General features: G+C 52.2%; 52 protein-coding genes and 3 pseudogenes (1 of these 55 cut by a window edge). 30 read left to right on the forward strand and 25 right to left on the reverse strand.

The genetic code is table 11. The features are described 5' to 3' along the window. The first annotated feature begins 56 nt into the window (after nt 1-56). Both yiiM and ACLJR2_RS14500 read left to right on the forward strand, forming a co-directional pair. A complete protein-coding gene (gene yiiM / locus ACLJR2_RS14495; protein ID WP_000559221.1) occupies nt 57-746 on the forward strand; it encodes a 6-hydroxyaminopurine reductase in 690 nt (229 codons plus the stop codon). Nucleotides 747-757: 11 nt separating this feature from the next. Then, the gene (locus tag ACLJR2_RS14500; protein ID WP_000133446.1) at nt 758-1,153 is read left to right on the forward strand and encodes a nuclear transport factor 2 family protein; all 396 of its coding nucleotides are present in this window, start codon (nt 758-760) and stop codon (nt 1,151-1,153) included. 50 nt (nt 1,154-1,203) lie between these two features. On the opposite strand, the gene cpxA is transcribed toward ACLJR2_RS14500, so the two are convergent. Both cpxA and cpxR read right to left on the reverse strand, forming a co-directional pair. Continuing rightward, nucleotides 1,204-2,577 carry an envelope stress sensor histidine kinase CpxA gene (gene cpxA / locus ACLJR2_RS14505; RefSeq protein WP_001534598.1) on the reverse strand — a complete coding sequence of 458 codons (1,374 nt, stop codon included), beginning with the start codon at nt 2,575-2,577 and terminating at the stop codon, nt 1,204-1,206. Continuing rightward, the gene (gene cpxR / locus ACLJR2_RS14510) at nt 2,574-3,272 is read right to left on the reverse strand and encodes an envelope stress response regulator transcription factor CpxR (protein WP_001033731.1); all 699 of its coding nucleotides are present in this window, start codon (nt 3,270-3,272) and stop codon (nt 2,574-2,576) included. Before cpxR ends, cpxA begins: the two co-directional genes overlap by 4 nt. A gap of 150 nt (nt 3,273-3,422) precedes the next feature. On the opposite strand from cpxR, the gene cpxP reads away from it, so the two are divergent. The 12 genes and pseudogenes from cpxP to ACLJR2_RS14570 form a co-directional block, all read left to right on the forward strand. Next, nucleotides 3,423-3,923 carry a cell-envelope stress modulator CpxP gene (gene cpxP, locus ACLJR2_RS14515; RefSeq protein WP_001233463.1) on the forward strand — a complete coding sequence of 167 codons (501 nt, stop codon included), beginning with the start codon at nt 3,423-3,425 and terminating at the stop codon, nt 3,921-3,923. Nucleotides 3,924-4,274: 351 nt separating this feature from the next. Then, nucleotides 4,275-5,057, forward strand: a complete 783-nt coding sequence (locus ACLJR2_RS14520) for a hypothetical protein (RefSeq protein ID WP_000932274.1) — start codon at nt 4,275-4,277, stop codon at nt 5,055-5,057. A 324-nt stretch (nt 5,058-5,381) separates the two neighbouring features. Next, complete coding sequence (gene fieF / locus ACLJR2_RS14525; RefSeq protein ID WP_001077321.1) at nt 5,382-6,284, forward strand: CDF family cation-efflux transporter FieF; 903 nt, start codon at nt 5,382-5,384, stop codon at nt 6,282-6,284. 184 nt (nt 6,285-6,468) lie between these two features. Continuing rightward, nucleotides 6,469-7,431, forward strand: coding sequence for a 6-phosphofructokinase (pfkA, locus tag ACLJR2_RS14530; protein WP_000591793.1), 963 nt, complete (start codon nt 6,469-6,471; stop codon nt 7,429-7,431). A 203-nt stretch (nt 7,432-7,634) separates the two neighbouring features. Continuing rightward, nucleotides 7,635-8,624, forward strand: coding sequence for a sulfate ABC transporter substrate-binding protein (locus tag ACLJR2_RS14535; protein ID WP_000758721.1), 990 nt, complete (start codon nt 7,635-7,637; stop codon nt 8,622-8,624). A 100-nt stretch (nt 8,625-8,724) separates the two neighbouring features. Next, on the forward strand, nt 8,725-9,480 hold the full coding sequence (locus ACLJR2_RS14540) for a CDP-diacylglycerol diphosphatase (RefSeq protein ID WP_000750756.1): 756 nt from the start codon (nt 8,725-8,727) through the stop codon (nt 9,478-9,480). A 264-nt stretch (nt 9,481-9,744) separates the two neighbouring features. Next, complete coding sequence (locus ACLJR2_RS14545) at nt 9,745-11,079, forward strand: MFS transporter (RefSeq protein ID WP_000777321.1); 1,335 nt, start codon at nt 9,745-9,747, stop codon at nt 11,077-11,079. 10 nt (nt 11,080-11,089) lie between these two features. Beyond that, nucleotides 11,090-12,049, forward strand: a complete 960-nt coding sequence (locus ACLJR2_RS14550) for an aminoimidazole riboside kinase (RefSeq protein ID WP_000646508.1) — start codon at nt 11,090-11,092, stop codon at nt 12,047-12,049. Between the two features lie 9 nt (nt 12,050-12,058). Then, complete coding sequence (locus tag ACLJR2_RS14555) at nt 12,059-13,099, forward strand: ADP-ribosylglycohydrolase family protein (RefSeq protein ID WP_000557882.1); 1,041 nt, start codon at nt 12,059-12,061, stop codon at nt 13,097-13,099. Nucleotides 13,100-13,161: 62 nt separating this feature from the next. Then, nucleotides 13,162-13,884, forward strand: a complete 723-nt coding sequence (locus ACLJR2_RS14560) for a GntR family transcriptional regulator (protein WP_001534587.1) — start codon at nt 13,162-13,164, stop codon at nt 13,882-13,884. Nucleotides 13,885-13,981: 97 nt separating this feature from the next. Continuing rightward, nucleotides 13,982-14,107: pseudogene (locus tag ACLJR2_RS14565) on the forward strand (hypothetical protein); the annotation flags it as partial. A gap of 51 nt (nt 14,108-14,158) precedes the next feature. Then, nucleotides 14,159-14,299, forward strand: a pseudogene (locus ACLJR2_RS14570) (CDP-diacylglycerol diphosphatase); the annotation flags it as partial. A gap of 89 nt (nt 14,300-14,388) precedes the next feature. Here the strand turns inward: ACLJR2_RS14570 and ACLJR2_RS14575 are convergent. From ACLJR2_RS14575 to lsrR, 3 genes are all read right to left on the reverse strand, one after another. Then, nucleotides 14,389-14,739, reverse strand: a complete 351-nt coding sequence (locus ACLJR2_RS14575; RefSeq protein ID WP_001173083.1) for a cupin domain-containing protein — start codon at nt 14,737-14,739, stop codon at nt 14,389-14,391. 13 nt (nt 14,740-14,752) lie between these two features. Beyond that, entirely contained in the window at nt 14,753-16,345 is a 1,593-nt protein-coding gene (lsrK, locus tag ACLJR2_RS14580) for an autoinducer-2 kinase (protein ID WP_000113082.1), read from the reverse strand. A gap of 79 nt (nt 16,346-16,424) precedes the next feature. Then, on the reverse strand, nt 16,425-17,384 hold the full coding sequence (gene lsrR / locus ACLJR2_RS14585; protein WP_001283049.1) for a transcriptional regulator LsrR: 960 nt from the start codon (nt 17,382-17,384) through the stop codon (nt 16,425-16,427). A 255-nt stretch (nt 17,385-17,639) separates the two neighbouring features. Here lsrR and lsrA point away from each other — a divergent pair, with 255 nt between their 5' ends. The 7 genes from lsrA (at nt 17,640) to ACLJR2_RS14620 (ending at nt 24,312) form a co-directional block, all read left to right on the forward strand. Next, nucleotides 17,640-19,175, forward strand: coding sequence for an autoinducer 2 ABC transporter ATP-binding protein LsrA (gene lsrA, locus ACLJR2_RS14590; RefSeq protein WP_001167245.1), 1,536 nt, complete (start codon nt 17,640-17,642; stop codon nt 19,173-19,175). After that, nucleotides 19,169-20,212, forward strand: coding sequence for an autoinducer 2 ABC transporter permease LsrC (lsrC, locus tag ACLJR2_RS14595; protein WP_000911133.1), 1,044 nt, complete (start codon nt 19,169-19,171; stop codon nt 20,210-20,212). The genes lsrA and lsrC overlap by 7 nt, the downstream gene beginning before the upstream one ends. Next, nucleotides 20,209-21,210: an autoinducer 2 ABC transporter permease LsrD gene (gene lsrD, locus ACLJR2_RS14600; protein WP_000981829.1), complete on the forward strand. Its 1,002-nt coding sequence runs from the start codon at nt 20,209-20,211 to the stop codon at nt 21,208-21,210. Before lsrC ends, lsrD begins: the two co-directional genes overlap by 4 nt. A gap of 28 nt (nt 21,211-21,238) precedes the next feature. Then, nucleotides 21,239-22,261 (forward strand): autoinducer 2 ABC transporter substrate-binding protein LsrB, encoded by a 1,023-nt coding sequence (lsrB, locus tag ACLJR2_RS14605; protein WP_000090737.1) that lies wholly within the window; start codon nt 21,239-21,241, stop codon nt 22,259-22,261. A 28-nt stretch (nt 22,262-22,289) separates the two neighbouring features. Beyond that, a complete protein-coding gene (lsrF, locus tag ACLJR2_RS14610) occupies nt 22,290-23,165 on the forward strand; it encodes a 3-hydroxy-5-phosphonooxypentane-2,4-dione thiolase (protein WP_000774150.1) in 876 nt (291 codons plus the stop codon). 82 nt (nt 23,166-23,247) lie between these two features. Further along, nucleotides 23,248-23,538, forward strand: a complete 291-nt coding sequence (lsrG, locus tag ACLJR2_RS14615; RefSeq protein ID WP_001543603.1) for a (4S)-4-hydroxy-5-phosphonooxypentane-2,3-dione isomerase — start codon at nt 23,248-23,250, stop codon at nt 23,536-23,538. Nucleotides 23,539-23,547: 9 nt separating this feature from the next. Further along, nucleotides 23,548-24,312 (forward strand): epimerase, encoded by a 765-nt coding sequence (locus ACLJR2_RS14620; protein WP_001088047.1) that lies wholly within the window; start codon nt 23,548-23,550, stop codon nt 24,310-24,312. A 91-nt stretch (nt 24,313-24,403) separates the two neighbouring features. Here the strand turns inward: ACLJR2_RS14620 and tpiA are convergent, their stop codons facing one another. Together tpiA and ACLJR2_RS14630 are read right to left on the reverse strand one after the other, a co-directional pair. Then, nucleotides 24,404-25,171 (reverse strand): triose-phosphate isomerase, encoded by a 768-nt coding sequence (gene tpiA / locus ACLJR2_RS14625; protein WP_001216335.1) that lies wholly within the window; start codon nt 25,169-25,171, stop codon nt 24,404-24,406. Nucleotides 25,172-25,283: 112 nt separating this feature from the next. Then, nucleotides 25,284-25,880 carry a YiiQ family protein gene (locus ACLJR2_RS14630; protein ID WP_000802241.1) on the reverse strand — a complete coding sequence of 199 codons (597 nt, stop codon included), beginning with the start codon at nt 25,878-25,880 and terminating at the stop codon, nt 25,284-25,286. 100 nt (nt 25,881-25,980) lie between these two features. Between ACLJR2_RS14630 and ACLJR2_RS14635 the strand changes: the two genes are divergently transcribed. Beyond that, nucleotides 25,981-26,409, forward strand: a complete 429-nt coding sequence (locus tag ACLJR2_RS14635; RefSeq protein ID WP_000155237.1) for a DUF805 domain-containing protein — start codon at nt 25,981-25,983, stop codon at nt 26,407-26,409. A gap of 109 nt (nt 26,410-26,518) precedes the next feature. On the opposite strand, the gene fpr is transcribed toward ACLJR2_RS14635, so the two are convergent. The 4 genes from fpr to ACLJR2_RS14655 form a co-directional block, all read right to left on the reverse strand. Beyond that, nucleotides 26,519-27,265, reverse strand: a complete 747-nt coding sequence (gene fpr / locus ACLJR2_RS14640; protein WP_000796304.1) for a ferredoxin--NADP(+) reductase — start codon at nt 27,263-27,265, stop codon at nt 26,519-26,521. A 96-nt stretch (nt 27,266-27,361) separates the two neighbouring features. Next, entirely contained in the window at nt 27,362-28,372 is a 1,011-nt protein-coding gene (gene glpX, locus ACLJR2_RS14645; RefSeq protein WP_001250623.1) for a class II fructose-bisphosphatase, read from the reverse strand. Between the two features lie 111 nt (nt 28,373-28,483). After that, nucleotides 28,484-29,992, reverse strand: a complete 1,509-nt coding sequence (glpK, locus tag ACLJR2_RS14650; protein ID WP_000136808.1) for a glycerol kinase GlpK — start codon at nt 29,990-29,992, stop codon at nt 28,484-28,486. Nucleotides 29,993-30,012: 20 nt separating this feature from the next. Beyond that, on the reverse strand, nt 30,013-30,858 hold the full coding sequence (locus ACLJR2_RS14655) for an MIP/aquaporin family protein (protein ID WP_000084285.1): 846 nt from the start codon (nt 30,856-30,858) through the stop codon (nt 30,013-30,015). Between the two features lie 398 nt (nt 30,859-31,256). On the opposite strand from ACLJR2_RS14655, the gene zapB reads away from it, so the two are divergent. Beyond that, nucleotides 31,257-31,496: a septal ring assembly protein ZapB gene (gene zapB, locus ACLJR2_RS14660; protein WP_000051370.1), complete on the forward strand. Its 240-nt coding sequence runs from the start codon at nt 31,257-31,259 to the stop codon at nt 31,494-31,496. Nucleotides 31,497-31,717: 221 nt separating this feature from the next. Here zapB and rraA read toward each other — a convergent pair whose 3' ends face one another. The 7 genes from rraA to priA form a co-directional block, all read right to left on the reverse strand. Then, complete coding sequence (gene rraA, locus ACLJR2_RS14665; protein ID WP_000872918.1) at nt 31,718-32,203, reverse strand: ribonuclease E activity regulator RraA; 486 nt, start codon at nt 32,201-32,203, stop codon at nt 31,718-31,720. A gap of 92 nt (nt 32,204-32,295) precedes the next feature. Beyond that, a complete protein-coding gene (gene menA, locus ACLJR2_RS14670) occupies nt 32,296-33,225 on the reverse strand; it encodes a 1,4-dihydroxy-2-naphthoate polyprenyltransferase (RefSeq protein WP_000139639.1) in 930 nt (309 codons plus the stop codon). 66 nt (nt 33,226-33,291) lie between these two features. Continuing rightward, nucleotides 33,292-34,623: an HslU--HslV peptidase ATPase subunit gene (gene hslU, locus ACLJR2_RS14675; protein ID WP_001293360.1), complete on the reverse strand. Its 1,332-nt coding sequence runs from the start codon at nt 34,621-34,623 to the stop codon at nt 33,292-33,294. 9 nt (nt 34,624-34,632) lie between these two features. After that, entirely contained in the window at nt 34,633-35,163 is a 531-nt protein-coding gene (gene hslV, locus ACLJR2_RS14680; RefSeq protein ID WP_000208240.1) for an ATP-dependent protease subunit HslV, read from the reverse strand. A 91-nt stretch (nt 35,164-35,254) separates the two neighbouring features. After that, a complete protein-coding gene (gene ftsN / locus ACLJR2_RS14685) occupies nt 35,255-36,229 on the reverse strand; it encodes a cell division protein FtsN (RefSeq protein WP_000068811.1) in 975 nt (324 codons plus the stop codon). A 93-nt stretch (nt 36,230-36,322) separates the two neighbouring features. Then, a complete protein-coding gene (cytR, locus tag ACLJR2_RS14690; protein ID WP_000841339.1) occupies nt 36,323-37,348 on the reverse strand; it encodes a DNA-binding transcriptional regulator CytR in 1,026 nt (341 codons plus the stop codon). Nucleotides 37,349-37,502: 154 nt separating this feature from the next. Next, nucleotides 37,503-39,701 carry a primosomal protein N' gene (gene priA, locus ACLJR2_RS14695; RefSeq protein ID WP_000109398.1) on the reverse strand — a complete coding sequence of 733 codons (2,199 nt, stop codon included), beginning with the start codon at nt 39,699-39,701 and terminating at the stop codon, nt 37,503-37,505. A gap of 203 nt (nt 39,702-39,904) precedes the next feature. Here priA and rpmE point away from each other — a divergent pair, with 203 nt between their 5' ends. Both rpmE and ACLJR2_RS14705 read left to right on the forward strand, forming a co-directional pair. Continuing rightward, nucleotides 39,905-40,117, forward strand: a complete 213-nt coding sequence (gene rpmE / locus ACLJR2_RS14700) for a 50S ribosomal protein L31 (RefSeq protein ID WP_000715284.1) — start codon at nt 39,905-39,907, stop codon at nt 40,115-40,117. A gap of 279 nt (nt 40,118-40,396) precedes the next feature. Next, nucleotides 40,397-40,510, forward strand: a pseudogene (locus ACLJR2_RS14705) (hypothetical protein); the annotation flags it as partial. Nucleotides 40,511-41,112: 602 nt separating this feature from the next. On the opposite strand, the gene ACLJR2_RS14710 reads toward ACLJR2_RS14705, so the two are convergent. Then, the gene (locus tag ACLJR2_RS14710) at nt 41,113-42,903 is read right to left on the reverse strand and encodes an aryl-sulfate sulfotransferase (RefSeq protein ID WP_000899639.1); all 1,791 of its coding nucleotides are present in this window, start codon (nt 42,901-42,903) and stop codon (nt 41,113-41,115) included. Between the two features lie 456 nt (nt 42,904-43,359). Next, nucleotides 43,360-43,677, reverse strand: coding sequence for a met regulon transcriptional regulator MetJ (gene metJ, locus ACLJR2_RS14715; protein ID WP_000852811.1), 318 nt, complete (start codon nt 43,675-43,677; stop codon nt 43,360-43,362). 264 nt (nt 43,678-43,941) lie between these two features. On the opposite strand from metJ, the gene metB reads away from it, so the two are divergent. Continuing rightward, the gene (gene metB / locus ACLJR2_RS14720; RefSeq protein WP_000197197.1) at nt 43,942-45,102 is read left to right on the forward strand and encodes a cystathionine gamma-synthase; all 1,161 of its coding nucleotides are present in this window, start codon (nt 43,942-43,944) and stop codon (nt 45,100-45,102) included. Nucleotides 45,103-45,104: 2 nt separating this feature from the next. Beyond that, on the forward strand, nt 45,105-47,537 hold the full coding sequence (locus ACLJR2_RS14725; RefSeq protein WP_000110805.1) for a bifunctional aspartate kinase/homoserine dehydrogenase II: 2,433 nt from the start codon (nt 45,105-45,107) through the stop codon (nt 47,535-47,537). Nucleotides 47,538-47,652: 115 nt separating this feature from the next. Here the strand turns inward: ACLJR2_RS14725 and mscS are convergent, their stop codons facing one another. The 3 genes from mscS to ACLJR2_RS14740 form a co-directional block, all read right to left on the reverse strand. After that, the gene (mscS, locus tag ACLJR2_RS14730; RefSeq protein ID WP_000398255.1) at nt 47,653-48,510 is read right to left on the reverse strand and encodes a small-conductance mechanosensitive channel MscS; all 858 of its coding nucleotides are present in this window, start codon (nt 48,508-48,510) and stop codon (nt 47,653-47,655) included. Between the two features lie 2 nt (nt 48,511-48,512). Then, entirely contained in the window at nt 48,513-49,511 is a 999-nt protein-coding gene (locus tag ACLJR2_RS14735) for a hypothetical protein (RefSeq protein ID WP_000406812.1), read from the reverse strand. 234 nt (nt 49,512-49,745) lie between these two features. After that, on the reverse strand, nt 49,746-50,870 hold the full coding sequence (locus ACLJR2_RS14740; RefSeq protein WP_001134802.1) for a hypothetical protein: 1,125 nt from the start codon (nt 50,868-50,870) through the stop codon (nt 49,746-49,748). 135 nt (nt 50,871-51,005) lie between these two features. Between ACLJR2_RS14740 and ACLJR2_RS14745 the strand changes: the two genes are divergently transcribed. The 3 genes from ACLJR2_RS14745 (at nt 51,006) to katG (ending at nt 55,992) form a co-directional block, all read left to right on the forward strand. Next, nucleotides 51,006-52,562 carry a bifunctional metallophosphatase/5'-nucleotidase gene (locus ACLJR2_RS14745; RefSeq protein WP_000865253.1) on the forward strand — a complete coding sequence of 519 codons (1,557 nt, stop codon included), beginning with the start codon at nt 51,006-51,008 and terminating at the stop codon, nt 52,560-52,562. A 194-nt stretch (nt 52,563-52,756) separates the two neighbouring features. Beyond that, nucleotides 52,757-53,647: a methylenetetrahydrofolate reductase gene (gene metF / locus ACLJR2_RS14750; RefSeq protein WP_000007507.1), complete on the forward strand. Its 891-nt coding sequence runs from the start codon at nt 52,757-52,759 to the stop codon at nt 53,645-53,647. A 164-nt stretch (nt 53,648-53,811) separates the two neighbouring features. Further along, complete coding sequence (katG, locus tag ACLJR2_RS14755) at nt 53,812-55,992, forward strand: catalase/peroxidase HPI (RefSeq protein WP_000108103.1); 2,181 nt, start codon at nt 53,812-53,814, stop codon at nt 55,990-55,992. Between the two features lie 57 nt (nt 55,993-56,049). On the opposite strand, the gene ACLJR2_RS14760 is transcribed toward katG, so the two are convergent. Together ACLJR2_RS14760 and ACLJR2_RS14765 are read right to left on the reverse strand one after the other, a co-directional pair. Continuing rightward, nucleotides 56,050-56,673 carry a DUF1287 domain-containing protein gene (locus ACLJR2_RS14760; RefSeq protein WP_000666690.1) on the reverse strand — a complete coding sequence of 208 codons (624 nt, stop codon included), beginning with the start codon at nt 56,671-56,673 and terminating at the stop codon, nt 56,050-56,052. A 258-nt stretch (nt 56,674-56,931) separates the two neighbouring features. After that, nucleotides 56,932-57,671: the 3' portion of a glycerol dehydrogenase gene (locus ACLJR2_RS14765; RefSeq protein ID WP_000374042.1), read on the reverse strand. It continues 364 nt past the right edge of the window; 740 of the gene's 1,104 nt are visible here — the last part of the coding sequence; the start codon falls outside the window, past its right edge — the gene reads right to left on this strand; the stop codon is at nt 56,932-56,934.

Genomic DNA, 57,671 nt, shown 5'->3' on the forward strand with positions numbered 1-57,671 from the left:
TCTGTAGAAGCGAGTCTGATGACTCGCTTTTTTTGTATCCGCGTAAGGAGCAGCAGATGCATTATCCGGTTGACGTGTTTATTGGCAAAATTCGTGACTATGACGGCAGCCGCCCGAGCGCTATCGCCAAGGTGCAAATCGACGGCGAACTCATGCTGACCGAGCTGGGTCTGGCAGGCGATCAGCAGGCCGAAAAGAAAATCCACGGCGGCCCCGACCGCGCGCTATGCCATTACCCCCGTGAACACTATGCTGATTGGATTCTCCAGTTCCCCGAGCAGGCGACGCTGTTTTGCGCCCCGGCGTTTGGCGAGAATCTGTCGACGAACGGAATGACCGAACACAACGTGTTTATTGGCGATATCTACCGCTGGGGTGAGGCGTTGATCCAGGTCACTCAGCCGCGCTCTCCATGCTTTAAACTTAATTTCCACTTTGCCATCAGCGACATGGCCCTCCTTATGCAGAACAGCGGAAAAACCGGCTGGCTGTATCGGGTCATTGCGCCAGGTAAGGTCTCCAGCGATGCGCCGCTGGAACTGGCGTCGCGTCTGAGCGATGTCTCGGTTCATGAAGCGGGTGTTATCGCCTGGTCTATGCCGTTTGATGACGAACAATATCACCGGCTGTTGAGCGCCGCCGGGCTGTCGGCGAGCTGGAGCCGCACCATGCAGAAGCGTCGTTTGAGCGGCAAAATTGAAGATAGCGCCAGACGACTGTGGGGGGATAAAACTCCGCCAAAATGAAAGGAAGGATTATGACTGAAGCTGAAAATGCGGTGGCGATCGTAAAAGAATTTTTGGTGGCCTCGATGATTCCCGATGCTGAACGCGCCGCAACGTATATGCACCCGGAGGTGAAAATTACCTTCACCGGGGGCCGGGCGATGGTTGGCGCAGCAGATATCGCGCAGTTTAACGGCGCTCGCTACAAGTGGGTGAAGAAGGCGCTGGGCGAGTTTGATGCGGTGCAGCATGATGATTACGTTGTGATTTATTCCAACGGTACGTTGTATGGCGAATGGCCCGACGGTCGCCCGTTTGCCGATAACCGCTTTATCGACCGCTTCGAAGTGCGCGATGGCAAAATTACCCGGATGGACGTGTGGAATGACAGCGCCGAGTGGATTCTGGCGCCAGACATTTCCCGGTAAATCTCGACGGCGAGATAAAAAATCGGCCTGCATTCGCAGGCCGATGGTTTTTAGGTTCGCTTGTACAGCGGTAGCCACAGCGTGAGCCGCAACCCACCCAGCGGGCTATCGTCAGCCTTCACCCAGCCGCGGTGCTGCTGAATGGCGCTTTCGACAATCGCCAGCCCCAGGCCAGTACCACCGGATTCACGGTCGCGCGCCTCATCAGTGCGATAGAACGGACGGAAGATCTGCTCGCGGTCTTCAGGGCTGACGCCCGGCCCGTCGTCATCGACCGTGATCGTAATACCGTCTTTATCCACCGAGAAGCCGACTTCAATCTTCGTATGTGAATAGCGCAGCGCATTACGAACAATATTTTCCAGCGCGCTTTCCAGCGCGTTTGGGTTGCCATAGAGCGGCCACGGCCCCGGCGGATAATTTACCGTTAACGACTTGCCCATCTGTTCGGCTTCAAAGGCGGCGTTATCCAGCACTTCGCCCCATAGTTGATTGGCTTTCATCGTTTCGCTGACCAGCGCGTTTTTCTGTTGGTTACGCGACATCACCAGCAGGTCATTGATCATGCTGTCCAGACGCTGCGCTTCGGTTTCAATACGCTCCAGCTCTTTGCTTTCGCCGCCACGACGACGCAGCAGCGCGGTACCCAGTTGCAGGCGCGTAAGGGGCGTTCGCAGCTCATGGGAGATGTCTGACAGCAAACGCTGCTGCGAGGTCATCATCCGTTCCAGCGCCGTCACCATCTGGTTAAAACTGGCGCCAGCGGCGAGGAACTCCTGCGGACCCGCCTCCAGCTCCGGATGCTGACGCAGGTTGCCTTGCGCCACTTCATCAGCCGCGTTTTTCAACTTACGCGCCGGTTTCGCCAGACTCCATGCCAGCCATAGCAAGAGCGGCGAACTGACCAGCATCGTGACAATGAGCAACAGAAGCGGGCGGTCAAACAACAGATTAATAAAATCGGATTGCGAACTGCTGGCCGGTCGAATCAAGTAAAGCTGGTAATTATCCTCTCCGTCGCGAACGGAGAACGGCCCCACCATCTCTACGCGGCCATATTTTTTCTTCTGCGGATGATCGGCGTTATCCGCCTGACCAATGAAGTTACGAATGATCTGCATTTCGCTGCGTTCAGCGCCGATCACGCGTCCTTCAGAGGTCACCAGTAATAACCGCTGTCCAGGCGGCGCCCACTTATCGATCGCGCGGAACAGGCGACGCCACCACATCAGGTCGTTGGGCGGATCGTTCGCAAGTTCAGCTTCTACATGTTGCTCTATCATCAATCCCTGGCGCTGTTCGCTGTCCAGCAGCTCGGTCATCTGGCGTGAATCGAGCTTGGGCAACATCAGTACCAGCATTAGCACCAGCGCCAGCGTCAACCAGAAGATGGCGAAGATGCGCGCGGTTAAACTTCCTATCATGAAGCGGAAACCATCAGATAGCCGCGACCACGCAATGTTTTAAACCACGGGTGACCGTCTTTGCGTTCCGGCAGTTTGCGGCGCAGGTTAGAAATATGCATATCAATAGCGCGATCGAACGGCGTCAGGCGCTTACCCAGCACTTCCTGGCTTAAATGTTCACGGGAAACCACCTGGCCGAGGTGTTGCGCCAGCAAATAGAGCAGGGTGAATTCCGTACCGGTCAGCTCCAGCGTTTGGCCATCGAAACTGGCTTCCTGGCGGCCCGGATTAAGGCTTAGCGCATCGACTTCCAGCGTCGGCGAGCCGTTGTCGCTGCTCTGCTGCTGTTCGCTCCAGTGGGAACGGCGCAAAATAGCCCTGATGCGCGCTACCAGCTCGCGGTCGTTAAACGGTTTGGGTAAATAGTCGTCCGCGCCCAGCTCAAGGCCGAGAACGCGATCCAGCTCGCTGCCGCGCGCGGTCAGCATAATGACAGGCGTCTGGTGTGTCTGGCGAAGCGCTTTCAACGTATCGATACCGTTTTTCTTCGGCATCATGACGTCAAGCAAAAGTAAATCGATGCTGTCATCCAAAAGCTCAAGCGCCTGCTCGCCGTCGTGGGCCACCAGGACATTAAAACCTTCCATTTCGAGGAGCTCTTTTAACAGGGAAGTCAGCTCTCGGTCATCATCAACTAACAGGATTTTATTCATTGTTTACGTACCTCCGAGGCAGAAATTACGTCATCAGGCGTCGCTAATCCATGACTTTACGTTGTTTTACACCCCCTGACGCATGTTTGCAGCCCGAATCGTAAACTGTCTCTCGTTGAATCGCGACAGAAAAGATTTTGGGAGCAAGCGATGCGCAAAGTTACCGCTGCTGTTATGGCCTCAACGCTGGCATTCAGTTTTTTAAGCCACGCAGCTGAAGTTGTTACAAGCGATAACTGGCACCCCGGTGACGGGGCCACGCAGCGTAGCGCGCAAAATCATATGTTTGACGGCATAAGTTTAACCGAACATCAGCGTCAGCAGATGCGAGATCTTATGCAACAGGCAAGGCACGAACAGCCTCCTGTTAATGTTAGCGAAATGGAGACAATGCATCGGCTTGTCACCGCAGAAAAATTTGATGAAAGCGCTGTGCGCGCTCAGGCAGAAAAAATGGCGCAAGAGCAGGTTGCCCGCCAGGTCGAAATGGCCCGCGTGCGTAACCAGATGTATCGCCTGTTAACGCCGGAGCAGCAAGCGGTTTTGAATGAAAAGCATCAGCAACGAATGGAGCAACTGCGCGACGTGGCGCAATGGCAAAAAAGTTCATCGTTGAAATTATTGAGTAGTAGCAACTCACGTTCCCAGTAACAACCCTGTTTTCCTTGCCATAGACACCATCCCTGTCTTCCCCCTCATGATGAGGGGGTTTTTTTTAATAAATTCTGCACTTAACCCTAATTTTGCACATTCTTAAATGCCGCCGGGTTTTTGACAGGCACGCCTTCTCGCGTGCCTGACGCGTAATTAACTTAACGCAGCTTGACCAGCGACCTTAGATAAAAACCATATATTCAGTTTTATAGTTAGTTGAATATATTATTAACATAATTATATTCTGATATTTCATTGAAAACATAATGTTGAGCTAAAACATAACTTAGTTGGCATGTAATACTTAGTGAATTGTGTATTTCATAAGTTAGTCGTTCGGAGGTATGTATGTTAAATATCAGACCCTTTACGTGGTTTTCTAGAACGCAGCAACGCTATAATGTAAAAGATAAAAATAGCGCTTCATTTGGGGAGAACTGTTCTGAAAGGGCGAGTTGTTCTGAAAGGGCGAATTTATGCAGTTTCAGGAGCATTAGAGAAGGATGTCATGAAGTAAACATTCAGTTCACGCTTTCTGGACAGGATAGTGATGAGCTCGTAAAACTGGGTTGCTATAACTCACAGGATATCATTCGGGACTTATGCAATATCTGTACTTTGCTGGCAAACAAACTAATAATCCAGGCAACTGCGATATCCCACCTTTGCAAGGAGGTGAATGCCAGGTTAACACAGGATATCGACTCCTATGTGGCTTCGAGAGTCAACGCAGTACTCGACGACGTTCGTAATGAAAAACAGAAAAATATTCCATCTAAAGTGCGGGCGGAGCTGGTGAGGACAGCCATGATCAAAGGAGGCTATGGAAAAATAGTGGAAGGGAAGAGTGAGGAAAAATTACTCAGTTTTGCCAGGCCTGGCCTGACAGCAGAGATTAACACCTTAGTTGATCAGATGTTACCTATGAACGCCAGAGTGGTTAACTATTTAAACAAAGCAATCAAGCCATCAATCTGCGATTTAACCTATGATGCGATTGTCTCACACCCTGAAATTAATCAAATACACTTGCAACAAGAATGTTATACGCCAGTTTCAGAGATATTGAGTATGGTCAGGCTGCAGGCAGAAAATTGGCTTGATGAGGGGGAAAATGGTACTCTGCTGTAATTACTCACATCTTGAATAAAATTTTGGTTTTCAAACGGTACATAGCCAGCCCTGCGCGCGCAGTTCACCCATAAATTTCAGTGTGTAGGGCTTTGTATTTCCAGAGGAAGGCGCCGCTGACGAGCAAGGACATTTAATCAATGCGGGCGTGATAGGAAATCCAGTGGTATAAACTCATCGAGATCAAAAAGTTAGCAAATAATTTCTGTCCCCACGCCTGTACGCTTCTTCTATGAAGAGAGGATCCAGAATTTGTCATTCTGTTATTACCTTACTGTTTTAAACCATCCGTTATACTACCGGTAGAAGATAGCGGGAGTATTTATGAATCAAACCTATGGACGGCTAGTCAGCCGGGCGGCTATCGCGGCAACGGCGATGGCATCAGCGTTACTTTTGATCAAAATTTTTGCGTGGTGGTATACGGGATCGGTGAGTATTCTGGCGGCGTTGGTGGACTCGCTGGTGGATATTGCCGCGTCATTGACGAATTTGTTGGTCGTGCGTTATTCGCTGCAACCCGCAGATGATGAACACACGTTTGGGCACGGTAAAGCGGAGTCGCTGGCGGCGCTGGCGCAAAGTATGTTTATTTCCGGTTCGGCGTTGTTTCTGTTTTTGACCAGTATCCAGAATCTGATTAAGCCGACGCCAATGAACGACCCCGGCGTGGGGATTGGCGTTACCGTCATCGCTCTGATATGCACTATTATACTGGTCACGTTTCAGCGCTGGGTGGTACGCAAGACCCAAAGTCAGGCGGTACGGGCGGATATGCTTCATTATCAGTCTGATGTTATGATGAACGGAGCGATTCTTATCGCGCTGGGGTTATCCTGGTACGGTTGGCATCGTGCGGATGCCCTGTTTGCGTTAGGTATCGGCATCTATATTTTGTATAGCGCGTTACGTATGGGGTATGAGGCGGTGCAGTCATTATTGGATCGCGCGCTGCCCGATGCGGAACGACAGGAAATTATTGATATCGTGACGTCATGGCCGGGAGTCAGCGGCGCGCACGATCTCCGCACGCGGCAGTCAGGGCCGACTCGCTTTATTCAGATTCATTTGGAAATGGAAGATAATCTGCCGCTCGTTCAGGCGCATTTTGTGGCTGACCAGGTAGAGCAGGCGATTTTGCGGCGTTTTCCGGGTTCAGATGTCATTATTCATCAGGATCCCTGTTCAGTCGTCCCCAGGGAAGGCAGGAAGTTCGAGCTTGTATAATTGATTGTTAAAAAGTGAGCCAGGCCAGCATTTTGTGTATAAATTACCGCCATTTGGCCTGACCTGAATCAATTCAGCAGGAAGGGATTGTTATACTATCTGTATATTCGTTGGATCGTTTCGAAGTGCGAAATCGGCTTCCGGCAATAGATTTCATTTTGCATTCCAAAGTTCAGAGGTAGTCATGATTAAGAAAATCGGTGTGTTGACAAGCGGCGGTGATGCGCCGGGCATGAACGCGGCAATCCGCGGTGTTGTGCGCGCAGCGTTGACGGAAGGGCTGGAAGTCATGGGCATTTATGACGGCTATCTGGGCCTGTATGAAGATCGTATGGTGCAGCTTGACCGTTACAGCGTATCTGACATGATCAACCGTGGCGGTACTTTCCTCGGTTCTGCCCGTTTCCCGGAATTCCGTGACGAAAATATTCGCGCTGTCGCGATCGAAAACCTGAAAAAACGCGGTATCGATGCGCTGGTAGTTATTGGCGGCGACGGTTCTTATATGGGTGCAAAACGTCTGACTGAAATGGGCTTCCCGTGCATCGGTCTGCCAGGCACTATCGATAACGACATCAAAGGCACCGACTACACTATCGGCTACTTCACTGCTCTCGGCACTGTAGTGGAAGCGATTGACCGTCTGCGTGACACCTCCTCTTCTCACCAGCGTATCTCTATCGTTGAGGTGATGGGCCGTTATTGCGGCGATCTGACGTTGGCGGCGGCTATTGCTGGCGGCTGTGAGTTTATCGTGGTGCCGGAAGTTGAATTTAATCGCGAAGATCTGGTGGCGGAAATCAAAGCCGGGATCGCGAAAGGGAAAAAACACGCTATCGTCGCTATTACTGAGCATATGTGCGATGTTGACGAGCTGGCGCACTTTATTGAAAAAGAAACGGGCCGTGAAACGCGTGCGACGGTGCTCGGCCACATTCAGCGCGGTGGTTCCCCGGTACCTTACGATCGCATTCTGGCTTCCCGTATGGGCGCGTATGCTATTGACCTGCTGCTGGAAGGCCATGGCGGTCGTTGTGTCGGTATCCAGAACGAGCAGCTTGTTCATCATGACATCATCGATGCGATTGAAAACATGAAGCGTCCGTTCAAAAGCGACTGGATGGAGTGCGCGAAAAAACTGTACTGATTGTTTTTGCGCGCCTGATGGCGCTACGCTTATCAGGCCTACAGGTTGCAGAAACGTGTAGGCCGGATTAGGCGCTAGCCGCCATCCGGCAATCCCTCAGATTTATTCCTCGAAGTTATAGCCAATCTTTTTTTATTCTTTAATGTTTGGATCGCTTTCTGGCACGCTTTGCCCATCACAACACAACATAAGCGAGTCGGGCGATGAAAAAGTGGGGCGTGGGGTTCACATTATTGCTGGCGTCAACCAGCCTTCTGGCAAAGGATATTCAGTTACTTAACGTATCATACGATCCAACGCGTGAGCTGTACGAGCAGTACAACAAAGCGTTTAGCGCGCACTGGAAGCAGGAAACCGGCGACAACGTCGTGATCCGCCAATCGCACGGCGGTTCGGGTAAACAGGCGACTTCCGTTATTAACGGCATTGAAGCCGATGTCGTGACGCTGGCGCTGGCTTACGATGTGGACGCTATTGCGGAACGTGGTCGTATCGATAAAAACTGGATCAAGCGTCTGCCGGATAACTCAGCACCTTACACCTCCACCATCGTTTTCCTGGTCCGCAAAGGCAATCCAAAACAAATTCATGACTGGAACGATCTGATTAAACCCGGTGTGTCGGTGATTACGTCAAACCCGAAAAGCTCCGGCGGCGCACGCTGGAACTATCTGGCGGCATGGGGCTACGCCCTGCACCACAACAATAACGATCAGGCCAAAGCGCAGGACTTTGTCAAAGCCCTGTTTAAAAACGTTGAAGTGCTGGACTCCGGCGCGCGCGGCTCAACCAATACTTTCGTTGAACGCGGTATCGGTGATGTGCTGATTGCCTGGGAAAACGAAGCGCTACTGGCGACGAATGAACTGGGTAAAGATAAATTCGAGATAGTGACCCCGAGTGAATCTATTCTCGCAGAGCCGACCGTTTCCGTGGTCGACAAAGTGGTGGAAAAGAAAGACACCAAAGCGGTGGCGGAAGCGTATCTGAAGTATCTCTACTCGCCGGAAGGGCAGGAGATAGCAGCGAAAAACTTCTACCGTCCGCGCGATGCTGACGTGGCGAAAAAATACGACGATGCGTTTCCGAAGCTGAAGCTGTTCACCATTGACGAGGTGTTTGGCGGCTGGGCGAAGGCGCAAAAAGATCACTTCGCTAATGGCGGTACGTTCGACCAAATCAGCAAACGCTAAACCGTTTATAAACCCGGTAACGTATTATGTTACCGGGTTTTTTCTTTGCCACAATTTTGCGTTACTCTTCCCCGTCTATGGGTCACAGGGAACGCATATCATGAAAAAAACAGGCTACTTTTTACTGGCGGTGATAGTGATTGTCGCCGCGGCGGGCGTCGGTTACTGGAAATTTTCCGGCAATCCTGATGCATTACGGGAAATCGTGCTTGAACAATGCCTGCCCGATCAGTTACAGCATCAAAACCCAGCGCCGTGCGCGGAAGTCAAACCTCGCGCCGGCTATGTCGTCTTTAAAGATCGTCACGGTCCGTTGCAATATTTATTGATGCCCACCTACCGTATCAACGGTACAGAAAGCCCACTATTGCTGGAACCCGCTACGCCCAACTTTTTCTGGCTGGCCTGGCAGGCTCGCGGCTATATGAGTAAAAAATACGGGCATGATATTCCGGATAGCGCGGTCTCGCTGGCGATTAATTCGCGGCTTGGTCGTTCACAGGACCATTTGCATATCCATATTTCTTGCATCCGTCCTGACGTTCGGGAGCAACTGGATAACGATCTCACGCGCATCAGCACTCGCTGGCTTCCGCTACCGGGCGACCTGATGGGGCATGAATACCTGGCGCGCCGGGTAACCGAGAGCGAACTGGCGCAGCGTAGTCCGTTTATGATGCTGGCGGAAGAGGTGCCGGAAGCGCGCGATCATATGGGACGCTATGCGCTGGCGGTGGTACGCCAAAGCGATGGCTCTTTTGTCCTGCTGGCGACCGAGCGTAATTTACTGACCTTCAATCGCGCATCGGCGGAAGAGATTCAGGACCATAGTTGCGCCATTTTGTCTTCCCGCTGATTTTCGTTACACCCCCTGCTCATTATCTTATTGATTCTTATCCCGGTTTAAAACCGGGGTAAGATCGTGTCTATAAAAATATGTGAAACCGATCAAAAGATATAAAGGTATACCTTTATATCTTTTTGAGGATGGTTACACTCTCTTCATAGCCTCCATTGCGTGTCGGACAGGCGGCTTATTTATAAAAACGTTTTTATTTCATGTAGTGACATCATTAATTGTTCACCAGATTTGCGCTGTTAAGCGTAAAGGAATATCAACATGAAACTTTCTATCGTGGAAAAAATCGGCTTCGGCGCGGGAGATATGGCGATAAACGTTGTGATTATCGCCATGCAGCTGCTCCTCGCCTATTTCTATACCGATATCTACGGCCTGAGCGCCGCTGATGTTGGCGTACTGTTTGTGGTTGTGCGGATGATTGATGCCATTATCGATCCGGCCATGGGGGTTCTTACCGATAAACTGAATACGCGCTGGGGGCGTTATCGCCCGTGGCTGCTGTGGTTTGCTATTCCTTTTGGCTTCGCCGTTTATTTGATGTTTATTACGCCTGATATGGCTTATATGGCCAAACTGGCATGGGCCTATGGCACCTATATTCTTATGACCCTGGTCTATACCGCGATCACCATTCCCTATATTTCGATGATTGGCGTCATTACCAGCGACCCCGTCGAACGGTTAAGCGCCAACGGCTATCGTTTTGTGATGACTAAGATTGCCGCTTTCCTGGTGACTATCGTCGTACCGATGCTTGCCGTCTGGCTGGGGCAGGGTAATAAGGCTTTGGGCTATCAGTTTTCGATGGGCTTAATGGGGGCAATGGGTGCGCTGCTGTTTATCTTCTGTTTTCTTACCACGCGTGAACGCAGCGAGCCGGAAATTACCTCGCTATCGGTGGGGAAACAGTTTAAATATCTGTTACGTAACGATCAGTGGATTATTCTCGGCGTTGTTATTCTGCTGCTGATGTGCGGTTATGTTATTCGCGGTTCCGTTGCCGCTTATTACGCCAAGTATTATCTGAACGGCGGAGATAGCCTGATTTCACCCTTCCTGACTACCGGCGTCGTTGCCTCTATTTTAGCGATGATCGCCACCACCTGGATAACCAAGTTCTGGGACAAAATTAAGATGTTCCGCTACACCCAGATCATTACCTTTGTCCTGAGCGCGCTGATGTATTTCTTCGTCGGGCGTGAAAACCTTGTCCTCGCCTTTGCGTTCTATTTTCTTATTAATTTCTTCTGCGATATGCAAATGCCGGTGTTCTGGTCCTCTATCGCCGAAGCGGTGGATTACGGAGAAAAGAAAACCGGTCTGCGCGTTTCCGGGTTGGCGTTTGGCGGCATCCTCTTCTTCCAGAAGTTTGGGATGGGGATCGCGGGCGGGATACTCGGATTCCTGCTGAGCCACTTTGGCTATCAAGCCGATGTTGAACAGACCGCGCGTTCGCTCACCGGTATTGCGCTGATGATGACGCTCATTCCGGCTCTGTTCCACCTTGCGGTTGGGCTGCTTATGAAAAAGTATCTGATTAATAATGAATATTATCGAGATATTCAGCTTGCCCTGGCGCAGAAACAGGCATAAGGAGGCGCAAATGAAGGCCATGAATAAGGTTTGGGTTATCGGCGATGCCTCCGTTGATCTGGTGCCGGAAAAACAGAACAGCTATCTGAAATGCCCCGGCGGAGCGTCGGCGAACGTGGGGGTATGCGTTGCCAGGCTGGGCGGGGAGTGCGGTTTTATCGGTTGTCTTGGTGATGATGACGCCGGTCGTTTCCTGCGCCAGGTTTTTCAGGATAACGGCGTGGATGTCACGTTTCTACGCATGGATCCGGCCCTGACCAGCGCGGTGCTGATCGTTAACCTGACGGCTGATGGGGAGCGCAGTTTTACCTATCTGGTGCATCCGGGTGCCGATACCTACGTCTCGCCGCAGGACCTGCCGCCGTTCAGGCAGCACGAATGGTTTTACTTCAGCTCAATTGGCCTCACCGACAGGCCCGCTCGCGAGGCGTGCCTTGAGGGAGCGAGAAGAATGCGTGAAGCGGGTGGTTACGTACTGTTTGACGTCAATCTGCGCAGCAAAATGTGGGGGAATACTGATGAAATCCCTGAACTGATCGCCCGGTCCGCCGCACTGGCTTCTATCTGCAAAGTCTCGGCAGATGAGCTGTGCCAGCTCAGCGGGGCCAGCTACTGGCAGGATGCGCGTTATTACCTGCGCGATCTGGGCTGCGACACCACGATCATTTCGCTGGGGGCCGATGGCGCGCTGTTGATTACCGCCGAGGGGGAGTTCCATTTTCCCGCACCACGCGTCGATGTCGTCGATACCACCGGGGCAGGCGATGCTTTTGTCGGCGGCCTGCTGTTCACCCTTTCCCGCGCAAATTGCTGGGATCATGCCCTGCTGGCGGAAGCCATCAGCAATGCCAATGCCTGCGGCGCTATGGCGGTGACGGCAAAAGGCGCAATGACCGCTTTACCGTTTCCCGACCAGCTCAACACTTTTCTGTCCAGCCATTCGCTGGCACAAGCCATGACCGTGAAATAAGGAGTCATCATGCACGTTGATCAAAACAAAATACTGGGATGCCTGGTGGGCGCCGCCGCCGCGGACGCGATGGGAGCCGCGACGGAAGTACGCACCCAGCAGCAAATAAAAGACTATTTTGGCGGCTGGGTGACGACCTTTCAAAAACCGCCAGCGGACACGTTTGGCCGCTGCAATGAAGCGGGTATGTGCACGGATGATTTTATTCAGGCGAAGTACATCATGGATGCGCTGCTGCGCCATCAACGCCAGGTCAGCGACGAGGCGATGCGCGAGGCTTTTCAGCAGTGGCTGGATTACCCGTACTACGCCAACTTTACCGGCCCGACGACGCGTGCGGCAATGAAGGCAATATTCAATGATAACCGCGCCTCTTTACAGGGTGAGCTGGAAGGCGAGAAACAGTCGGTACAGATTATTAATAAGGGTAACGCGGAGGCAACGAACGGCGCCGCCATGAAGATTTGGCCAGCGGCGGTGCTGCATCCGGGTGATATTGACGCGGCGATTGACTGCGCGCTGCAGATTTGCCGTTTTACGCATAATAACGTGCTGGCGATGTCCGGCGCAGCGGCGATGGCGGCGGCAACCAGCGAGGCGTTAAGAGCGCAGACCAACGCAGACAGCATTATTGCCGCCGGTATTTACGGTGCGCAAAGGGGCTATCTGCTGGCGCAGGAGCAAGGGGCGATGATGGTCGCCGGGCCTTCCGTTGCCCGACGCATTGAACTGGCCGTGGATATCGGTAAACGTCATCGCCATTGGGAAACGGCGGTGGTGGAACTTGCTGATATTATTGGCTCCGGGCTGCACGTGAGTGAAGCGGTGCCGGCGGCCTTTGGCCTGTTCGCGTGTTGTCCGAATTCTGCCGTAGATGCTATTATCTCCGGCGTTAATATCGGCAATGATACTGATACTGTCGCCACCATGGTCGGGGCGATTTCCGGCGCATTCCATGGCGTGGAGGCTTTTCCCGCCGATTATTTAACGACTTTGGATCGTATGAATCATTTCGATTTGGCAGAACTGGCCAGGCAAATCGCAGGGTAGCGACTTCACCCTGCCGGGGACGGTAAAACGTCCCCTGCTGGCGAAGACGTGAGGTGCGCAGCTTGCAGGTTGATAAAACGAGCTTTACTCCGCTTTATAAGCAACTATTTTTTATCATCTGTCAGCAGATCCAAAATGGATCCCTGCCTTTAGGCAGCCAGCTGCCGACGCAAAAAGAGATTGCCAGAGCCTACAACGTCTCGCTGATTGTGGTTAAACAGGCCTGGAGCGAATTAATCAATGCGGGCATTATTTCCTCCCAGCGCGGAAGTGGTTCGGTGGTGTGCTCGGTACCGGAAGGCGTGAGCTACGGGCACACGTTTCGCGGTATTACCCGCGATCTCCAGGACGCCAGCGTGGCGATTGAGAACCGTATTCTGGAAATCGCGCCGCGCCGCGCGCGCGACGCTCAGGCAGACGGCTTGAGCCTGCCCGCACAGCATCACTATCTCTATATTTCGCGTATTCGTTGCCTGAATAACCGTCCGTTTAACCATGAAAAGATCTATCTCGATCTTAGCTTCTTTCCCGATCTGCAACTCACACCGCAGGCGCTGGAGCATACGTCGCTCTATTCGTTATTAAACGTCACAAGCGACTCGGCGATAGAAAAAGTTGAGGCGATTTTACCTTCCGCCGACCTGTGTGAAAAACTGCAAATTGCCGCCAATAAACCGCTGCTATCCGTTGCCAGACAGACGTTTCAGGCCGGACAAGACAACCCTTTTGAGTATTGTCGCTATTACGTACTGTCTGAATACTTTGGTGAAATTCATTATCACTGATCTGTCCGCTTAATCCTGCGATAACCCCACTATATCTGGCGTTTACCTGCCTGACTGTCCGTCGTATTCTTGCTGAAAAAATCGTCAGGAGACAGGTATGTCGCTCTGGTTGCCCCATCCTCTGTTCCTTCCTTTCATCATCGTTGGCATTACTATCCTTCTGTGGGCGACTTCGCCACTGCCGGAGTTTATGACCGCACTGCTATTTTTTGCTGCTGTGGTGGCGATGGGACCAGGGAAAGTTCCTGCGCGGGCGGGGATGCTGTGATGTATCGCGCTGGCGGTGATACGCCAAAGCGATGGCTCTTTTGTCCTGCTGGCGACCGAGCGTAATTTACTGACCTTCAATCGCGCTTCTGCCGAGGAAATTCAGGATCATCAGTGTGATATCTTGAACCAACAGGTCATCAAATGACAGCTTGATATTGCATTAACGAATACCGTTTGGAGGCCGGACAAGGCTCTCGTGGCGCTATCCGGCAAAATCTGGCGATGGCGCGGGCGTTACCAGGCCGGTGGATCTGCGGGGTGGCTGTCATTTTCCAGATGCGGCGATTTAATAAACACGCCTTTCCAGGGTTTATCGCCGTTATTAATGAGATAATGCGCCTCCCCAGGTTCGCACTGTAAAACATCTCCAGTTTGCAGGATATGAGGTGTTCCTTCCAGATACAGGCACACTTCACCGCTTAGGGTATAAAAAACCTCACAAGCGGTATTATGGCGATGGTTAGGGAATGACTGCCCTGGTTGTAGTATGACGACGCCCATATCGCAGCCCGGCCCACGGATTAAGTATTTAGGGCCATTATCGCCAAAGCGGTATTCATGATTCTTCTCATTCGTTTTTTGCATGCTTATTCTCCTGTTACAGGCCTGGCGCTTTCCAGAGGGATGTCGTTAAGCCACCATCGACCAGCGCGCGTTGATCCTGATAAACGGCCTGCCATTTTTCTCTGGCCTGCTGATAGACAGCGAAATTTTCAGGATTAGGTTTATGCTCCCGATCCCAGCGCACTAGCTTTTCTCCCGTTTCCGCCAGCGATGGCCAGATACCCACGCCAACGCCTGCGGCAATAGCGCACCCTAACGCGGTAGCTTCTTTGACGACAGGTACGTGAACGGTGAGTCCCGTAACGTCGGCAAGGATTTGGCTCCATAATTTGCCTTTAGATCCTCCGCCGGCAAAAACCAGCGAGTCGGCCTGTACGCCGGAAAACGCGGCAATTTGCTGTAAATTGCAGGCGGAAACAATGGCGGCATTCTCTTCCAGCGCGCGAAATAGGGTCGCTTTATTACACTTTTCAGGATCGATAGACAGATTGATAAACGACGGCGCGGCATGGTACCAGCGTTTAAAACGCATAACGTCAGAGAAGATGGGCATCACACCGTGCGCGCCGGGAGGCACCCGGCTGGCCATATCTTCCAGCAGGGAATACGCATCAATACCTAACCTTTCAGCGATTAGTTTTTCCTCGGCGCAAAAGGCGTCGCGGAACCAACGCATCGTTAACCCAGTAAAAAAGCTAATAGACTCGGTTTGTACCATACCGGGGATCACATGAGGATTGATGCGAACGTTCATGTTTGGGTCGGTGACCGGCGCGGGAAGATTGACCACCTGTTGCCAGAAGGTTCCGCCCAGCACGGCCGTTTGCGCCGGGCGTACGACGCCCAGTCCCAGACAGCCTAACTGCACATCGCCGCCGCCAACGATGACCGGCGTACCCGCTTGCAGGTCGCACTGTTCAGCCGCTTTCTGTGAAATGTGACCGAGCAGCGTCCCGGTTTCTTTTACCGGCGAGAGAATGTCAGAACGCAGGCCCGCCATCTGTAACAGACTACGTTTCCAGTTGCGGGTCACCAGATCCAATAACCCCGTCGTGCCTGCGTTGGAGGGATCGACCGCCAGTTCGCCGCTGAGCATAAAGGCCATCCAGTCGCTGATCATAGTGACGGTTGACGCGCGATGATAAATATCCGGACGATGGTGGGCAAGCCAGAGCAGACGCGGAATAGCGCTGAGCGCCAGCGTTTGCCCGGAGCAACGATAAACTTCCTCCTCAAAGGTGTTATCGTGCAGCTCTTTTAATTCACTGACTTCGTGCGCCGCGCGGGCGTCAACATTAGCGCAGGCCCAAATTGGTTCGCCGTTACTGTCATAAATAACAATGCCTTCACGCATCGAGCAGGCCGATACGGCAGCGATAGCCGTTGCAGGGATGGCGGCTTTCTGTAGTGCCTGACGGATACACTGGCAAGCCAGTTGCCAGTTTTTGGCAAGATCAAACTCCATCGAACCAGGCACATCCGGCACGGCCAGATGCTGCCATTCCGCTTGACCGACAGCTATTTGCTTTCCTTGTAGATCAAAAATTACTGCTCTGACGCTACCGGTACCGGCGTCAAGAGCCATCAGGTAATGTCCTGATTCAGTATGGGTACAGAGTCGAGCCATTTTTTTATCCTCGGCTATTTTTACATCGTTACATAAAATCCTGTCAGTTATTGTTTATTGAATTGAGGTAAGTGTTATTTTATTTTTCAATAAGTTGAATTATTTTCCCTGCGGTTTTCTGATCGGTAACCAGCGCATTGATATAGTTACCGCGCATAGCGGCAATAATAGCTTCTGCTTTTTGTTCGCCGCCGGCGACGCCAATCACGGTTGGGATCGTGGAAAGTGAATTTAACTTCAGGCCAATTAATTCGTTATGGATTTTGATGTCTGGAATAATTTCGCCATGAGCATCAAAAAAATAGCCCAGAATATCGCCTACTGCGCCTTTGCGGCCAATCATGAGTTGTTCACCCTGAGTGATATAGCCGGATTTTAAGATACTGGCTTGATCTTTCTGGTTAATTGCCCCAATCCCCACGATGGCGGCATCGGCAGCTTGCGCTGTGAGCATCACATCCCGCACGCTATTTTCATTGCGCAGCGTGCAGGCAATTTCCTGCGATGATGCGCGCAGCGGCGCGGGCATAATACTTACGCTACAAGCGGCATCAAGCTGGCCTATTCCGGTCATATACGGCCCCACGCCGCCGGATAACGTGACCAGTCGGATTTGTTGCGCCGAGATAAATCCGCTGAGGCGTTTTAATGTGGTCATCGTGGCTTCGCCAAAGCCGACGGCCAGCAGTTGCTGTGGCCGCAGTGACTCCATCAACATATGGGCGGCGCCGATTCCTAAGCGCAGACCAATATCGGCATCGGGTAATGCCGGCAGCACGCGGATATTCTGCAATGCGAAGTGGTTGCGCAAGGCATTTTCATACTCAAGACACCCTTCGAAGCGGGAGTTGATTTGTACGCGAATAATACCGGACTGATGCCCTTTCTCCAGCAGACGAGAAACCTTTAGCCGGGTTAGCCCCAGACGCTCGCTGATTTCACTCTGCGTCAATCCATCGTGATAGTAGAACCAGGCAATACGCGCCACCTGCTCTTCTTCGCACATTCCATAATCAGATACCAACGTATTATCGCTCATTGTCATAACCTGGCTTTACTTTGAACATTTCTAAATCATTAACACAATTGTTCAGTTATCACTCCGAAATAACCGTGATTAACGCCACAAAAACGCGTCAAATCTGAACATTTATCATCTAAAAATTCATTTATTCAGAAAACGTGATCTGGATGAGAGTTTTTTGACCAAATAACTACTACCGTTTTGAACAATTTCTTTTTCAAAAAACATTTGTTCAGTCCCGTCAGTCAACATTGAGGGAGCGGAGGCAACATGCAAATCAGTCACAATACTGCATCCCCTCTGATTTGTGTGCAGAACATTTATAAAAGTTATTCCGGCGTCGAAGTACTAAAGGGAATTGACTTTACTCTGCATGCGGGAGAGGTGCACGCATTGCTTGGCGGCAATGGTGCGGGTAAATCAACATTAATGAAGATTATTGCCGGTATAGTCCCGCCAGATGGAGGGACTATCGATATTGCTGGTGTGCGTTGCAGCCATTTAACGCCTCTGAAGGCGCACCAGTATGGCATTTACCTGGTTCCCCAGGAGCCTCTGTTATTTCCGAGTTTATCTGTGCGGGAAAATATCTTGTTTGGCTTACAGGGACGTCAGGCCTCCATGGAAAAAATGCAGCAGCTATTAAAGGCGATGGGATGCCAACTCGATCCGGCGAGCGCTGCGGGTACGCTTGATGTTGCAGACCGCCAGATCGTTGAAATTATGCGCGGCTTGATGCGCGACTCGCGAGTCTTAATTCTTGATGAGCCCACGGCGTCGTTAACGCCAGCCGAAACTGATCGGTTATTTACGCGTCTGCAAGAGTTGCTGAAAAAGGGTGTCGGAATTGTATTTATTTCTCATAAGCTGCCAGAAATTAGACAGTTAGCTCACTGCGTTAGCGTGATGCGTGACGGTAAAATCGCATTATTCGGAAAAACGCATGGCCTTTCTACCGACGAGATTATTCAAGCTATCACCCCGGCAACGCAGGGCGTCAGTCTTTCCGCGAATCAAAAGTTGTGGCTGGAATTGCCTGGCAGCCGCCCGCAGAACGAACGCGGCGCGACGGTATTAGCGCTGGAGTCACTGACGGGCGAAGGTTTTATGAATATCAACCTTGAGGTGCGGGCAGGCGAAATCCTTGGTCTGGCCGGGTTGGTCGGCGCGGGACGCACAGAACTGGCTGAAACGCTGTACGGTATTAGACCGGTCAATGCGGGGCGGATGCTGTTCAATGGTCAAGAAATTAACGCCCTGACAACCCAACAGCGGTTGCAGCTCGGCCTGGTCTATTTGCCGGAAGATCGGCAGTCATCCGGGCTGTATCTTGACGCTTCCCTGGCATGGAATGTCTGTTCGCTGACCCACAACCAAAAAGGATTTTGGATAAAGCCCCAGCGGGATAACGCCACCCTTGAACGTTACCACCGCGCGTTAAATATCAAACTCAATAATGCCGAACAGGCGGCGCGTACTTTATCCGGCGGTAACCAGCAAAAAGTATTGATTGCCAAATGCCTGGAAGCCTCTCCGCAATTACTGATTGTCGATGAACCGACCCGCGGTGTCGATGTCTCCGCCCGCAGCGATATTTATCAGCTGTTGCGCAGTATCGCGCAACAAAATGTCGCAGTGCTGTTTATTTCCTCCGATCTGGAAGAGATAGAGCAGATGGCCGATCGCGTATATGTCATGCACCAGGGGGAACTGGGGGGGCCTGCGTTATGCGGCGAGGAAATTAACGTTGATACCATCATGCACGTTGCGTTTGGCGAACATGGTGCGTCGGAGGCAACATGTTGAAATTCATCCAAAATAACCGGGAAGCGACGGCACTGCTGGCAATAGTCTGTTTATTCGTGTTTCCTGGCGCGCTGGATAGCCAGTATTTGAGCGTGCAAACGCTGACAATGGTTTTCAGTAGCGCGCAAATTTTGATGCTGTTGGCGATTGGCGCGACGATGGTAATGCTCACCCGCAATATTGATGTATCGGTGGGCTCGACGACAGGCATGTGCGCGGTATTGCTGGGAGTGATGTTAAACGCCGGCTATAGCCTGCCGGTCGCCTGCCTGGCCACACTAATATTAGGAATTGTCGCCGGATTTTTTAATGGCGTACTGGTTGCCTGGTTGAAGATACCCGCCATTGTCGCCACGCTGGGAACGCTGGGCTTGTATCGTGGGATCATGCTGCTATGGACAGGGGGGAAATGGATTGAAGGATTACCCGCAGGCTTAAAGCAACTCTCTGCTCCGGTGTTTCTGGGAATTTCCGCAATCGGCTGGTTTACCCTGGTGTTAGCGCTGCTTATGGCCTGGCTCCTGGCGAAAACCGCCTTTGGCCGCAATTTTTACGCCACCGGCGATAACCTGCAGGGCGCCCGGCAATTGGGTGTCCGTACCGAGATGGTACGCATCATGGCATTTTCACTTAATGGCGGTATGGCGGCATTGGCTGGAATCGTGTTTGCCTCGCAGATTGGCTTCATTCCCAATCAAACCGGCACGGGGCTGGAAATGAAAGCCATCGCGGCCTGCGTATTGGGGGGAATTAGCCTGTTAGGCGGGTCAGGCACGGTCATCGGCGCTATTCTCGGCGCTTATTTTCTTACGCAAATCGATAGTGTGTTAGTGCTGCTGCGTATCCCCGCCTGGTGGAACGATTTTATTGCTGGCCTGGTATTGTTGGGCGTACTGGTATTCGATGGGCGGCTGCGTTGCGCATTACAACGCAATCTGCGCCGCCAGAAATATGCCCGTTTTATATCACCACCCACTCCACTACAGGCGGAAGCAAAAACGCACGCACAACAGAATAAAAACAAAGAGGTGGCATGATGAATCCATGGCGACGCTATAGCTGGGAAATTGCGCTGGCAGCCTTATTGATCTTTGAAATTCTGGCTTTCGGTCTGATTAATCCACGTTTATTAGATATTAATGTCTTACTTTTTAGCACTAGCGATTTTATTTGTATCGGTATTGTCGCTTTGCCGCTAACAATGGTTATTGTCAGCGGTGGTATGGATATTTCCTTTGGTTCTACAATCGGGCTATGCGCGATTACCCTGGGTGTGCTGTTTCAGCTCGGTATGCCGCTACCTTTAGCGATTATTATTACCCTACTACTCGGCGCAATATGTGGGCTGATAAATGCCGGACTTATTATTTATACCGGCGTAAACCCGTTGGTGATTACCCTGGGAACCATGTATTTATTTGGTGGTAGCGCATTATTGTTATCTGGTATGGCTGGCGCCACGGGTTATGAAGGTATTGGTGGATTTCCCACAGCGTTCACTGACTTTGCCAATATTTCATTTCTTAGTATTCCCATGCCGCTTATTTTTTTTCTTGTGTGCTGTCTGTTTTTCTGGCTGCTCATGCATCGTACGCATATGGGACGCAACGTTTTTCTGATTGGCCAGAGCGCCCGTGTCGCGCAGTACAGCGCGATCCCGGTGAATCGCACGTTGTATACCGTGTATGCCATGACCGGATGCGCCTCCGCGATCGCCGCCGTATTACTGGTTTCTTACTTTGGCTCCGCACGTTCGGATCTGGGCGCCTCTTTCCTGATGCCGGCCATTACGGCGGTTGTGCTGGGAGGCGCCAATATTTATGGCGGCTCCGGGTCGATTATGGGGTCCGCGTTGGCGGCGCTGCTGGTGGGATTTTTACAGCAGGGGCTACAGATGGCCGGAGTGCCGAATCAAATTTCCAGCGCATTGTCCGGTGCGCTTCTCATTGTTGTTGTCGTTGGTCGTTCCGTTAGTTTGCATCGTCACCAAATCCTTGAATGGTACTCACGCCGTCGCAATGCGCATCAGGCATGATTTCCTTTTGAAATTTATGGAGAAAAAAATGGCAAGACACAGCATTAAAATGATCGCCTTACTCACTGCGTTTGGTCTGGCATCTGCGGCAATGACCGTGCAGGCGGCAGAGCGGATTGCTTTTATTCCCAAACTGGTTGGCGTGGGCTTTTTTACCAGCGGCGGCAATGGCGCGCAGGAAGCGGGAAAAGCGCTGGGCATTGACGTAACTTACGATGGCCCTACAGAGCCCAGCGTCTCAGGCCAGGTTCAACTGGTGAATAACTTTGTCAATCAGGGGTATGACGCCATTATCGTTTCTGCCGTTTCGCCTGACGGCCTGTGCCCGGCGTTGAAGCGGGCAATGCAAAGAGGCGTGAAAATATTAACCTGGGATTCCGATACCAAGCCGGAGTGCCGTTCTTACTATATCAATCAAGGGACGCCAAAACAGCTCGGCAGCATGCTGGTAGAGATGGCCGCTCATCAGGTGGACAAAGAGAAAGCGAAAGTCGCTTTCTTCTATTCCAGCCCAACGGTGACCGACCAGAACCAGTGGGTGAAAGAAGCTAAAGCCAAAATTAGCCAGGAACATCCGGGGTGGGAGATAGTCACTACCCAGTTTGGCTATAACGATGCCACGAAATCGCTCCAGACGGCGGAAGGTATCATCAAAGCGTATCCCGATCTGGATGCCATCATCGCGCCTGACGCTAACGCTTTACCTGCTGCGGCACAGGCGGCGGAGAACCTTAAACGCAATAATCTCGCGATTGTTGGTTTTAGTACGCCGAATGTAATGCGCCCTTATGTTCAGCGCGGCACTGTTAAAGAATTTGGCCTGTGGGATGTCGTCCAACAGGGAAAAATTTCCGTATATGTCGCCAACGCGTTGCTGAAAAATATGCCAATGAATGTCGGTGACTCACTGGATATTCCCGGCATCGGCAAAGTCACCGTTTCACCTAATAGTGAGCAGGGATATCACTATGAGGCAAAAGGTAACGGCATTGTGTTATTGCCGGAGCGTGTCATTTTCAACAAAGACAATATCGACAAATATGATTTCTGATAACTGTTATGTATCGACGGAGTAAAGAATGGCTGATTTAGATGATATTAAAGATGGCAAAGATTTTCACACCGATAAACCACAAACTAACACTTTGTTCGCATTAAAAGGCTGTGGCGCGCTGGATTGGGGAATGCAGTCCAGACTGGCGAGGATTTTTAATCCCAGGACCAGAAAAACGGTCATGCTGGCCTTTGACCATGGATATTTCCAGGGGCCGACAACCGGACTTGAGCGTATTGATATCAATATTGCGCCGCTCTTTGAATATGCTGATGTCTTAATGTGTACTCGCGGCATATTACGCAGTGTGGTACCTCCGGCAATCAATAAACCAGTCGTTTTACGCGCGTCCGGGGCAAATTCTATTCTCACTGAATTAAGCAATGAGGCGGTTGCGGTGGCGATGGATGACGCTGTGCGGTTGAATAGCTGTGCTGCTGCCGCACAGGTTTATATTGGTAGTGAGCATGAACATCAGTCGATTAAAAATATTATTCAACTGATTGATGCCGGGTTACGCGTCGGGATGCCAATAATGGCAGTGACCGGGGTGGGTAAAGATATGGCTCGCGACCAGCGTTATTTTTCACTGGCAACGCGTATCGCTGCGGAAATGGGGGCGCAAATTATCAAAACGTATTATGTCGATAAAGGTTTTGAGCGTATTGCAGCAGGTTGTCCGGTGCCGATTGTCATCGCCGGCGGTAAAAAACTGCCTGAACGTGAAGCATTGGAAATGTGCTATCAGGCGATTGACCAGGGGGCTTCTGGCGTAGATATGGGGCGTAATATATTCCAGTCAGAAGATCCGGTAGCCATGATTAAAGCGGTACATGCTGTCGTTCATCATAACGAAACAGCAGAGCGTGCTTATGAGCTGTTTTTGAGTGAGAAAGGTTAAATGAGATCGCTTCCCCATCTTTTACCGATGCGAGGAGATGGGGATGACTGTTATTTTATTTGGAATAATCAGGGGGTTAATGATGCACGTTACGCTGGTTGAAATTAACGTTCATGATGACAAGGTTGAACAATTTATCGATGTTTTTCGGCAGAATCATCTGGGCTCAATTAAAGAGCCGGGTAACTTGCGTTTTGATGTTCTGCAGGATCCGCAGGTGCCTACGCGATTTTATATTTATGAAGCCTACGTTGATGAACAGGCCGTCGCTTTTCACAAGACAACGCCACACTACAAAACTTGCGTGGAGCAGCTTGAACCGTTGATGACCGGTCCGCGGACAAAAAAAGTTTTTATGGGTTTGATGCCTTAAGGAGCGCTCATGAACAGCCAGTTTGCCGGATTAACGCGCGAAGCATGTGTGGCATTGTTAGCGTCATATCCGCTTAGTGTGGGTATTCTGGCAGGGCAGTGGATTGCGTTGCATCGCTATCTGCAACAGTTGGAAGCGCTAAACCAGCCGCTGTTGCATTTGGATTTGATGGATGGCCAATTTTGCCCGCAGTTTACCGTTGGGCCATGGGCAGTTGGGCAACTGCCGCAAACCTTTATCAAAGATGTTCATTTGATGGTAGCGGATCAATGGACGGCGGCGCAAGCCTGCGTGAAGGCGGGAGCACACTGCATCACGCTTCAGGCTGAAGGCGATATTCATCTGCATCATACGCTAAGCTGGCTTGGTCAGCAGACCGTGCCCGTTATCGGCGGTGAAATGCCGGTGATTCGGGGGATTAGTTTATGCCCGGCAACGCCTCTGGATGTCATTATCCCTATTCTGAGCGACGTTGAGGTTATTCAACTACTGGCAGTGAACCCTGGATACGGCAGTAAAATGCGCTCCAGTGATTTGCACGAGCGCGTGGCGCAGCTTCTCTGTCTACTTGGTGATAAACGCGAAGGTAAAATTATCGTTATTGATGGGTCGTTAACGCAGGATCAGTTGCCTTCGCTGATTGCACAGGGCATCGATCGTGTTGTTTCTGGTAGTGCGTTATTTCGTGATGATCGGCTGGCTGAGAATACGCGGAGCTGGAGGGCGATGTTTAAGGTTGCCGGGGATACTACTTTCTTACCCTCCACAGCATAAATGCCGGATGGCGGCTTTACCTTATCAGGCCTACATAAGCACTCGGCTGGTAGGCCTGATAAGCGCAGCGCCATCAGACATTGATTGGCAATTAAGCCTGTTTAGCAGCTTCTGCTGCTTTCACGATCACGGCGAAGGCGTCAGCTTTCAGAGAAGCGCCGCCTACCAGCGCGCCGTCGATGTCCGGCTGCGCGAACAGTTCGGCTGCGTTGGAGGCATTAACAGAACCGCCGTACTGGATAATGACCTGTTCAGCGATTTTCGCGTCAGCTTTAGCAATGTGGTCACGGATGAATTTGTGCACTGCCTGCGCCTGCGCAGGAGTTGCAGATTTACCGGTACCGATCGCCCATACGGGTTCGTAAGCGATAACCGCGCCTTCAAAGGCTGCCGCGCCCTGCGTTTTCAGTACCGCGTCGATTTGGCGTGCGCACACTTCTTCTGTTTTGCCCGCTTCGTTTTCCGCTTCGGTTTCACCGATGCACAGTACCGGCGTCAGACCTTGTTCTTTCAGTACGGCGAATTTTTTGGCGATCAGCTCGTCAGATTCTTTGTGATAAGTACGACGCTCGGAGTGGCCGATAATAATGTACTGCGCGCCGATATCTTTCAGCATTTCAGCCGAAGTTTCACCGGTGAATGCGCCAGACAGATTCAGATCAACGTTCTGCGCGCCCAGCATGATGTGGCTGCCGGCAGCAGCGCGTTTCGCCAGATCGATATACATTTCCGGCGGAGCGATTGCCACGTCGCAGCCTGCTACGCCCGCCAGTTCTTTACGCAGGTTAGCCACCAGTTCGTTTACCATGTGGCGGCTGCCGTTCAGTTTCCAGTTACCCATCACTAAAGGATGTCGCATTTCATTTCTCCACGCTTAGTCAGCGAATTAAGGAAGATGGCCGCTCGTCAGAGCAGCATGGTCTGTGAAACAGTATAGAGATTCATCCCCGGAAAGGCTTTGCTTTTTGTCATCAATTCGCCCCTTCCAGATTTTCAGATAACGCCAGCTTAATCGGTTCAACCGCGAAGGTCAGCCCCTTTTCGCCGTTATCTGCGACAACATAACGTACCGCGCCTTCGGTCTCGGCGTAATAGTGTTTACCTTTACCGGCGATAAGCATCTTTTGCAGTTTTTTCTGGCTTTGCTCTTTTGTCAGCAACGGGGCGACAGTGCGAATAATGGCGGCCATATATTCCAGCGCTTTCGCTTTCGCCGCTTTCTGTTCCGGCCCCTGAATGGGCAGCCAGGTAATCTGCATACTTTTCACTTTGAGCGTACCGCGCTCCAGCGCCGTGGAGGCATACAGATTTTCGTTAATCTTACTGGCGGCGCGGGTCAGATTCGCCTTATCGCGGCTATTCTCAATGGCGCGAAATTCATTGAGCGGCAGATCGGGATTCTGGCGGTTAAAGTTCTCACGAAACTGGCTAATAGAAAGATCAAAGGTTGGCGAGCCCGCCAGCAAATAGGGCGCTGTCGTGGTCGATGAAGAGAGCTGCGCGTGCGCCGTTATGCTGGCGGTGAGAGCAGAAAACAACAGTAAAAACAGAGTACATCCTGGCTTCATCAATCTTACCTTTCGTTAGGACTGCTCACGATTAAAACGATAACTGTCGGGCTTGTCAAAAGGGTAAACTGTAGCGGAAGGCAAAATATAAGGAACTTACATGACCATACAGCAATGGTTATTCTCATTTAAAGGGCGTATCGGACGCCGTGATTTCTGGATTTGGATCGGCCTCTGGTTTGCCGGGATGCTGGCGCTATTTTCGCTGGCGGGGAAAAATCTGCTTGATATCCAAACGGCGGCATTTTGCCTGGTGTGCCTGCTGTGGCCGACCGCCGCCGTCATGGTCAAACGTCTGCATGACCGGGGACGCTCCGGCGCGTGGGCGTTGCTAATGATTCTGGCGTGGATGCTGCTGGCCGGAAACTGGGTGATGCTGCCGGGGATGTGGCAGTGGGTCGTCGGGCGATTTATTCCGACGCTGATCCTGGTGATGATGCTTATCGATCTGGGCGCATTTGTCGGTGTTCAGGGGGAAAATAAGTTTGGGAAAGCGACACAGGACGTGAAGTTTAAAGCAGAACCGTGAACGGGCGGTAAACCGTAATTTGCCCGGTGGCGCTGACGCTTACCGGGCCTACAGATTGGTGATGATTTGCAGGAGGCCGGATAAGCCCCAGCTGCTATTCGGTAAAACATCACCAGTAATGTTCAGCCGTCATCTGCCCCGGTCGGCGGCGCAGATGTTTAGTCATCTGTCGGGTCTCTTTCAGCAGTTGCTGCGTATCGCGCACCATCTGCGGGTTCCCGCACAGCATGACGTGGCTGGTCTCTTTATCCATCGGCAATCCAACGGCTTTTTCCAGCTCGCCGTTTTCAATGAGCGCAGGCACGCGCCCGGTAAGCGAGCCTGGCACGCTCTCCCGGCTGACCACCGTTTGGATGCGCAGCTTGCCTTCATAACGCTGTTGCAGTTCCAGCATTAGCGGCAGATAGCTTAAATCGGCGGCGAAGCGTGCGGCGTGGACCAAGACCAGATTTTTAAAGCGCGCGACATCCTGGCCATATTGCAGAATAGACAAATACGGGCCAATAGCGGTTCCGGTCGCCAGCATCCATAGCGTCTCGCAGTCAGGCACTTCATCCAGTACAAAGAAACCCGACGCGTCGCTGACCACTTGCACCTCATCGCCAGGTTTTAGCGCTGCCAGCCGCGGGCTGAGCTTTCCTTGCGGCACCGTCACCAGATAAAACTCTAAATTCGGATTGTCAGGCGCATTGACATAGGAATACGCGCGCTGAACGCGCTCGCCATCGATCTCCAGTCCGAGTTTGGTAAATTGGCCTGCAGTAAAAGGGTTAATGGGGGCGTGAACGGTCAGGCTGAACAGTGCGTCAGTCCAGTTTTGCACCTTAGTGACTTTACCTGTTACCCAATCGGCCATGGTTTTCTCCTGTTCTGAATCGCTAACCTTATCTTCGTTCGTCAGGAGAAAGATTTCCAGCCCCGCGAGGCTGGAAGGCTCTAACTAACAAATACGCTAGAGGATATGCGTCTGTACATCCGGATCTTTACGATCAAGATAGTGGATCGACTGAATGCGGCGGATGGTGCGTGATTTGCCGCGGATCAGCAGTGTTTCCGTCGTGGCGATATGGCCTTTCCGGCTAATTCCTTCCAGCAGATCGCCTTTCGTGATGCCGGTCGCGGAGAAAATAACGTTATCGCTACGCGCCATGTCGCCCAGGCATAACGCCTTGCCCGCTTCAATGCCCATTGCTTTGCAGCGCGCCAGTTCCTGTTCGCCAATGCGGCGGTTTTCTTCGCTGTCGCCTTTCACGTCATGGCGCGCCAGCAGACGCCCCTGCATATCGCCGTCCAGCGCGCGGATCACCGCTGCGGATACCACGCCTTCTGGTGCGCCGCCAATCCCGTACAGCACGTCGACTTCGCTATCTGGCATACAGGTCAGAATTGAGGCCGCGACGTCGCCGTCAGGAATGGCAAACACGCGTACGCCCAGTTTAGCCATCTCTGCGATAACATCGTCATGACGCGGTTTTGCCAGAATGGTCACGGTCAGATCGCCAAGCGGTTTACCCAGCGCATCCGCGATGTTGCGCAGGTTATCCGCCAGCGGCAGATTGAGATCGATCGCCCCTTTGGCGCCCGGACCGACAATCAGTTTTTCCATATACATATCGGGCGCATTCAGGAAGCAGCCTTTATCGCCGACCGCCAGCACCGCCAGCGCGTTCGCCTGACCCATCGCCGTCATGCGCGTGCCCTCAATCGGATCGACGGCGATATCTACCGCATCGCCGTGGCCGGTACCGACTTTCTCGCCGATATAGAGCATCGGGGCCTCGTCGATTTCGCCTTCGCCAATCACGATGGTGCCGTCAATGTTGACCTGGTTGAGCATGATACGCATGGCGTTGACTGCCGCGCCGTCCGCGGTATTTTTATCGCCGCGTCCCAGCCATTTGTAGCCAGCCAGCGCCGCCGCTTCGGTCACACGGGAAAATTCGATGGCAAGTTCTCGTCTCATAACAAACTCGTAGCAAAAAGGAGTGGCGCGCAGTGTAGCACAGGGGAAGGAGGGAATAATTGATGTGTGTGCGGAGTTGCCCCCGCACAAAGATTTTGCCGGATGGCGACCTTACTTGTCGTGATCTTCCCACGCCATTGCGCGTTTAACCGCTTTCTTCCAGCCGCTATAACGGTAGTTACGCTCGGTGGTTTCAATGCCGGGGCGGAATTCTCGCTCAATGACGGCTTTTTCCTGCAGCTCGTCCAGGTTCTGCCAGTAACCGACGGCCAGACCAGCCAGATAGGCGGCGCCCAGCGCGGTCACTTCGCGCACTTCCGGGCGTTCCACCCGCGTGCCGAGAATATCTGACTGGAACTGCATCAGGAAGTTGTTGGCCACTGCGCCGCCGTCCACACGCAGAGCGTGCAGGCGGATGCCGGAGTCGGCCTGCATCGCTTCCAGTACGTCGCGGGTCTGGTAAGCGATGGATTCGAGCGTCGCGCGGATAATGTGATTAGAGTTCACGCCGCGAGTCAGGCCAAAAATGGCGCCGCGGGCATACGGGTCCCAGTACGGCGCGCCCAGACCGGTGAAGGCCGGAACCACGTAGACACCGTTGGTATCTTTCACTTTCGTGGCGAAATATTCGGAGTCGAACGCGTCGCTGATGAGCTTCATTTCATCACGCAGCCATTGAATGGACGCTCCCGCCATAAACACCGCACCTTCCAGCGCATAGTTGACTTCGCCGCTTGGGCCGCAGGCGATGGTGGTCAGCAGGCCGTTTTCCGATTTTACCGCTTTCTCGCCGGTGTTCATCAGCATAAAGCAGCCGGTGCCGTAGGTATTCTTTGCCATTCCTTCCTTTACGCACAGTTGACCGAATAGCGCGGCCTGCTGATCCCCGGCAATCCCGGCGATAGGAATACGTGTACCGCCTTTACCGCCAATATTGGTCTGGCCGTAGACTTCGGAGGACTTACGTACCTGGGGCAGCATCGCGCGTGGGATATCCAGCACGTCCAGCATTTTATCGTCCCAGTCCAAATCATGGATGTTGAACAGCATGGTTCGTGAGGCGTTGGTGTAATCCGTAACGTGGACGCGGCCCTGCGTCATCTTCCAGATAAGCCAGGTATCCACCGTACCGAACAGCAGCTCGCCACGCTTCGCGCGTTCGCGCGAACCTTCCACATGGTCAAGGATCCATTTCACTTTAGTGCCAGAGAAGTACGGGTCGACGACCAGACCGGTATTGTCGCGGATGTAATCTTCCAGACCGTCGCGTTTAAGCTGTTCGCAAATATCGGCGGTACGACGGCACTGCCAGACAATAGCGTTGTATATCGGTTTGCCGGTTTCACGTTCCCAGACGATCGCGGTTTCACGTTGGTTGGTGATACCGATAGCGGCAATCTGATCGGAACTGATATCGGCCTTAGCCAGTACTTCTACCAGCGTTGAGCTTTGGGACGCCCAAATTTCCATCGGGTCGTGTTCTACCCAGCCTGGCTTAGGATAAATTTGCTCAAATTCACGCTGTGATACGCTGACGATATTCGCGTCATGATCCATAACGACCGCGCGGGAGCTGGTGGTACCCTGGTCGAGCGCAACGATATATTTTTTTTCAGTCATAATTTTGTCCCGTAATCAGATTACAGCGAAGCATTTTGTTGTGTGGTCGCGGTGGAGTCCTTCTCTTCCACGACGCAGGTATCGCACGGCAAATGACGGCCAATAAATTTGCGATAAGCAAACGCGCCCAGAATGGCGCCGACGATGGGGCCAAACAGCGGCACCAGGAAGTAAGGAATGTCTCTACCGCCGGTAAACGCAATTTCACCCCAGCCGGCAAGCCCGGCGAACATTTTGGGGCCAAAGTCACGCGCCGGATTCATCGCAAACCCGGTCAACGGCCCCATAGAGGCACCGATAACGGCGATCAGTAAACCAATGAGCAGTGGCGCAAGCGGACCGCGAGGTACGCCGTTACCGTCGTCGGTCAGCGCCAGAATCAGCCCCATCAGAATAGCGGTAATCACCATTTCAACCGCGAAGGCCTGCACAAAATTGATATGAGGATTCGGGTAAGTTGAGAAAATGCCTGCGAGATCGAGACTTTCAACGCTGCCACGGACGATATGGTGGGTTTGTTCGAAGTCCACAAAAAGATTGTAATAAAGCCCGTAAACTAACGCCGCTGCGCAAAAGGCGCCGGCAACTTGAGAAATAATAAAAGGAACAACTTTACGTTTGTCGAAACAGGCAAATAGCCAGAGTGCGATGGTCACTGCCGGGTTCAGGTGTGCGCCAGAAACACCTGCCGTCAGGTAGATAGCCATCGCTACTCCCAGACCCCAGATGACGCTGATTTCCCACTGTCCAAAAGTAGCTCCGGCAACTTTAAGCGCAGCGACACAACCCACACCGAAAAAAATCAACAACCCGGTACCGAGGAATTCAGCAATGCACTGGCCTTTTAAGGTTGATGTTTGACTCATAATCGGATCCTGAAGAGTATGTAATGATTATTGGTATGCGAGGAGGTCATGGACATCCACGATGCCCTGTAGGCACACTGTTAATTTATCGTTAACGAGCAAAAACGAGAAATATCGAAATCAAAATGTGTGTACTGCGTCAATAAAATGAGCGTTATCGCGCCATGAGGCGCATTTTGAGACAGCAGAAGAGAGTGAATTGAATCATTTCATTAACCAATATGTTAACACTTTTAAGTTATTGAATGAATGTTACCAGGAGATGGATGAAAATTGCTGCAAACCGCGATCTACGCGGTATGTCGCTGGACAGCGAGAGCGGGGCTTCATACAATCGACACTATATATTGTGCGCGTTTACGTGAAGCGTCGCCTTGCAATTCAGGAGAGGTAAGATCATGTCTTTAGAAGTGTTTGAGAAACTGGAAGCAAAAGTACAGCAGGCGATTGACACCATCACCCTGTTACAGATGGAAATTGAAGAGCTGAAAGAAAAGAACAACAGCCTGACGCAGGAAGTGCAGTCTGCACAGCATCAGCGTGAAGAACTCGAGCGTGAAAATAATTCTCTGAAGGAACAGCAGAGCGGCTGGCAGGAACGTTTACAGGCGCTGCTTGGTCGTATGGAAGAAGTCTAATCCTCGTCATATTTCACGTTATGGCGGCGTTGGCTGCGTGCGTTCACCCCAGTCACATAGTGGCCTATGCTCCTGGGGATTCACTTACTTGCCGCCTTGCCCTGACGCGAAATCTATAGAGGATTTAGAATGCGGATACCGGTGGGCCGGATAAGGCGTAAGCCGACATCCGGCAATCAGCGACAACGCATAAAAAAGGCGCCTTACGGCGCCTTTTTTGATCACTCGATATCAAGCGGGTCTTCGGAAAGGATAATCCCTGTGTTGTCGGCATAGAGATGATCGCCGGAGAAGAACGTCACGCCGCCGAAATTGACGCGCACATCGCTTTCCCCAATGCCTTCACCTGCGGCGCCAACCGGAATGGCGGCGATCGCCTGAATGCCGATATCCAGCTCTTCCAGATCGTCCACCTGACGCACCGCGCCATAGATAACCAGCCCTTCCCATTCATTTTGCGTGGCCAGACGCGCCAGCTCCGCATCGACTAATGCACGACGGACAGAACCGCCGCCATCGACCAGCAGAACCCGACCACGGCCATTTTGTTCGAGCAGATCGTACAGCAACCCGTTGTCCTCGAAACATTTTACCGTGATGATTTGTCCGCCAAACGACGACCGCCCTCCAAAATTAGAGAACAGCGGTTCCACGACGTTGACATCTTCCTGATAGATGTCACAAAGCTCGGAAGTATCGTATTTCATAGGCTTAACGTTCAGTTGCTGCGAGAATTTTTAGTATATCGCGCTAAGTATACTGTTGGCAAAATCATCAATTGTTAATTGATATTTGTCAGTTAAACGGCCCACTGACTTAAGAGTATCCCAATCACAAATAACAGGTTGGTTAACAACGCGCCTTTAACGGTACGTTCAAGCATCGGGCGCATTGCCGCAGGCTCCCTTTCGCGCATTACGTAGCGCGCTTGTTTAATGAGCAAGGGCGCGGCCAGAATAAACAACCATCCCCACGGACTGTGTAGCGAGAGCAGATTAAACAGCGCCAGACAGAGCAGCGCGCCTAGCAACAGGCAGGCGTGATAACGACGCGCGTTGACATCGCCCAGTCGTACCACAAGGGTGTTTTTGCCGTTCTCTCTGTCGCTATTAATATCGCGCAGGTTATTAATATTCAGCACCGCCGTCGCCAGTAAACCGCAGGCGGTGGCCGGGAGAATTAGCGCCGGAATCAGCGTATGCGCCTGGAGATACCAGCTCCCCATGACACTTAGCCAGCCAAAGAATACCAGGACAGAGATATCACCCAGCCCGATATAGCCGTAGGGCCGATTACCCACGGTGTAGGTGATGGCGGCGATAATCGACAGCCCGCCCAAAATCAGGAAGCCGACAAAATCGGTTAACGTATGGCACGCGACCGCCACCAGCGCCAGTCCGGAGATACAGATCAGCACGACGGTAATGATTAACGCCCGTTTCATCTCCTGCCGGGTGATGACGCCTTTTTGCATTCCCCGCAGCGGCCCGATGCGATCCGGTTTATCACTGCCTTTGACAGCGTCGCCGTAATCGTTGGCGAGGTTGGATAAAATTTGCAGCAGCCCGGCGGTGATAAGGGCCAGCAGCGCGACCAGAGGATCGAAATAGCCTTGCCACCATGCCAGGGCCGTACCGACGATAATCGCCGCGAAGGCGAGGGGTAAGGTTTTGGGTCGTAAGCTTTCCAGCCAGGCCTGGGTGCGGCTAATTTGTTGTTGTTCAGTCATATTTAGCGCCAATAAAAATGGGGCTTTTCAGCCCCATCAACAGTGATGAAAATGCATTGGACGCGATTATAAGATAAAACGGCTTAGATCTTCATCTGCGACCAGCGCATCCAGATGTTTGCTCACATATTCCGCATCAATTGTGATGTTTTGACCGTGCAGATCGCTGGCGTTATAGGAAATTTCTTCCATCAGACGCTCCAGTACGGTATGCAGACGGCGCGCGCCGATGTTTTCGGTGGTTTCGTTAACCTGCCAGGCGGCTTCGGCAATACGTTTAATACCGGAATCGGTGAACTCGATATTGACGCCTTCAGTTGCCATCAGCGCTTTATACTGCACGGTGACGGAGGCGTTTGGCTCGGTCAAAATGCGTTCGAAATCGCTGGTGGTCAGCGCCTGAAGTTCAACGCGAATCGGCAGGCGGCCCTGCAGTTCCGGGATCAGATCAGACGGCTTCGCCACCTGGAACGCGCCAGAGGCGATAAACAGAATATGATCCGTTTTGACCATCCCGTGTTTGGTCGAAACCGTGCAGCCTTCTACCAGCGGCAGTAAGTCGCGCTGTACGCCTTCGCGTGAAACATCCGGGCCGGAGGTTTCGCCACGCTTACAAATTTTGTCAATTTCATCGATAAACACGATGCCGTGCTGTTCAACCGCGTCGATAGCGTCCTGTTTCAGCTCTTCCGGGTTGACCAGCTTAGCAGCTTCTTCTTCAACCAACAGTTTCATCGCGTCTTTAATTTTCAGCTTACGCGGTTTCTGTTTCTGACCGCCCAGGTTCTGGAACATAGACTGCAACTGGCTGGTCATCTCTTCCATGCCCGGAGGCGCCATAATCTCTACGCCCATCGGCGCGGCGGCGAGGTTAATCTCGATCTCTTTATCGTCGAGCTGGCCTTCGCGCAGTTTTTTGCGGAACGTTTGACGGGCGGCAGAAGGCTCCTGCTGCTGTTCGGCCTGGCCCCAGTTATTTTTTGCGGGTGGGATCAGTACGTCGAGAATACGCTCTTCCGCCAACTCTTCCGCACGATAGCGGTTTTTCTCGATAGCCTGTACGCGAACCATTTTCACCGCGGCATCGGTCAGATCGCGGATGATAGAGTCCACTTCTTTCCCGACATAGCCCACTTCGGTGAATTTGGTGGCTTCGACTTTAATGAACGGCGCGTTGGCGAGTTTTGCCAGACGACGGGCGATTTCGGTTTTACCGACGCCGGTCGGGCCAATCATCAGAATATTTTTCGGCGTTACTTCGTGGCGCAGCTCTTCATCAAGCTGCATACGACGCCAGCGGTTACGCAATGCAATCGCCACGGAACGCTTTGCGTTATCCTGGCCGATAATGTGTTTGTTCAGTTCGCTGACAATTTCGCGTGGGGTCATTTCAGACATGAGAGGTCCTTACGCTTTGGCGGTCAATTCTTCAATGGTGTGGAAATGGTTGGTGTAAATGCAGATATCGCCTGCAATATCCAACGCCTTTTCAGCAATTTCGCGCGCGCCGAGCTCGGTATTTTCCAACAGAGCGCGAGCGGCAGCCTGGGCATAAGGACCGCCGGAGCCGATAGCAATTAAATCGTTTTCAGGTTGCACGACATCGCCGTTACCCGTGATGATGAGCGAGGCGGTTTCATCCGCGACGGCCAGCAACGCTTCCAGTTTGCGTAGCATACGGTCGGTACGCCAGTCTTTCGCCAGTTCAACGGCGGCTTTGACCAGGTGCCCCTGATGCATTTCCAGTTTACGTTCAAACAGCTCGAACAGCGTGAATGCATCCGCAGTACCGCCCGCAAAGCCCGCAATGACCTTGTCGTTGTAGAGGCGGCGGACTTTCTTCACGTTGCCTTTCATTACTGTGTTACCCAGTGTGGCCTGACCATCACCGGCGATTACCACGTGGCCGTTACGGCGTACGCTTACTATTGTTGTCACGAGCAGACCCCTTGGTTACTAATGCTGAATTGCGGCCCCGTACGGCGTACGGGGCATAATGCAAGTATAGATGGGGGAGATTTTGAGGGTTTCAACCCCCGGTGGCGAGTCGAATGCAGTTTGTATGGCCCGCCATCTTCAGACGGTTAATGGTGCTGTCGGCATTTTCTTTACCTTTCACCGGCCCGATAACCACGCGATTCCAGCCGTTATTGGTGGTAATTTTGGAGTCAAAGCCTTCAAACGCCAGCTGAGCGCGGACGCTTTCTGCCTGCTCGGCGCCTTTGAATGAACCACATTGCACCATCCAGCGACGTTCATCTTTTTTCTCTGCTGTCGCCTTCGGCGCTTCAGGCGCGCGCGTAATTGGCGCGGCTTTTGGCGCTGCCGCGCTGGTATGCGCCGGCGTTTGCAGCAAATCCTGATAAGGTTGCTGCGAGGCCGTCTGCTTCGGCGGCTGACTTTGGCGCGCAGGTTGCGCTGGGGCGGACTGTACCGTGCGCGTTTGCGGCTGTTCGTTTACCCGCGGCTGCGTGCGTGGTTGCTGAACAGGCTGCGTTTGAGCCCACTGCTGCTGCTGCGCCTGACGCTGGCGCTGTAGCGTTTGCTGGCGTTGTTCTGGCGTCTGCTCGTTCCACGGCACTTCGTTAAGTTGCGTTGGCTGCTGACGCATATCCGCCTGCATCTGCTCCAGGAGTTGACGCTGCTCGCTGGTGAGCTGATTCGGGTTCATGACTTCGCCGCCGGCGGACGGTTCCGTTGGCGTACGCACGCCCGGCTGGCGACTTTCCAGCTCTTTGATGTAACGCCAGCGCTCTTCCGGTTTTGGCGGAAGCCCATTGCCGGTGACTTTCTGGTTTTGTAGCGTTTCGGACTCTTCTTTCTTATGGTGAGTAATGAAGTACAGACCGCCGATAAAGGTCACAAGGACGGCTGCCGCAATCGCGACCATTGCCGGCGAGACGGCAGGCATGTTGCTTTGCTTCTTCCGTGAGTTCCGTGAGGTGCTCTTTTTGCGCCGCGAAGGAGCCGGTTGGCCGCGACGTACATAATCTCGTTGTGCCACTATCGTTTCGCTGTATTTATTCGTTCGTCAGCCCGTCATGTTACTGAAGCGGCGGGCCTTTGACCAGACAGGTGAGTCTTAAAGCTATTTACTTTAGGGTAAAGCGCGCGTAGAACCGCGAATAATCAGCTCGCAATCCATTAAACGCGAGCCGCTGCTCACATTTTGCCCCTGCATCTGATCGAGCAACAGCAGCATCGCCTCGCGACCAATGTCAAAACGCGGCTGCGCCACGGTTGTCAACGGAGGGTCGCAAAACTCGGCCAGCGCGATATTGTCAAAGCCGATAATCGACAGATCGTCAGGCACTTTCAGACCCTGGCGCTTGGCCCAGGAGAGCGCGCCCAGCGCCATTACGTCGCTATGACAAAAGACGGCGGTAGGCGGCAACGGTTGCTCAAGCAACTGCTTTAATGCGTTTGCCCCGGCTTCGTAGGTAAAGTCGCCACGGGCGATGTAATGCGGATCGACCACAATGCCACTGCGTCTTAATGCCTGTACGTAACCTTGTAAGCGATAGTGACAGAGCGGCATATCTTCCGGCCCCGCAATACAACCAATCCGCTTGTGGCCCAAATCCAACAGGTAGTTCATGGCATTGAACGCGGCGGTCAGGTTATCGATATGTACCGTCGGCAGTTCAAGCTCCGGCGCAAACTCATTCGACATCACCATCGGAGGCAAATTGCGCTGCTCCTCAACGCTGGCGTCAAAGGGCAGTCGGGAACTGAGAAGTACCATGCCGTCGATCTGTTTGGTGATGATGAGATTAAGAAAGGTTTTTTCTTTCTGGTTTTGATGGGCGCAATCGCCAATCAGTACCAGATACCCCTGTTCTGCCGCGGTCACTTCGATACCGCGGATAATTTCACTGAAGAAGGGATCGCAAATATCCGGGACAATCACCAAAATCGTACGGGATTCATTGCGTTTTACATTTCGCCCCATCGACTGCGGGAAATAACCCACTTCAAGCGCGGCCTGTTCAACCCGGCTACGGGTCGACTGGGAGACTTTATCGGGGTTCATTAACGCGCGGGATACGGTTGCCGTAGAGACTTTCGCCTTCAACGCAACATCCTTCATCGTAGCGGCAGTAACCTGCTTGTTCGATTTCACTCTTTCTCCTCGCCTGGGAACTGCTGGCGCAGATCTATCCCTGGTAACACTCATCGAAAACATTTTTATCAGATAGTGCGTGGAAGCGGTTACAGAATTTTCATAAAAAGTGTGATGGATCTTTAATTTTACGATCCGCCTCGCATCGTGAGGACTATCCTTCAATCGGATCGACGTCCAGAACCCATTTAACTTTCCGCGCTTCAGGGAGCGTATTGATCAACGCCAGCGTGCCGCTGATGATGTGTTGCAGGCGAATCCGTGAAGGATGCTGAAGTAAAATTTGCCAGCGATAGCGGCCGCCGCGTTTTGGCGCGAGGGCCGGAACCGGACCTAAGATCCACAGCTTATCGTCTGATAGCGGGCTGGCCTGAATCAGATTACGCAACTGCTGGAGAAAGACGGGCGCCTGCTGATTGTTGTGATCCTCTGCGCGAATAATGACGTGGCTGGTCCACGGCGGAAGCTGGAGCGTTTGCCGTTCCGCCAGCGCCTGCTCCGCAAACGCATCATAGCCTTTATACAGTAACGTTTGCAGCAGGGGATGCTCAGGATGGTGCGTTTGGAGCACCACTTCGCCCTGTTTGCCCGCGCGCCCGGCGCGGCCGGAAACCTGAGTATAGAGCTGGGCGAAGCGTTCCGCCGAACGAAAATCTGCGGAAAAAAGCGCGCCATCGACGTCCAGCAACGCCACCAGCGTGACGTCCGGGAAGTGATGGCCTTTCGCCAGCATTTGTGTGCCTATCAGAATGCGCGCTCCGCCGCGGTGAACTTCCGCCAGATGCTGCTCCAGCGCGCCTTTACGACTGGTGGTATCACGGTCGATTCGTGAGATCGGCACGCCGGGGAAGAAGGGCGCCAGCACCTGCTCCAGCTGTTCCGTCCCTAACCCAACCGGTAGCATATGTGTGGAGCCGCAGGAGGGGCACTGACGCGGTACCGGACGTTGGCTGTCGCAGTGATGGCAGCGTAAATGATGCTGCGCTTGGTGCAGCGTGTAGTAGTGATCGCAACGCGGGCACTCCGCAATCCAGCCGCAGTCGTGGCAAAGCAGCGCGGGCGCGAATCCCCGGCGGTTAAGAAATAAAATTACCTGATTGTCGGCCTGGAGATGTTGGCGCATACGGGCGATAAGGGCGGGCGCCAGTCCCGCCTGAAGACGCTGGCCTTTTAAATCCAGCACATGCTGCAGGGCTGGGCGGGCGTTGCCTGCGCGCCGCGTCAGACGCAGCATCCGGTATTTTTTCTGCCGCACGTTGCATAGCGTTTCCAGGGCTGGGGTGGCGGAGCCGAGAATAATCGGGATCTGCTCGCTATGGGCGCGATACACTGCCAAATCGCGGGCATGGTAGCGCCACCCTTCCTGCTGTTTATAAGAGCTGTCGTGCTCTTCGTCGATGACAATCACGCCAAGATTTTTAAACGGCGTAAACAGCGAGGAGCGCGTGCCGATGACAATCGCCGCTTCGCCGTTTTTCGCTTTCAGCCATGCCGAAAGACGCTCGCTGTCGTTTAGCCCGGAATGCAGCACTTCCACCGGCGCGTTAAAACGTTCGCGAAAACGGGCGATCGTTTGCGGCGTCAGGCCGATTTCCGGCACCATCACCAGCGCCTGTTTGCCCTGGGCGAGGACGTTTTCCAGCACGCTCAGATACACTTCGGTCTTGCCGGAACCGGTTACGCCTGCCAGCAACCAGGCGGAGAAACCGTCCGACGCGCTGTGAATCGCGCCGACTGCTGTCGCCTGTTCGGTATTCAGCCGCAGGCGCTCTCCTGCGACGGCGTAATGCTCCCGCCAGTCGGTAAACGCGGGCGTTTCACTGGCAAGCTCACAAAGCCCCTTACGCCGCAGCGTTTGCAGCGTGGCGTCAGTAAAATCAAGCTCGGTTACCTGATAGCGCCAGATCTTTCCTTGCCGCAGCGCCGCCAACGCCTGTTGTTGTTTGGCGGAGCGTTTCAGGCTGTTGATGTCGACGGCTTGCCCCTCTTCGGTGGCGAACCAATACCATAGGGGCGCGTTGCTGGCTGGTTTTCCCTGACGCAATAAAACCGGCAGAGCGTGAAACAGAACGTCGCCGAGGGGATGGTGGTAGTAATCCGCCGCCCAGAGGAGTAAGCGCCAGATGGAGGGAGAAAAGATTGGCTCGTTATCCAGGATTTCAATGACCGATTTTAATTCATCGAGCGGCAATTCGCTGTGGTCGCTAACCGAGACGACAATGCCCACGCGCTCTTGCTGCTTGCCGAACGGCACGCGCACGCGGCACCCGGCTTTGGCGACCCCGCCTTCCGGCAGCAGGTAATCAAAGGTTCGGGGAAGCGGAACGGGCAAGGCAACGTGCGCGACGGACATAGCATCTTCCTGACTTGAAATTTCGTCGGGTAGTATACACATTACGATAAGGGAGCGCGGATCAGTTTGCATACGGTGGTCAAATTCTGTATGATTCGCCGCCTTTGGTGCGTGTTGTGAGCATCAAACCCTTTACTATTAACTTCGCGTGGTGTCTGGCGTTAGGGCTGGAAGAGCGACGCGGCCTTACACTGAGGTTCCCCATGAAAAAAGGTATTCACCCGAATTACGTAGAAATTACTGCAACCTGTTCTTGCGGTAATGTTATCAAAACCCACTCTACCGTGGGTCACGACCTGAACCTGGACGTGTGCGGCAAATGCCACCCGTTCTTCACTGGTAAGCAGCGTGTTGTTGATACCGGTGGTCGTGTTGAGCGCTTCAACAAGCGCTTCAGCATCCCTGGCAGCAAATAAGTTACCGCCAGAAAAAAAGCGCCGCAGGGCGCTTTTTTTGTTATGGATGACCCGTCCTGAATAATAACGTTGACACATTTTATTTATATACAAAGGAAGATATGTCAATCTATTCCAGGACTAGCCAGTGGTAATAACGCTGCTTATTACTCGAACAACCTTTCTCGCCCGCCGATCTTGATATATTCCTAAAATTCACCGTACAACCATTTTTGATCTTTTGTATACCACCTGTTCCTTGTAGGGTTTTGCGCAACTATAACTCATAAGGATATAACAATAAGTGGAAAACCGGCGGCGCGTCAGGGTGACATGACCCCGGTGGGCGGTCCGATAGTCCAGGGGGCAGCGGGTGTGCTGATTGGCGCGCCGACGGACGTGGCCTGTTCGGTGTAGTCCTCTCTGAATATATAGGAGATAAATCAGAGGAGATTTTTGATACAGAGGAGACGAAAAAATGAAAGGAATAATTAAATTCATACTATTGTATTTTTATGTGTACTTTTCATTTTTCCTTATGTGTTTTGTGGGAGAATGGATTCTAAGAGGTATCTATTATTTCAGATTTTCGACATGGCCAAAAATTGATTTTAATATTAATGATATTTTTGCTCCTGTTTTCTTTTATGCCACTGGCGCATGGTTGCTATGCGTTGTTTATAGAATAAATGGATGGAATACAGGACGAAAGAAAAAGAAATAATTTATTTTAAAGTGAGTTATTAATTACACAATTTTAAAATAAAATCTGGAGAAGAAATTATCTTGAGAGCGTTCAGAATTATGTGTCACGTTAAAAATGCTACAGCGGCATCACATTCTTCAGTCGTCCTTCAACATAAATGGCTAACTGCGACAATGTCAAATTCTGACCTTCCGGCTGAAGAAACGGGTGGTCGATCTGAGTCTGGATAAGGCGAATGTCATAACTACAATACGTTTTAACTATTCAGGCGGAAGTTAGCTTCCGCCTGTTTTACTTTTACTATCTCGCTTTATTTTTTAAACATCTGCTCTGGATCGATAATCAGCGCCCGATAACCCAGCATACCGGCACGGTTACTGTGTACTTTTAGCTCCAGCATCACATCCTGAGTGCCGTCTTTGACTTCATCCAGAACGGAAACGATCGGTTTTGTACCGCTCATTCCCGCTGTAGCCGAGTACATGAACATCGTTTTGGTTTCCGGGCGATATTCCGTGACGGAAGTAATGGCGCTGTACCAGTCAAAACCGCGCTCTTTACCATATTCCCACATTTGGGAAACCGTCATATTTTTTTCGTCAATCTGATATTCCACGCCACGGGAATATTTCATTGACGGCATGGCCGGTTGTTCCATGCCGCGCGCATCGCCGTTATCAAAGGCGGTCACGACGGTTTTACCTCCGGTGCTTTTGGATGGCACTAACCAACCGGTATGTTGTGTCCATGTCCAGTCAAATCCACCGTCGCAGTGGTGCGCTTCGCAGGTTAGCGGTTTACCGTTGCTGTCTACGGGTTTCAGCACTTTTTTCGCCAGTTCGCCTTTCCAGCCGGATGGATCGGAAAGTATCCATTTCACTTTTTTATCGCGGCCAATTTTGATGATGGCAGACTGGTGGCGCGAGCTAATGATAATGCTGTCGTCGCGAGGATCGTAGCTGACGGAGTTAACATGCGCCCAGTTGCGGCCCGGGCCGGAGCCCGCGATATCGCCGAAGGGTTGTTTTGCAAGCTGCTCTTTGGTCATGACCTGACCGGAGTGTTCGGCATCGACGCTCAAACATACCGCTCCCTGATCCATCGCCAGAATAACGTCGTCACGATAGGGGTCGAGGATTTTTGGCAGATCCCAGTAATCGACGGTATCGCCGTTCTGGTCAACTTCAAGAATATGATCACGCACCGTGTTGATGGTGTATTTACCATTTAATGGATAATTTTCTTTTGCGACACGCAGCAGGTAGGTGCCTTTCGGCGTTTCGGTAATGGCGTGCGAAAAATCAATAAATCCTTTTGGCAGTCGTTTATCGGAAATAACGCGGCCTAAGAAATCATATTTAAAGTAACGTTGACCCTGGCCAAAAATAAGATTGCCATCGTTAACCTGATGGAAGCTCATCATGGAACCAAAGCGCGTTATATCATCCTGGTTACGGAATTTATCAATATTCATATAGCCGCGAACATCGCCATTCGTATCGCTAATCCAGTTGATACCAGTATAATCCCAGTTCGCCGCGCCGCCTGCGACATGCATAATGTGGCCGGCTCTTGGCATCCCTGTTATATGGTTAAAAAGATATAAGCGATTTTTAAGCGAGCTATCGACTTTAACCGGTTCTACTGTAGGAAGAACGGCAGTTTGCCCGGTAGTAGAGGGTAATGATACCGGTGCGGCGTAAATGGACCACGTATAAGTTTGTTTTTTACCTTCTTCAGTCCAGTCAACTTTAACCTTATTGACATAATCTGGATACAAGCCAAATACAGGTATGCCGTCATGGGTATTTATAGCCTGCGGGCCGACATCATAACTGATCGGGATGCCTTTTTCCCCTTTCCCTAAAACGGTAACCTTCACGTCCTGTACATTATGATTGGCTTTATTAATGATTGCTGTTAATGGGAAAACGCCGCCGTAGGGAGCGACATCGACCATACCTAATGGCCCTTCATGGACTGGAATGACATCTGCTGATGCGACCATTGGCCTGTTTGGGTCTAAAACGCCTGAGGCCAAAACGCTGCCGCTCAAACACAGGCAGCATAATACAGGTAAGACTTTCCTTGTAAATAACATATTTAGTTCCCCATTCGATATTATCGATAAAATGAATATATATTAACCTTCTTATTTATCGGAGATGAAAAAAACATTTAAAAAAGTAAAACAATCCGCGGAGGAGAATAATGATGTTGGTCACAAATATGAGGTGTCCATGGTCTTTTTAACAATACTCATCGTTATACTATTTGTTCAGTAAATATATGGCGCTGTATTATTGTTCATGTACGCTTTGCTACGTGAAAATTTAAATAAAGATTGGAAGTTTAAATATAATAAAATTATATCGGTTATGACATGTCGGGAATTTTTTTCAGGAAAATAACGAAGAGAAACTTATCATGTCTGACAAATTTATCCACCGAGGGCTATTCGGGAAGATGAACGGTTAGAAAAATGTCGGAGATAGCCGTGTACAAGGGAATCGTTAAAAAAGCGCGGCCAGAGGCGTTCTGACCGCATGCTTTGCTATCAGTATTCCCACGTTTCCGGGTCAATCCCCATCTCACGCATGATCTCTTTTGCCGCTTCCGGGATTTCATCGCTGCGCTCTTTTCGCAGATCGGCATCATCCGGCAAGGGTTGCCCGGTAAAGGCGTGCAGAAATGCTTCACACAACAGCTCGCTGTTGGTGGCGTGGCGCAGGTTGTTCACCTGACGACGCGTACGTTCATCGGTGAGGATTTTTAACACCTTCAGAGGAATGGAAACCGTAATTTTTTTGACTTGCTCACTCTTCTTACCGTGCTCAGCGTATGGGCTGATATATTCGCCGCTCCATTCAGCCATGAGATACTTAATCCTCTTCGTCATTAATATTGAGGTCTGAACCTGAGCCCGGACCATAATCGCGCGTAGTTTACCGTAGTGGCGCGGCCCTGACACGAAGTTAGCGGTCGCAGATGTGCGCTAATGCATATAATTTTAACGGCTATTTGCGGTTTGCTCAATCTATACGCAAAGAAGTTTAGATGTCCAGATGTATTGACGTCTATTGTGGTAGTGGTTAATCTGTGGTCTGACTTTCACCGACTCAGCCAGGAATATCTTCATATGACGCGTAAACAGGCCACTATCGCAGTGCGTAGCGGATTAAACGACGACGAGCAATACGGCTGCGTTGTGCCGCCAATCCATCTCTCCAGCACCTATAACTTTACCGGTTTCAATGAGCCGCGCGCGCATGATTATTCCCGCCGCGGTAATCCCACGCGTGATGTGGTTCAGCGCGCATTAGCGGAACTGGAAGGCGGCGCGGGCGCGGTATTGACGAATACCGGCATGTCGGCGATTCATCTGGTCGCCACCGTTTTCCTCAAGCCGGGCGATCTGCTGGTCGCGCCGCATGATTGCTACGGCGGCAGTTATCGTCTGTTTGACAGTCTGGCGACACGCGGCTGTTATCGTGTGCGGTTTGTCGATCAGGGCGATGAACGCGCCTTACAGGCGGCGCTGGAAGAAAAACCGAAGCTGGTACTGGTAGAAAGTCCAAGTAATCCATTGTTACGCGTGGTGGATATTGCGAAAATCTGTCGGCTGGCGCGCGAGGCGGGCGCAGTGAGCGTCGTTGATAACACGTTTTTAAGCCCGGCGCTGCAAAATCCGCTGGCGTTGGGTGCCGATCTGGTGTTGCATTCATGCACGAAATATCTCAACGGTCATTCGGATGTCGTGGCCGGCGTGGTGATTGCTAAAGATCCGGAAATGGTCACTGAACTGGCGTGGTGGGCGAATAATATTGGCGTCACTGGCGGGGCGTTTGATAGCTATCTGCTGCTGCGCGGTTTGCGAACTCTGGTGCCGCGTATGGAGCTGGCGCAGCGCAACGCGCAGGCGATTGTGAAATATCTGCAAACCCAGCCGTTGGTGAAAAAACTGTATCACCCGTCGCTGCCGGAAAATCAGGGGCATGAAATTGCCGCGCGCCAGCAAAAAGGCTTTGGCGCAATGTTGAGTTTTGAACTGGATGGGGATGAGGAGACGCTGCGTCGTTTTCTGGGCGGGCTGTCGCTGTTTACGCTGGCGGAATCTTTAGGGGGAGTGGAAAGTTTGATCTCTCACGCCGCCACCATGACGCATGCCGGTATGTCGCCGCAGGCGCGTGCCGCCGCCGGGATCTCCGAAACGCTACTGCGTATCTCCACCGGTATTGAAGATAGCGAAGATTTAATTGCCGACCTGGAAAATGGCTTCCGGGCTGCAAACAAGGGGTAAACATGAGTGTGATTGCGCAGGCAGGGGCGAAAGGTCGTCAACTGCATAAATTTGGCGGCAGTAGTCTGGCGGATGTGAAGTGTTACCTGCGTGTCGCAGGCATTATGGCGGAGTATTCGCAGCCTGACGATATGATGGTAGTGTCCGCCGCAGGCAGTACCACCAACCAGTTGATTAGCTGGCTCAAGTTAAGCCAGACCGATCGCCTTTCTGCGCATCAGGTATTACAGACGTTACGCCGCTACCAGTGCGATCTGATTAGCGGGCTGCTTCCCGCCGACGCGGCAGATGATTTAACCAGCGCTTTTATTAGCGATCTGGAACGTCTTGCCGCCTTGCTCGACGGCGGCGTAACGGATGCCGTCTATGCTGAGATCGTCGGACACGGCGAAATTTGGTCGGCGAGATTGATGTCCGCCGTCCTGAATCAGCAGGGGCTGGATGCCGCCTGGCTGGACGCGCGCGCATTTTTACGCGCCGAACGCGCCGCACAGCCGCAGGTTGATGAAGGGCTATCTTATCCTTTATTGCAGCAGCTACTGGCGCAGCATCCGGGCAAACGTCTGGTCGTGACCGGCTTTATCAGCCGCAATCATGACGGCGAAACAGTCCTGTTAGGCCGGAACGGTTCCGACTATTCCGCCACGCAAATCGGCGCGCTGGCGGGCGTTTCCCGCGTGACCATCTGGAGCGATGTCGCGGGCGTTTATAGCGCCGACCCGCGCAAAGTGAAAGATGCCTGCCTGCTGCCGTTGCTGCGTCTGGACGAAGCCAGCGAGCTGGCGCGTCTGGCGGCGCCTGTTCTGCACGCCCGCACGCTACAGCCAGTGTCCGGCAGCGATATCGATTTGCAGTTGCGCTGTAGCTACACGCCGGATCAAGGGTCAACCCGAATTGAACGAGTGCTGGCTTCCGGGACGGGCGCGCGTATCGTGACCAGTCACGATGATATCTGTCTGATTGAGTTTCAGGTGCCTGCCAGCCAGGATTTCAGGCTGGCGCATAAAGAGCTCGACCACATTTTAAAACGGGCGCAGGCGCGTCCGCTGGCGGTGGGCGTGCATCGCGATCGCCAGTTATTACAGTTCTGCTATACCGCCGAGGTAGCGGATAGCGTACTGAAACTCCTCGACGATGTCGGGCTGCCGGGCGAATTGCGCCTGCGGCAGGGGCTGGCGCTGGTGGCGATGGTCGGTGCGGGCGTCACTCGCAATCCGCTACACTGCCATCGCTTCTGGCAGCAGTTGAAAGGTCAGCCAGTGGAGTTTACCTGGCAGTCGGAGGAGGGCATCAGTCTGGTGGCGGTGCTGCGTACCGGCCCGACTGAGAGCCTGATTCAGGGGCTGCACCAGTCTGTTTTCCGCGCCGAAAAACGCATTGGCCTGATGCTGTTCGGTAAGGGGAACATCGGCTCCCGTTGGCTGGAACTATTTGCCCGTGAACAAAGCACGCTTTCCGCGCGTACTGGTTTTGAATTTGTGCTGGCGGGCGTGGTGGATAGCCGCCGTAGCCTGTTGAATTATGAAGGGCTGGACGCCAGCCGCGCGCTGGCATTCTTTGATGATGAAGCCGTTGAGCAGGACGAAGAGTCGCTATTCCTGTGGATGCGTGCGCATCCGTATGATGATTTAGTGGTGCTGGATGTGACAGCAAGCGAGCAACTGGCCGATCAGTACCTTGATTTCGCCAGCCACGGTTTTCATGTGATTAGCGCCAATAAACTGGCGGGCGCAAGCGCCAGCGATAAGTATCGCCAGATTCATGACGCGTTTGAAAAAACCGGGCGTTACTGGCTGTATAACGCCACCGTGGGCGCGGGGTTGCCGATCAACCACACGGTGCGGGATCTGATTGACAGCGGCGATACGATTCTCTCGATCAGCGGGATCTTCTCCGGGACGCTATCCTGGCTGTTCCTGCAATTTGACGGCACGGTGCCGTTTACTGATCTGGTGGATCAGGCCTGGCAGCAGGGGCTGACGGAACCCGATCCGCGCGTCGATCTTTCCGGAAAAGATGTCATGCGTAAGCTGGTGATTCTGGCGCGCGAGGCGGGATACGACATCGAGCCGGATCAGGTGCGTGTAGAATCGTTGGTGCCGGCGCATTGTGAAGAAGGGTCTATCGATCACTTTTTCGAAAACGGCGACGCGCTGAATGAACAGATGGTGCAGCGTCTGGAGGCAGCCCGCGAACTGGGGCTGGTGTTGCGTTACGTGGCGCGTTTCGACGCCAATGGCAAAGCGCGCGTCGGCGTTGAAGCGGTGCGTCCGGAACATCCGCTGGCGGCGCTGCTGCCGTGCGATAATGTCTTTGCTATTGAAAGCCGCTGGTATCGCGATAACCCGCTGGTGATCCGTGGGCCGGGCGCGGGTCGCGATGTGACCGCCGGGGCGATTCAGTCGGATATCAACCGCCTGGCGCAGTTGCTGTAATAAAGGCAAGTTCGTGAGCGAAGCGCCGGGTTGCGCTTCGCTCCCTCATCAATACGTTATGCAGTCATTCTGTAGATACTGATATACGAAGCGCTATCCGATTGCTGACGAAACATTATGGCGTGATGCTTTTTACATTCTCAACCCGGACATCCATCCGGGGGTAAGGAATATTGATGCCGTTTTCATCCATTGCTTCCTTGATATTTTCCAGAAGATCGTAGTAAGTACTCCAGTACTGAGCGTTGGGCACCCATACGCGAACATAGAAATTCAGGCTAGAGGGCGCAAGTTCGCCCAGGCGGACCGTAATATCGCGGGTTTTATCAATGCGATGATCTTGTTCAATAATACGATGTATCACGCTTTTTACGTCAGCAATACGGCTTTGGTAATCCACGCCAATAATCAGATCAATACGTCGATAGGGGTGTCGTGAATAGTTGATAATATTATCAGCAATAATTTTACCATTCGGGATGACAACTTCTTTGCTATCCGCAGTGAGCAGAGTGGTGGAGAAAATATGGACCTTTTCTACTGTGCCGATAACCAGGCCAATTTGTACAATTTCCCCGGCGCGGAAAGGGCGCAGGGAGACAAGCAGTACGCCTGCGGCAAAGTTGGAAAGTGACCCTTGCAACGCCAGGCCAATGGCTAAACCCGCCGCGCCGATAACGGCAATAATTGAGGAGGTTTCTATACCGACACGGCCAAGAGCGGCTACTGTCGTGAAAGCTATCGTGATGTAGCGAACCAGCGCGGAGAAAAAGTGGACAATAGTGGCATCCACTTGCCGCCTGAGAAGTAATTTTTCCAGCCCCCTCGATAGTAAGCGAGCTATTAACTTACCGATGAAAAGTAGAATGATGGCGGCAACAACATTCCAGCCAAAATGAATTACCGAGTCACTGTGCTCGGCCATCCATTTGATCGCGCCTTTAATTTTTGGAAATAACTCAAAACCTTCCATGTTTATCCTCTGTCAGCAGTATCCGCGGTATTAGCGGTAATAAAACGGTTCATTTTTGCCTGGATAATCGCCGCGCCGACGGGTGGCAGCAGTAACGCCCAGAATAGTGTCCAGCCGGTTCGTATTCCGCCATCTTCGTTTTTATTCGCCAGCAGAGCGCGGATTTCGTCGCTAAGCGTCAGACACAATATGGCTGTGCCAAACGGCATAATGGCTGACAGCCATCCCGCGCCACATGCGGTCATGAGTCGGGGCGAAGGCGCCACAAATTGCATTTCCCGGTGAATTCTGAAGAACCAATAAATAATATAAAATGGAATGAAAAAGGCCAATAATGCGACGACAAGGGGTTCTGCGCACTCAGGTCGCTGGGTTGATGAGAACCTTTTGGGCGGTGCAATATAGAAAAGTTCTTTTTTGAGCGGTAATAGTAGTAAAAGCGCGATAACCGCTAAAGTAATTACGATTATTCCTATATAAGGAATTGAGTATATAAATATAGACAGATAGCCAGCGATGATAAATTTGAACAGTAAGCAGAGGCTAAATAAAATAACAAATGTCTGAGCACTGCCGATAGCGCTGAAAAGCAGCATGGGGACTAACAGCGTTATGATCCCCACACCCAGATTAATTAAAAACTGCGCTATGATAAGCCTGACTACGTCAGACGGGCCATTTATGCAGAAGGAACAGACCACGCCAATGATTAACAGGAGCGCAACAAAGTAGAAGGGGTAACAATTTTTTATACGGCAGACAAACCAGCTGGCAACCATACCCAGGAGGTATCCCAGTTGGCCGCCAACGAGAATGGCGCCAATACGATCGGCTGGAATAGACAGAGATTTACTCCAAAAATAAACACCATACGACGATCCCAGCGAACCGATAAAAGAGAGCACCAAAAAGAAAAAAGTGATCCCCCAGAATCGATAGCTACTCAGGAGATCGGCACAGGTCCATTTTTTATCTGACATTGACGGTAAAGTAATTTCCATATTTATCCCTTGTTTTCCATAGAAAATAAGAATGTATAGAACTATTTAAATTGATAATAAATATTGATTATGTGAATAACGTTTATAGCCGATTTTAACTTAAAACGAAGGGCCATTTTATCAAATGGTTCTATTCTTTTTCAGCGTATAAAAGCAGGATGTGAGGTGATTAAATCTGTAGCGCCTTCTGAATGATAATCTGTGATTTTTTATGCGTGGCATTACATCATTGGGTTAAATGTGATTCCATTGTGAGTTATATTTTTCCGTCAGCAAATACAGAATTTGCGTGACGCGTTTGGCGGAATAGTGGGCGCTTTGCTGGAATTCAGGTTGTTGCCATAGCCAGGTAACAAAGCGGCGACTGGCCGCCAGATTAACGGCGACACCTTGTTCTAAGTGGGAACCGGTTAACGAACAGACCATTTTGCGGTTGTGACCTTGCCCCCAGAGTTGCCACTGATTTTGCCACCATCCCTGCCATGTTTTGCCTAACAGTTGCCACTCTGCGCGGCAATCGTCATCGTTTATCTCTTCCTCAACGAACCACAGCGAGGAGAGACGCTGGCGAAACCGCTCCGCCCATGCCGTAATGACCGCGCCGCGCAAAAAACACTCATGGGCAATGATGTGTGTCGTGACATCAGGAAAGCGGTTTTTCAGCACCCGAAAATGACCATGCGCCGTAATGACCGGGCGAAGTATTGTCCCTTGCGCGTTCCGTTTAAGCGCCGCCGGGCCATACTGAATCTCATCGAACTGACTGCGCTGTAAAAATTGCCGTTCTTTAATGGCGATACGGTGAATAATATCGCCATCCTCACCCTCGGGCGGCGCAATTCCTTTCCAGTGGTAATGCAAACTCTTTCCGGCAGAAAGTAACGTGAAATTGCTGGAAAGGTGAAGAACATTGCCGCGAACAGCGTCAAAACTGAATAAAAAGTACAATTGTTGGAAGGCATTCGCTCCCTGAAACGGTACGAGCAGCGGAATACTGCAAATCTGTTCCGGCGTTTCGGCGACATTCAGCGCGTGCTTTTTTGGCGTCCAGACTTTCTTACAGTACTGGCACTGAAGTCGCTGCGTTCCGCCGGGATTACGTCCATAGCGAATCCATGTTTTTTGATAGCAGTCGGGACAAAAGTGACCATGCTCTTTGGCATATTGCGCGATATAAGCAGACGCCCAGCGGCGAAATTCCCCCTCGTTGAAGAGCGGCGGATAACTGCCGCAGGCTCGACAATGCAATGCCGGATAACCCAGGCGATAGTCCGGCCACACATAATCCGGCGAGTCAGGCAGCCCAAGATTGCGACAACCAGCGCTTTTGCAGGCATTAATGGTGAACAGAGGCGGCATATATTTTACCAACGATTTTGGCAGGTCGTTGATTCTGCCTTCATAAAACGGTACGCGGGTGTGAGGACTCTCACATAAAAAAACCTTTCAGAACGTAACGTAGCGAATCTTTATATGACTGAAAGGGACTTATTTATGAAAGTAAAACTGCTTGCTGCCGGTATTTTGTTCACGCTGCCGTTCTGGGCCTGCGCCAAAGATGTCACCATTATTTACACCAACGATCTACACGCTCATGTGGAGCCTTATAAAGTGCCGTGGATTGCTGACGGTAAACGCGATATTGGCGGTTGGGCCAATATCACTACGCTGGTGAAGCAGGAAAAAGCCAAAAATAAGGCGACGTGGTTTTTTGATGCCGGAGATTACTTTACCGGACCGTATATCAGCAGCCTGACGAAGGGTAAAGCGATTATCGATATTTTGAATACCATGCAGTATGACGCTGCCACTATCGGTAATCATGAGTTCGATCATGGCTGGGACAATACATTGTTGCAACTGAGCCGGGCGAAATTCCCTATCGTACAGGGCAATATTTTTTATGAGGACAGCAGTAAATCCTTCTGGGATAAGCCGTACACCATTGTTGAAAAAGATGGCGTCAAGATTGGCGTAATCGGCTTACACGGTGTCTTTGCTTTTAATGATACGGTTTCTGCCGCGACGCGCGTGGGCATTGAGGCACGCGATGAGATTAAGTGGCTGCAACGTTACATTGATGAACTTAAAGGTAAAGTCGATCTGACCGTGGCGCTGATCCACGAAGGCACCCCGGCCCGCCAGTCCAGCATGGGGAATACCGATGTGCGACGCGCGCTGGATAAAGATATTCAGACCGCAAGTCAGGTAAAAGGGCTGGATATTTTGATTACCGGCCACGCGCATGTCGGTACGCCGGAACCGATTAAAGTCGGTAATACGCTGATCCTCTCAACGGACAGCGGCGGCATTGATGTCGGTAAACTGGTGCTGGATTACAAAGAGAAACCACACCACTTTACGGTGAAGAACTTCGAGCTGAAGACCATTTTTGCTGATGAGTGGAAGCCCGATCCGCAAACGAAACAGGTGATCGACGGCTGGAATAAAAAGCTCGATAAAGTCGTGCAGCAGACGGTGGCGCAATCGCCGGTTGAGCTGACCCGCGCGTATGGCGAATCGTCGTCGCTGGGGAATCTGGCGGCGGATGCGCTGCTTTTTACGGCGGGGAACGACACCCAGTTAGCGCTTACTAACTCTGGCGGTATCCGCAACGAAATCCCGGCTGGCGCGGTGACGATGGGGGCGGTAATCAGTACCTTCCCGTTCCCTAATGAACTGGTCACGATGGATTTAACCGGTAAACAATTGCGCAGCCTGATGGAGCATGGCGCTGGATTAAGCAACGGCGTATTGCAGGTGTCTAAAGGGCTGGAGATGAAGTATGACAGCAGCAAACCTGTCGGCCAACGGGTTACCGTGCTGACACTCAATGGCAAGCCGATTGACGATGCTACGGTTTATCACATCGCTACCAACAGCTTCCTTGCCGACGGCGGCGATGGTTTTGCGGCATTCACGGAAGGCCAGGCGCGGAATACCTCCGGCGGCTACTATGTGTCGAATGCGATAGTTGATTACTTTAAGGCGGGCAACACCATCACGGATGAGCAGCTCAAAGGAATGCGCGTTGCGGATGTGAAGAAGTAATTTCCCCTGCCGCGGCGCGTTCAGTGCCGCGGCGTGACATGAAGAAAATTCATCTTTGCTGAATATTCCTCATTCTTTGGCGTGATTTTTCAGTTGACGTCCTTCCGCTTTTCCGTCATTTTTACATCTGGACGTCTAAACGGATAGATGTTTACAACACAACAAATAATAACATGCGATTGATGAGGTAAGGTATGAGCTTTTTTCACGCCAACCAGCGGGAAGCCCTGAATCAGAGCCTGGCGGAAGTACAGGGTCAGATTAACGTTTCGTTTGAATTTTTCCCGCCGCGCACCAGTGAAATGGAGCAAACCCTGTGGAACTCCATCGATCGCCTGAGCAGTCTGAAACCGAAGTTTGTTTCGGTAACGTATGGCGCCAACTCCGGGGAACGCGACCGCACTCATAGCGTTATTAAAGGCATTAAAGAGCGTACTGGGCTTGAGGCCGCGCCGCACCTTACCTGTATTGACGCCACCCGCGATGAACTGCGCACCATCGCCCGCGACTACTGGAATAACGGTATCCGCCACATTGTCGCTTTGCGCGGCGATTTGCCGCCGGGCAGCGGTAAGCCGGAGATGTACGCCGCCGATCTGGTTGGTTTGCTCAAAGAGGTGGCCGATTTCGATATTTCAGTAGCGGCCTATCCGGAGGTACATCCGGAAGCGAAAAGCGCGCAGGCCGATCTGCTTAATCTGAAGCGTAAAGTGGATGCTGGCGCTAACCGCGCGATAACCCAATTTTTCTTCGATGTGGAAAGCTACCTGCGTTTTCGCGACCGCTGTGTTTCCGCCGGTATCGACGTAGAAATTATTCCCGGCATTTTACCGGTGTCTAACTTTAAACAGGCGAAAAAATTTGCCGATATGACCAATGTCCGCATTCCGTCCTGGATGTCACTGATGTTTGAGGGTCTGGATGATGACGCAGAAACCCGCAAGCTGGTGGGCGCTAACATTGCGATGGACATGGTGAAAATTTTAAGTCGCGAAGGAGTGAAGGATTTCCACTTCTACACGTTGAATCGTGCGGAAATGAGTTATGCCATTTGCCACACGTTGGGCGTAAGACCGGGTTTATAACCTCCAGCTCCCTGCCGGGAGCTTTATTACACCTCATATTGATCTACATCTCTGTAACTAAAAATATAAAAGGTATTAGCTATCGAATCTGTGGATTAATTCAACTATATCTATTTGCTCCTGGTGTATATCGTAACGGTAACACTTTAAAAGGGAGCTGAGATATGAGCACGACCGACGATACCCATAACACGTTATCCACTGGAAAATGTCCTTTCCATCAGGGGGGGCATGACCGAAGCGCAGGCGCAGGGACTGCCAGCCGCGACTGGTGGCCGAACCAGCTTCGCGTGGATCTTTTGAATCAACATTCCAACCGTTCTAACCCGCTGGGTGAAGACTTTGACTACCGCAAAGAGTTTAGCAAGTTAGACTACTCCGCCCTGAAAGGGGATCTCAAGGCGCTGCTGACCGATTCACAACCGTGGTGGCCCGCCGACTGGGGCAGCTATGTCGGTTTGTTTATTCGTATGGCCTGGCATGGCGCTGGCACCTACCGTTCTATTGATGGTCGTGGCGGCGCGGGTCGTGGTCAACAGCGTTTTGCGCCGCTTAACTCCTGGCCGGATAACGTCAGCCTGGATAAGGCGCGTCGTTTGTTGTGGCCGATTAAGCAGAAATATGGCCAGAAAATTTCCTGGGCCGACCTGTTTATTCTGGCGGGTAACGTGGCGCTGGAAAACTCCGGCTTCCGTACCTTCGGTTTTGGCGCCGGGCGTGAAGATGTCTGGGAACCGGATCTGGATGTGAACTGGGGCGATGAAAAAGCCTGGTTGACTCACCGACACCCTGAAGCGCTGGCAAAAGCGCCGCTGGGCGCGACCGAGATGGGCCTTATCTACGTTAACCCGGAAGGGCCGGATCACAGCGGCGAACCACTTTCTGCCGCCGCCGCCATTCGCGCTACCTTTGGCAATATGGGGATGAACGACGAAGAGACCGTGGCGTTGATCGCTGGCGGGCATACCCTCGGTAAAACCCACGGCGCGGCAGCGGCATCCCATGTAGGGGCCGATCCGGAAGCCGCGCCGATTGAAGCGCAGGGCTTAGGTTGGGCCAGCAGCTATGGTAGCGGCGTTGGCGCGGATGCTATCACCTCCGGGCTGGAAGTGGTCTGGACGCAGACGCCGACCCAGTGGAGCAACTATTTCTTCGAGAACCTGTTCAAATATGAGTGGGTACAAACCCGTAGTCCGGCTGGCGCTATCCAGTTTGAAGCGGTAGACGCGCCGGACATCATCCCGGACCCGTTCGATCCGTCGAAAAAACGTAAGCCAACCATGCTGGTCACCGACCTGACGCTGCGTTTTGATCCGGAGTTCGAGAAGATTTCCCGTCGTTTCCTTAACGATCCGCAGGCCTTTAATGAAGCCTTTGCTCGTGCCTGGTTCAAACTGACGCACAGAGATATGGGACCAAAAGCGCGTTACATCGGACCGGAAGTGCCGAAAGAAGATCTGATCTGGCAGGACCCGTTGCCGCAACCGCTCTACCAGCCAACGCAGGAAGACATTATCAACCTGAAAGCGGCGATCGCTGCATCCGGGCTTTCTATTAGCGAGATGGTTTCGGTTGCCTGGGCATCCGCGTCTACTTTCCGCGGCGGCGATAAGCGTGGCGGCGCTAACGGCGCGCGTCTGGCATTAGCGCCTCAGCGCGACTGGGATGTCAACGCCGTTGCGGCTCGTGTTCTGCCGGTATTAGAAGAGATCCAGAAAACGACGAATAAAGCTTCGCTGGCCGATATTATTGTGCTGGCGGGCGTGGTCGGTATCGAGCAGGCGGCCGCTGCTGCGGGTGTCAGCATCAGCGTACCTTTTGCGCCGGGCCGGGTGGATGCGCGTCAGGATCAGACCGACATCGAGATGTTCTCGCTGCTTGAACCGATTGCCGATGGATTCCGTAACTATCGTGCGCGTCTGGATGTGTCGACGACCGAATCGCTGTTGATTGATAAAGCGCAGCAGTTAACGTTGACCGCGCCGGAAATGACGGTACTGGTTGGCGGGATGCGTGTGCTGGGAACCAACTTTGACGGCAGCCAGAACGGTGTCTTTACCGACAGACCGGGCGTGCTCAGCACAGACTTCTTCGCTAATCTGCTGGATATGCGTTACGAGTGGAAGCCCACCGACGACGCTAATGAGCTGTTCGAAGGCCGGGATCGTCTGACTGGCGAGGTGAAATACACGGCGACCCGCGCCGATCTGGTGTTTGGTTCCAACTCCGTACTGCGCGCGCTGGCGGAAGTTTACGCGTGTAGCGATGCGCACGAGAAGTTTGTGAAGGACTTCGTCGCGGCATGGGTGAAAGTGATGAACCTGGACCGTTTCGATCTGCAATAATCTGATAGGTTAATTCGTCAGCGGCTGCTATTCGGTAGTCGCTGACGTTTTCCGCGTTTAATGCGAAAAATAACGAAAATGCCCCGTTACTTTCCAGTTAAATAATACATCTTCCTCCTGTGCTCCCGCGCCTATGTTATGCACAACCAGCGGCACCCCTTCAGGCGTGACGTTCAGGGACACCACGCCAATATGCGCAAGGCCGTTATCCAGCCGCCAGGAGACAATATCTCCCGGTTGATAATCGCTATATTTATCTGTCACCGGCAACGCTTTGTTTTGACGCTGGAACCAGGTTTCCAGATTCGGAACGCGGCGATGGTCGATATTGCTGTCCGGGCGTTTCAGCTTCCAGTTATTCGGGTAGGCAGAGAAATGCGACTGCATGTCTTCATGTACCCGTTTCTGTAAATCAACCTGCTGACTGCGCAGCGCGCGGATGACGACATCTGCACATACGCCACGCTCCAGCGGAAGATCGCCATTCGGATAATCCAGACGAACATAGGCAGCATCATAAAATAGCGTCTTACCTATTTGCGTCCCGGCACTTTGGGCGATTGCAGCATTAGTTTGCGCCTGAACGGTTATTGGTCTGGTATCAGAGCGTGGCGAATGATGAGAGATATGGCTAATAAAAAAAGCAGCAAGAATACCGATAAGCGCCTGTGCGAATTTCATCTTCTTCGTCCGTGAAGTGTGTCAGTACGTCATTTGACTTTCCGCGGAGAGAATGGTGCGTGACAAAAAAGTCTATTTCAGGACAAAATGGACTGATTCCAGGCTATGGAATACCTGATGATGGCGCTTCGCTTACCCGGCCTGGATGATTGGATAACAAGGCCGGATAAGGCGCCTGTGTCGATATTCGGCAAATGAATTCTGTTGGGTCAGCAAGCTGAAATACTCCTGACTATCGTCAGGAGTATTGCTCAGACCTTATTCCCATTCCTGCAAGAAGCGTTGACCATACTGGTCGGCGACCAGCAGCGCGGCGTACACTTCATCCGGCGTTGCGCCGCCAGGCATGTTATGAATAGTTTCACCTTCTGCGCAGGAGGCTTCCGCGACGGTGCGCATTTTGGCCGGGATATCCTGTTTAATATCCAGTTGCGCCAGCGTAATCGGCAGGCCAACGGAATGGCACAGTGCCGCAACGGTTTCGATTTCTTCGACCGGCGCGTTTTCCAGCACCAGTTGCGTCAGCGTACCGAAAGCGACCTTCTCACCGTGATAATAGTGGTGCGCATCCGGAATCGCCGTTAAACCGTTATGAATCGCGTGCGCTGCGGCCAGACCGCCGCTTTCAAAACCGACCCCGCTCAGGTAGGTGTTGGCTTCGATGACGCGTTCCAGCGCTGGCGTGACGACGTGCTGTTCGGCGGCCAACATGGCTTTTTCGCCTTCTTCGATCAGCGTGTTATAGCATAGCTCCGCCAGCGCCAGCGCGGTCTGTGTACACTTGCCGCCCGCCATTGTGGTGGCGCCGCTGCGTGAGCAGGCGCGCGCTTCAAACCAGGTCGCCAGCGCATCGCCGATACCGGCTGCCAGCAGACGCGCCGGCGCGCCCGCCACTATCTGCGTATCGACAATGACCATATTCGGGTTATGCGGCAGCAGCAGATAACGGTCAAACTCACCGGCATCGGTATAAATAACCGAGAGCGCGCTGCACGGTG

It is taken from the genome of Salmonella sp. SAL03688 (genome assembly GCF_046551895.1).
Taxonomy (GTDB): Bacteria; Pseudomonadota; Gammaproteobacteria; order Enterobacterales; family Enterobacteriaceae; genus Salmonella; species Salmonella enterica.

Bases quoted from the DNA above. Each gene is read 5' to 3' on its own strand.
- yiiM (WP_000559221.1), top strand. From the start codon at position 57: ATGCATTATCCGGTTGACGTGTTTATTGGCAAAATTCGTGACTATGAC.
- ACLJR2_RS14500 (WP_000133446.1), top strand. From the start codon at position 758: ATGACTGAAGCTGAAAATGCGGTGGCGATCGTAAAAGAATTTTTGGTG.
- cpxA (WP_001534598.1), bottom strand. From the start codon at position 2,577: ATGATAGGAAGTTTAACCGCGCGCATCTTCGCCATCTTCTGGTTGACG.
- cpxR (WP_001033731.1), bottom strand. From the start codon at position 3,272: ATGAATAAAATCCTGTTAGTTGATGATGACCGAGAGCTGACTTCCCTG.
- cpxP (WP_001233463.1), top strand. From the start codon at position 3,423: ATGCGCAAAGTTACCGCTGCTGTTATGGCCTCAACGCTGGCATTCAGT.
- ACLJR2_RS14520 (WP_000932274.1), top strand. From the start codon at position 4,275: ATGTTAAATATCAGACCCTTTACGTGGTTTTCTAGAACGCAGCAACGC.
- fieF (WP_001077321.1), top strand. From the start codon at position 5,382: ATGAATCAAACCTATGGACGGCTAGTCAGCCGGGCGGCTATCGCGGCA.
- pfkA (WP_000591793.1), top strand. From the start codon at position 6,469: ATGATTAAGAAAATCGGTGTGTTGACAAGCGGCGGTGATGCGCCGGGC.
- ACLJR2_RS14535 (WP_000758721.1), top strand. From the start codon at position 7,635: ATGAAAAAGTGGGGCGTGGGGTTCACATTATTGCTGGCGTCAACCAGC.
- ACLJR2_RS14540 (WP_000750756.1), top strand. From the start codon at position 8,725: ATGAAAAAAACAGGCTACTTTTTACTGGCGGTGATAGTGATTGTCGCC.
- ACLJR2_RS14545 (WP_000777321.1), top strand. From the start codon at position 9,745: ATGAAACTTTCTATCGTGGAAAAAATCGGCTTCGGCGCGGGAGATATG.
- ACLJR2_RS14550 (WP_000646508.1), top strand. From the start codon at position 11,090: ATGAAGGCCATGAATAAGGTTTGGGTTATCGGCGATGCCTCCGTTGAT.
- ACLJR2_RS14555 (WP_000557882.1), top strand. From the start codon at position 12,059: ATGCACGTTGATCAAAACAAAATACTGGGATGCCTGGTGGGCGCCGCC.
- ACLJR2_RS14575 (WP_001173083.1), bottom strand. From the start codon at position 14,739: ATGCAAAAAACGAATGAGAAGAATCATGAATACCGCTTTGGCGATAAT.
- lsrK (WP_000113082.1), bottom strand. From the start codon at position 16,345: ATGGCTCGACTCTGTACCCATACTGAATCAGGACATTACCTGATGGCT.
- lsrR (WP_001283049.1), bottom strand. From the start codon at position 17,384: ATGAGCGATAATACGTTGGTATCTGATTATGGAATGTGCGAAGAAGAG.
- lsrA (WP_001167245.1), top strand. From the start codon at position 17,640: ATGCAAATCAGTCACAATACTGCATCCCCTCTGATTTGTGTGCAGAAC.
- lsrC (WP_000911133.1), top strand. From the start codon at position 19,169: ATGTTGAAATTCATCCAAAATAACCGGGAAGCGACGGCACTGCTGGCA.
- lsrD (WP_000981829.1), top strand. From the start codon at position 20,209: ATGATGAATCCATGGCGACGCTATAGCTGGGAAATTGCGCTGGCAGCC.
- lsrB (WP_000090737.1), top strand. From the start codon at position 21,239: ATGGCAAGACACAGCATTAAAATGATCGCCTTACTCACTGCGTTTGGT.
- lsrF (WP_000774150.1), top strand. From the start codon at position 22,290: ATGGCTGATTTAGATGATATTAAAGATGGCAAAGATTTTCACACCGAT.
- lsrG (WP_001543603.1), top strand. From the start codon at position 23,248: ATGCACGTTACGCTGGTTGAAATTAACGTTCATGATGACAAGGTTGAA.
- ACLJR2_RS14620 (WP_001088047.1), top strand. From the start codon at position 23,548: ATGAACAGCCAGTTTGCCGGATTAACGCGCGAAGCATGTGTGGCATTG.
- tpiA (WP_001216335.1), bottom strand. From the start codon at position 25,171: ATGCGACATCCTTTAGTGATGGGTAACTGGAAACTGAACGGCAGCCGC.
- ACLJR2_RS14630 (WP_000802241.1), bottom strand. From the start codon at position 25,880: ATGAAGCCAGGATGTACTCTGTTTTTACTGTTGTTTTCTGCTCTCACC.
- ACLJR2_RS14635 (WP_000155237.1), top strand. From the start codon at position 25,981: ATGACCATACAGCAATGGTTATTCTCATTTAAAGGGCGTATCGGACGC.
- fpr (WP_000796304.1), bottom strand. From the start codon at position 27,265: ATGGCCGATTGGGTAACAGGTAAAGTCACTAAGGTGCAAAACTGGACT.
- glpX (WP_001250623.1), bottom strand. From the start codon at position 28,372: ATGAGACGAGAACTTGCCATCGAATTTTCCCGTGTGACCGAAGCGGCG.
- glpK (WP_000136808.1), bottom strand. From the start codon at position 29,992: ATGACTGAAAAAAAATATATCGTTGCGCTCGACCAGGGTACCACCAGC.
- ACLJR2_RS14655 (WP_000084285.1), bottom strand. From the start codon at position 30,858: ATGAGTCAAACATCAACCTTAAAAGGCCAGTGCATTGCTGAATTCCTC.
- zapB (WP_000051370.1), top strand. From the start codon at position 31,257: ATGTCTTTAGAAGTGTTTGAGAAACTGGAAGCAAAAGTACAGCAGGCG.
- rraA (WP_000872918.1), bottom strand. From the start codon at position 32,203: ATGAAATACGATACTTCCGAGCTTTGTGACATCTATCAGGAAGATGTC.
- menA (WP_000139639.1), bottom strand. From the start codon at position 33,225: ATGACTGAACAACAACAAATTAGCCGCACCCAGGCCTGGCTGGAAAGC.
- hslU (WP_001293360.1), bottom strand. From the start codon at position 34,623: ATGTCTGAAATGACCCCACGCGAAATTGTCAGCGAACTGAACAAACAC.
- priA (WP_000109398.1), bottom strand. From the start codon at position 39,701: ATGTCCGTCGCGCACGTTGCCTTGCCCGTTCCGCTTCCCCGAACCTTT.
- rpmE (WP_000715284.1), top strand. From the start codon at position 39,905: ATGAAAAAAGGTATTCACCCGAATTACGTAGAAATTACTGCAACCTGT.
- ACLJR2_RS14710 (WP_000899639.1), bottom strand. From the start codon at position 42,903: ATGTTATTTACAAGGAAAGTCTTACCTGTATTATGCTGCCTGTGTTTG.
- metJ (WP_000852811.1), bottom strand. From the start codon at position 43,677: ATGGCTGAATGGAGCGGCGAATATATCAGCCCATACGCTGAGCACGGT.
- metB (WP_000197197.1), top strand. From the start codon at position 43,942: ATGACGCGTAAACAGGCCACTATCGCAGTGCGTAGCGGATTAAACGAC.
- ACLJR2_RS14725 (WP_000110805.1), top strand. From the start codon at position 45,105: ATGAGTGTGATTGCGCAGGCAGGGGCGAAAGGTCGTCAACTGCATAAA.
- mscS (WP_000398255.1), bottom strand. From the start codon at position 48,510: ATGGAAGGTTTTGAGTTATTTCCAAAAATTAAAGGCGCGATCAAATGG.
- ACLJR2_RS14735 (WP_000406812.1), bottom strand. From the start codon at position 49,511: ATGGAAATTACTTTACCGTCAATGTCAGATAAAAAATGGACCTGTGCC.
- ACLJR2_RS14740 (WP_001134802.1), bottom strand. From the start codon at position 50,870: ATGCCGCCTCTGTTCACCATTAATGCCTGCAAAAGCGCTGGTTGTCGC.
- ACLJR2_RS14745 (WP_000865253.1), top strand. From the start codon at position 51,006: ATGAAAGTAAAACTGCTTGCTGCCGGTATTTTGTTCACGCTGCCGTTC.
- metF (WP_000007507.1), top strand. From the start codon at position 52,757: ATGAGCTTTTTTCACGCCAACCAGCGGGAAGCCCTGAATCAGAGCCTG.
- katG (WP_000108103.1), top strand. From the start codon at position 53,812: ATGAGCACGACCGACGATACCCATAACACGTTATCCACTGGAAAATGT.
- ACLJR2_RS14760 (WP_000666690.1), bottom strand. From the start codon at position 56,673: ATGAAATTCGCACAGGCGCTTATCGGTATTCTTGCTGCTTTTTTTATT.